Here is a 57671-nt window from a genome sequence, read left to right on the forward strand (position 1 = left end):
GCTCCAAACTCGGATCCTCCAAAACCATTTTTACAACCTCACGGCCCATACGGCCGCTCGCTCCGGCTACAGCTACACGAATTTGACTCATCTATATCCAATCCTTTCGTCGTTCATTCGAATCATTATTTTTTTCTTTTAATCGCTGCTGATACTCCAGCAATAATCGCCTTCCCATTTCATGCTGCGGATCTAGCTCAAGTAAGGTGTGAATGGCACTAATGGCTTGGTCATATTCCTTAAGCATAGCGTAACCGTGTCCCAGCAGCAAATAGGCCTCCAAACATAATGAATCCAGCTCTATAGCACGCTTCAGCAATGAAACAGCCAGCCATAGCTGCGCTTCATTTTCAGTAAAATAGCGTTCTGCCTTTACCATAAATGCCTTGGCTTGAAGATTTTGGAGGTGTAACCGATATGGAGTTTCACGACTATCCATTCTGACAGCCTGCCTAGCGTGTTCAATTGCTTTGTTAAGCTTATTGCTCCGGGCATAGGTAATCGATAACTTATAATGAAAGGCAGCGTTGTGAGGATTCATAGCAATCGCCCGCCCAAACCATTCCACGGCTTGCTCAAAATCATGCATTAAAATTGACTCATAGGCCTTCTTGATCTGCTCTTCTCCATCCATGCTGCCCATTCCCTTCTACAAAGGTGATGGTTTAGCATATGATAATCATTCCGTATCGGTGTTTATTTTTGTCCAACGGTCTGCATCTCGGGTACGAAATTTGTGCATAATTTTATCATGTGCTTCTGTAAGATCGAGCCCCAAGGAATTCGCAAAACATATGGTTATAAACAAGATATCACCGAGCTCAAGCTCAATCGAATTGTCAGCTTCTGAGGATTTTTTCGGCTTTTCGCCAAATTGGTGATTGACCTCGCGAGCAAGCTCGCCTACCTCTTCAGACATCCGCGCCAGCATGGACAACGGACTAAAATACCCCTCTTTAAACTGTGATATGTAAGCATCTACTTCCTGCTGCAGCTCTGCGAGCGTCCGTTCTGTCATTGCGAAATCGTCACCAGCCTTATTCCAAATATACAGTATGTTCGGGACAGAAAGGAGTGAGTGAACCTCGTTATAAGCCCTTCTTACCATGTTATCGCAAACAGGATAGGATGACAAATTTTTTTTGAGTCATTATTAGACATACTAAAGAATAACCACCACTGAATTCGTTGTACATTACCCTGTCGCTGGACAATTGTGATTGAGGAGGTCCTGTTCATCCGTGCAAATAAAAGTTGGAATCAACTGGCTGCAGTCTATCCTGCCTATACTGATCGGAACAGCGGTATACGCCTTCGGTCTGCACTACTTTATTATACCCAATCGCTTAATGGAAGGTGGAATAACCGGAGTTGCCTTGCTTATCAACTATATTTTTCATGTCCCGTTATCCATAACGACTTTAATCATCAATATTCCTTTGTTTATAGCGGCATGGAAAATTTTCGGAAGAGAATCTATGATTTACACGATTACTGGAACGTTATCGCTCACTTTTTTTTTATGGGTGATGGAGCGGCTAATAGTTAGTGGGTGGATCGTACCTTTTCGAACGGAGCAGGATTACTTTCTCGTCACGGCCTATGCCGGACTCACGCTTGGGGTTGGTTTGGGCATTGTGTTTCGTTATGGAGGAACAACAGGGGGAACCGATATTATAGCGAGAATCGTTCAAAAATGGAAAGGCTGGAGTATCGGGCAGATCATTCTGCTTTTTGATGCCATTGTGATTGGTTCTGCCTTCTTTTTTATTCCAAAGGAACAAATCTTGTATACTTTTGTAGCTGTATTTATTACCAGCAAGGTGATTGATATCGTTATAGAAGGTGCATATGCTGCTCATGCATTTACGATTATTTCCGACCATGCCGACCAACTGGTCAGCATCATCACATCGCAAACAGATCGGGGAGCCACTTTAATCCCTGCATATGGTGGTTATTCCAAGACACCGAAGAACATGGTTTACTGCGTCGTCTATCGACAAGAAATGAAAAGGCTCAAAGACTTGATCCGTACCGTCGACCCGCGTGCTTTTATTATTATCAACGAGGTACATGACGTACTTGGAGAAGGCTTTAAGCCCGAATAACTCAATCATCAGCAGCTTTGTTCACAACCACAAGTCCATTGTCTTTCTTGGACAGTCTCCAGGCTGCAAACGCCAAAACAGCCAAAATCACGGCTCCTAGCACCAGCTTCCAAATAATTGGATTTTGGTCATCTATAATAGGTAAGTAGGCAGTTGCGTCTTTTTTCAGAAACAATACATCAATCGTGTTACGCAGAGTAGGCATCACGTTCAGTACTTGTTTGTAGGGCTCCTGCTCAGAACGAACTTGATCAGTCACGAACAGGACCATGGAATCCAGCTTCTCTATCTCTATCGGATCTCTACTAATGAGCAGACTGGGATGAATGATGGCAATGTGCTGACGAAAAGCATTTGCCGCTTGAACCAGCTCAGGTTTTTTCTGTTCTTGTGAAGCCTGCTCCATCTGCTTGAGATCGCTCATCAGCGGATTGTAGTATTGAAGCCACATCGGTTCATTAGAGTGCGTCAAAGCGTCGGTAGCCAGGCGAATCGTCGCAGCAGAGACTTGTCCTTCAGCGGGGGACAAATTGGCCGCATTAAAGGTCCTCTTCGCTTGTGTAATCGTTTCTGTCAGCGCATTTAATCCTTCTAACGTTGTAATTCCCTCGTAGCGGATTAGCGGAATCTGTTCGCTCAGAAGCTGAAGAATAGCTCGTCCACCAGCCAAATCTTCTTGCATGACCTTCTTGTACATGTCATCAGCAGTTTGATTAAGCACCTCTAGCTTTTGCAATTGATCCTTCGCCGGTTTGGGTGTGAGTGCCTGATCCGTGGGCAGCTGTGTCTGGGAACAGGCCGTCAACAATTGAACACCCAGCAATAGGATCATTGCCAGGCAACCTGCTCTCCCTTTTTTCATAAACCACATTGAACATCCCTCCCTTAGAGTTTTGCTATGGCAAAACTTACTCCGTAAGCGCTACTGAGTTTTGCTATGGCAAAACTTACTCCGTAAGCGCTACTGAGTTTTGCTACAGCAAAGCTTACCACGTAAGCTTCATATATCCTCAAGGTATGGGGGGATGTCCATATTTAGACCTGTCTTTTTTCCATCAATCTGCGAATTTTCATTAGAACCCAGGCAAGTATGACACTCACAAAGCTCAGCTGGACCGTAAATGCAGCTACGATAGGAATATCATCTTCCAAAGAAGCTGGCAACCATGGAAACACGCCTATCGTATAATCCATATAATCGTTCCATAGTGTCCAGAGTGCTGCGACAATGATGGCATTAACCCGGTATGTATATAAACACATATATAAAATAGCTTCTGCAGCCATTCCCAAATGGGACAAGGTCAGCATCCAATCCTGCCAATTTACGGAATCTCCCTGATAAACCCCTGCCCAGATCATACTTACCGCCCATATTCCATATTTAAATGAAGTGATAAGCGCAAGTGCTTCAATCAGACTGCGAAACCAGCTTCTTTTCGGACTCTGGCTGCGATTCTTATAAGAATCAATCAGCAGGTACGTAATCACACCGGTAAAAAAAAGACTTGCCGTTGGACTATCTGGAACAAATGGCAAGTATACAGGGGACATCGTTTGTGCGGTATAGACGAGCTGCTTCCAGTACCATTGATAACCATATATTGTACCCAGGAAGTTTACCCAAAATAAGGTCCATAGCATGAATCTACTGGACAGAAAAGCTTTTGATACATAAGTTCGAATCGACATACTTAACAATGGGGCCCCTCCTGCATGAATTATACTATCTGAAATTTTGAAAAAAGACCTGACCATGCTGCTGACGGTCAGGTCTTGGAAATATTATGATTTTTGTTTACTTAGCCATTCCGCTAATTTGGTGATGTCTGCTTCAGTGAGGCCTTTTTTGATATTATCATCATATTGTGCGCCCATGTTGCCGACACCTTTTTTGATAATTCCCAAAATCGCTTCCTGATTGTGCTTGTCTCCTACACCACGAAGTGCGGGGATACCGGAAGCAGGAATTCCTTTAAGCTCAGCACCGTGACAAGTTACACAAGTCGCCTTCTTGTAGATCTCTGCTCCTGGATCATCTGCTGCTACAATAGCAACAGCAGTTGCCGTTTTCTTCGTGCTTGGAGCAGGAAGACCTGCACTTTTGGCTGCATGCATTTCTTCTTCGCGTTTGATGTGCTCAGGAATAATATTTTTTTCCTTCAATTCGTGCTCATAATGAGTCCATGATACGACTGTCAAATACGTACATGCTACCAAAGTTAGTACCATCAAGGTTGAAGCAATCGGACGTCTGTAAAAGCGTCTTTCTTTACCTGTGTCCAGAAAAGGAGCAATAATCAATCCACCGAACATGATGCCCGGAACAATAACTGTACCGAACACGACGAATTGATCGGATGTATATGGGTACTTCAGCAATTGGTACATGAATAAGAAATACCAGTCGGGCATTGGAATAAACTGGGTATTAGTTGGATCTGCCGGATAACCAAGCGGTGCTGCTTCCGTCATAACCAATACCAATATACCTACCAAAACAACGACCGCAACCATCCATTCCTTCAGAAGAAAGTTTGGAATAAACACTTCCGATTTTCCCGGATAAGCGGAAAAGTCGGGTTGCGGCAAACGTGAAGTCTTAGCGCGTACTCGTGAATCACCTACATAAACAATTTTCTCGTCAGAATTGTGACCATGTGCCACTTTTCACACCTCCTTCTATAACGGACCGGAAATTCCTTGCTTACGAATCATAAAGAAATGTCCTGCCAATAGGGCAAGCAATGCACCTGGCAAGAAGAACACGTGAAGTGCAAAGAAACGGGTTAATGTTTGCGCACCAACAATTTCTCCACCTTGCAGGAATGTTTTGACATAATCACCGATATATGGTGCGGAAGCGGCGATTTTGATACCTACTTGTGTAGCAAAGTAAGCTTTGTTATCCCAAGGCAGCAGGTACCCGGTGAAACCAAGGCCCAGCATAACCAGGAATATCATCATGCCCACTACCCAGTTCATTTCGCGAGGTGCCTTGTAGGAACCCGTAAAGAATACGCGAAGAGTATGTAAAAACATCATGACGATAACAAGACTTGCCCCCCAGTGATGCATACCCCGTACAATAACGCCAAAAGCGACTTTGTGTTGGAGGTAGTCAACGCTGGCATAAGCATTGATAATATCTGGAACATAATACATGGTTAAGAACATACCGGACAGGATTTGAATAACTGTGATAAAAAACGTCAATCCACCGAAGCAATAGACGAATGCAGAAAAGTGATGCGCCGGATTAACGTGCTCCGGTACCTCATGGTCGGCCACATCTCTCCACATCGGCGTGATATCCAGACGCTCATCAATCCAGTTATACATATTTTTAAACATCTGATGCTACGCCTCCTTATTGTACCCTTTTGTTCGGACCAAGCTGGCCTACGTAAACAAAGCCGTTTTCCGTTTTGAGCGCATACTGGTCAAGCGGCAATGGGGCAACAGCAAGGTTCTTACCGTCAGCCGTGTAGTGCGCGCCATGGCAAGGACAGTAGTACTGATCCTTATAGGCCGGATTGGAATTCCAGTCAACCGTACAACCCAAGTGCTTACAGGTTGGATTCAATGCGAAAATGTTACCGGCTTTGTCTTTGGAAATCCAGGCCTCAAGTTCCGGATCACTTTCCCACCAACCGTCGACCTGATGGACTTTGAATTTGAAAGATGCTGGTGTTTCTGTAATCTTTGCAGCCTCTACTACCTTTACCCAAGCGGCTTCCGTCTTTGGTTGAAGGACAGGATCGACAGCAAAACGAAGCATAGGAACGATCATTCCAGCGCCCATGAATGCTCCGGCTCCACCAAGGGTATAAGAAAGAAATTGTCTGCGAGACATCTCGCGACGCTTGACCGCCGAACCACCTTGGTGATGCCCATCCTGATTATTGTGCTCACTCACTCGTGTTCTACCTCCTTTTGCAACTATATCATGTCGTTCGACATTACTTTACAACACATACTAGGACATTATTAATAATAGCTTACGAGTCAAGGTGCGTCAAGAATTTTGCCTGCATTTTCAGACCCCTAAAGCTTGTCCTTACAATAACTTTTAACGAATTTGTCACATCTCGTCACACATTTGAAATCGAACACTGCATACATAGAATTAACAAAATTGCCACTGATCATACACAAATTATTCTTGATTCTTGCCAGCCCACAGAAGCATCAGTTGTTCCGCTATTCGTTTCTTCTCCACGGGGAGCGATTCCGTTAATAAATCGGGCGTCAACGTGAACGCAAGATCCGCATTGGACTGTGTTAATACGTCAGCAAGCTCCACTTTCGCACTCACTACAATGACAAAAGCAAATCCGTTTGTTTTGAGTTGTGCGCAGACCGCGTTCACCTGCTCCAGTCCACTATCTTCATTAACATAATGCAGTGCCGGATACGTCAGGACCCTGCCCTTGTAGGGAATTTCGAACAAATCCAGGGCATCCCTCAGATCCTCTAACGCGCAGGTTGCTTCCCATGGCTGCTCGGCTCCTGTAATTCCCGTAACAGGCAGTAGGCACGTATCCACATATGGACGCAAATCTTCCCATGTTTTTTCATTGACATCACTGAATTTCATTTTGGTTCCCCCTAATTCGTTAACAATTCCTTATGTATTTTCGTAGAAAACGACTTCGTAATCACGCACATTGTTCCAGTTTAACATAGAAAAAGAGACATATGAATGAAATTCACATGTCTTTAACCGGTTGCCATCGATTAGGCCCTAAGGGGCAGTGTTATTATCCAAGCGCATAGAGCGATTTTAGTTCTGTGGTGAGAGTCAGGAAGGTCTCTTCATCCCCTTTAGCCAAAGCTAAATCAATCTCTTTGTACAAATGTTGCTCCTTATATTTGCGGATGGATTCGTCCAGCACCATCTCGGCAAACAAGCCCAGCATCTTATCGTTGGAAATATTCATTTTGCCCATAGAACCTACCTCCAAACTGGGTCGCTTCAGATTTGTATAGAGAATACTAAGGTTTCACCTGCAAACGGTATTCATTGCCTCTGATCACGTAGCTTTCCATCGTACGCTGCATACGAAGCAGGTCAGCCTCTACAAGCTCGCGTACTACCTTGGCGGGCGAGCCAAGCGATAGCGTACGGGATGGAATGTGCTTATTCTCGGTGACCAACGATCCCGCCCCTACTAAAGCATATTCATCAATCACCGCGCCGTTAAGTACAATAGCCCCCATACCAATTAATGTGCCTTTACCTATGCTGCAACCATGGATGATTGCTGCATGTCCGACCGAGACTTCTTCCCCGATCAGCAATGGCTGGTCAACATTCACATGCCCGATACAGCCATCCTGAATGTTGCTTTTGCGTCCGATCCGGATCGGGGCCAAATCACCGCGAAGAACCGTGTTGAACCAGATCGTGGCTTCTGCCTCAATGATGACATCTCCTATGATTTGAACACCCTCTGCCAGAAATGCGGTCGGATGCACCTGAGGAAAAATTCCGTTATAACTATGCAGCAATTGCGTTCACTCCTCTGATCTATCGATATGGGAGTGATTTTAGCAAGCAGACTATGGCTTGTCAAATGGCAGCGCAAGCAAATCCTCGTTGGCTTTGTAAATTCCTTGGATGACACTTCTCCCAAGCTTTGTTAATTGAATGACAGGGCCATGCTCATGATGCTCTCCAATCCGAATCAAGCCCAGATGCATCTGCATTTGCAATATGCGCTGTTCAAAAATAGATTCCGCCGAGTCGTAATAAAAAGGGCGGATCAAAGGGATCAACGCAATTTTCAAGGAATCTACGGTCACCCAGGTCGAGACCAGCGTCTCCAGCCAATGCATGATTGACTGTACATTTGGAATAGCCCCTTTATACAGCCTCAGCCAAAATCGATACACCTGCAGTAAGTCCTCATGGCGATCACTCTGAACTTCTTCGAGACCTTTGGCAGTCAGAGCCAGCATCTGATTGTGCTCCGTTATCCATTCCTTGTAATAACAGTAGTCGTAAATAAACGAAAACCGGTTCGGATACTCTTTAAACATGCGGCCATATCCAAATCGCCAAGCGGTTTTACCAACAGGCTCTTCCTTAACCGATAACCGATCCAATATCTGCTGCAAATGTCGTTTGTACATATAATGGTCAGCAGAGAGAATCACATCCTGATCTCGTACAAAACTGAGAAAGTTGCGGATATCATCAATGATAAGCCTCTGCTCATCCCGGTATACACCAGGCTCGTCAGTTACCTGAATGTGCTGCTGAAACTGCTTGGCCAAGGCTGCACTGAATCTTTGTTTCAAATCGGCGGGCACCTGAAATACATACCGCGTATCCCTGGAATGGCCATTAAATAACCAACCGTGCTGCTTAAAGCGAGTAATCATCTCACGTGGATTCCATGCATCCTCCCCATCCTTAACAAAACGGCTCTGCTGAACCCGTGCCACCAGCTCCTCGATACTGAAAGTGCCGCGCTTGTCAAAAATCAACGAATTCAAAAAGCGGATACCCTCAATCGATAAATCGGTTACCTGACGTTCAAAAACATCTTTACGGCTGACGGTGGCAAGAATGGATTGGATCAGCTCGTTTTTGGAATGTCCGTTACAGCTGCAATTATAGGTGCCCGCGATCCGACTTAGATCGTGTATATCGGCGTAGCTTAACATGTCCGCTAAATTCATCGTGAGTACCTCCGATAATGGCTTACTACCATTATTGGAAAAAACACCATATTTAAACGTGAAAGATTAAATTTTTATACCTTGCAGCTTTGTGTTATACAGCAAAAAGACTGCCGAATCAGCTCAGCAGTCCTATCTCTACATATTATTTAATTTATCCAAGTGGGCTGTACAGTTCAATAAGTGACAATTCCACACCGCATCTGCTGTAAGCTCCATTACGGTCATAGAGGTGTTGCTTAAATGAGAGGCTACGGGCTCGCCCATAATCCGCTCCAGCACCGGGGCTATGTAGCCTCCATGGCTAACAACCAGAATTCGTTTCCCACGCTGTGCTTGCTCCAGATCAGCAAAAAATGAAAACCATCTTTCCAATAAGGCCTCATCAGTCTCAAGCCCCAGCTCCTGCTCTCTCCAGCTTTCACCAAATCGTGAAATTCGATCCTCCAAAGTGGTCCCTTCCAGCTGTCCAAAATGCCTTTCTCTCAGACGAGAGTCTTCACCAAGGAAAGGAACTCCTGTTATATTAGAGATCGTTTGCGCCGTTTGCCTCGCCCTGATCAAGTCACTGGACATGATTCCATCCCAAAGCTCAGATTTCAGTCGATGCGCCAAAAGCTCTGCTTGTTCAATACCAACGGCTGCAAGCTCTGTATCCATTTGTCCCTGCATCCTGCCCGCAATATTCCATTCTGTCGTCCCGTGACGAATCAATCCTACTGTAATCAATGTAGTTGTCACTCTCTTTCTATTCCGATTATCTAAAAAAGCCCCTAAGGGGCCTCAGCTTCAAACTACGATTTGGTTCTGGAAAACCAGTTCATCGTCAATAACGTACAAGTCAGTCCCAAAAGCGATAAGAAAAGCAGATAATCCTTGTAAGTATGAATCGGACCTACCTGGTACATGAACGGTTCACTAAAACCCTTTAGGCTTGCTACTGCAGAAGGCATTGTACGTACATTCATGGATTCCGCCTTACCGCCTGCCACTACAACAGGATCACTCATTCTGCCTATAACGGAAGAGTCGCTAGTTAAGGCTACTGTATCTCCACTTGGCTGATTATTTATGGAGTAGACAAATGAGAAAATGAACAATGCAAGGCAAATCGCGATCATAGCTGTCAGGTTTCGGCGCACCTTGAAGGAAAATGCATACATTTTGCCAGTGACAGGGACTCTCCATGATTCATCCTTATAGATACGATCCATAACACTGCGTGAAATTGGAGTAGAATTAGCATACGGTTCTCCCATTTCAGCAGCACATTGAATCAGATCCGTACTCTCTTGCCATATTTGAAACTCCGCAGCACAGCTCTCGCAATGCTTGATATGTTCGTCAACTTTGCCTCTTATGGGATCATTCGACGGCAAATCCCAGTAAGCACCGAGTAACTCTTGAATCTCTTCACATTTCATCATCGTTTCATCCCTTCATACTCCTCAAAGACTGGGTCAAGAAAGTAAGGTTCCAATTGAAGTTTTACACTCGCCCTTGCCCTGAACAGTAAGGATTTGACCGAACTTACGGTTTGACCGAGGATATTCGCAATCTCCTGATAATCCATCTGATCATATTCGCGCATTATGAGTGCTGAACGCTGCTTCTCTGGTAGATTATTAATGGCATCTCTTACCATCGATACTTTCTCATTCCTTAATATACTTACTTCTGGCATCGAATCGGCATCAGCATGAGGCTCAAAACCACCCTGATCCAAAGACACCTTCACATGATTATTTTTACGCAATTCGCTAAGCACGGTATTTCTAGCAATCGTATACAGCCATGTTGAAAAAGTCGCCTCAATTTCTCGAAATGAGCTTAGGCTGCGATAGGCTTTATAAAAGGTTTCATTGCATAAGTCCTCAGCCATCGAATCCATATGCGCGCTCTTCAACATGTGATATATAAATGCCAAGATTTTACGTTCGTAGCGTCGCATTAATTCGTCGTAAAGTTGTACGTTACCATCCTTGATCTCTCTGATCAACTGGGAATCGGTCATTCAATACGACCCTCCTTGTGATTCCTTGCTACCCCCAGTGATTCTTACTACATTTGACTTTGCGGGAGCAAAAAAGTTGCGCGTTTATTAAAAATTTTTACGGTGTAATATATATCATTCGGTAATGGTGAGCAAAATTCCTGCTTTTTCGACGACGCTTTAAAATATTTCATAAAAAAAACCACCTTTTCAAAAAAAGGTGGCTGCACATAGTGCAATGATTTCGGATAGGAGTGGAGAGAAACCATACTGTACTTTTATTATATGTATACGGTTACAAATTGTCAATAGTTTTTTGAAAACGCTTTATAATTTTGTTTGAAGCAAAGAAAAAAAGAATTACACATGAACTGTGTAATTCTCTTGTGTCAATAGCTCGATCGCCCGATCCATATGTTCAACATCACGGAAGGATAATCGCAAGTTGCCAGGGACATCCTCACGGCTTTCGATAATATGAATATTGCTCAGGTTGATTTTGTTATTTCCCAGCAGCATCGTAATCTGCCCGATAATCCCGGGGTGATCTGGAACCTCATCCACATATATTTCAAATACGGATGAAAGCACACCTTTACGACGCTCCGGCAGGCTGCTGCGAAACTCATTGGCTTTACGGAACTCGGCCTCAATCCCCTGTCCATTATCATCCTTTAAGAGTTGAATAAAATGGGCAATTTCTGAGTTCCAATCGACCAGCAGCTTCAATAGCACTTCCCGATTATCGCTTAATATATCCCGCCAAATGATCGGGTCTCCAGATGCAATTCGAGTCAAATCCCTGAAACCGCCAGCTGCCAGGTTCTCATACAAATTGTTGGATTGATTATAGCCAGCTATTTGATTAACCAGAGCAACGGCAATAATATGCGGAAGATGGCTAATCGCACCCACGATATCATCATGGAGACTGGAATCGACTTTAATAATATGAGCTCTAGTCCAGCGAAGCAATGCAGCAAGCCTGTCATAAGCCTCCTGGGGTGTTTGCTCCATCGGTGTAAGCACATAAAATGCGTTCTCGTACAAATACGGACTGGCCGCTTCCACTCCTGTCTTCTCACTGCCTGCCATCGGATGCCCACCGATAAAATAGGCATCTTTAAAATCAAGCCGCTCTGCACACGCACTTATGGAAGCTTTAGTACTGCCCGCGTCCGTAATGATACATCCCGGTTTCAGCTCTAGGCGTGACAATTGATTTAAGTAATCTTCCATATTTCCAACAGGAACACATAGAAAAATAAAATCAGCGTCAGTCGCAGCCTCTTCCATCGACACCGTAGCATGATCAACTACACCATGCTTCAAATATTTGTCCACGGACCGTGGGTTATTGGAATGGCCGACGACATACAGCTCAGGTTTTCCTTTAAAACAGAGCGCCAGAGAGCCGCCAATCAGGCCCACTCCAAATATAGCAATTTTTATCATTGAAGCTCAAACCCTCCCAAAACCGTCCGCCTACACACCCGCAGTTACTTCATTAAGCGCTAACTGCAGCGCACCGATAAACTTCTCATTTTGTTCCTGGCTTCCAACCGTCACACGAATCATAGTCGGCAGCTGCCAAGTCGGGTCATGACGAATAATAATGCCCTTGCGAAGCAGTGAATCAAATACCTGCGCACCTGAGCGCTGTACATCCACCATCATAAAATTGCCATGTGCAGGATAAAACGGCAGCTTAAGTGCTTTGAACTGCTCAGATAAATATACGATACCTTGAGCATTGGCCTCGCGGCAGTCGTTAATAAAGGCTTCATCCTGAATTGCAGCGAGCGCAGCCTTTTGAGCAAATCCGGTCGTATTGAAAGGCTCGCGGACTTGATTGATCGAACGGATCACTTCGGGATGTCCAATACCATAGCCAATCCGCAGGGAGGCAAGTCCATATATTTTGGAGAAGGTACGAAGTACGATAGCATTTTTATATTGATTTACTAGTGCAATGCTATCCGGGTAGTCCCCGCTTACATTGTACTCGGCATAAGCTTCATCAAGTACGACCAACACATGGGCAGGTACAGCATTCAGAAAATCAACAACCTCTTGATGAGAATTCATCGTGCCTGTCGGGTTGTTAGGATTGCATAGCCAAATAATTTTGGTGCGTTCGCTAATTCGATCCAGCATCGCCTGCAAATCATGCGTACCATCCTTCAAAGGCACCTCTATACTTACAGCGCCTTCAATCTCGGCATTATGCTTATATTGTGGGAATGTCGGGAACGCCATAATGTTCTCGTCGCCCGGAACCAAATAGGCACGCGCCAGCATCAAAATAATTTCATCAGAGCCGGCTCCAAAAATCACCTGATCCGTTCCTACATTGAAATGCTTGGCAACAGCAGCCGTTAATTCTACAGCTCCGCCATCTGGATAAATGCTGGCTTGATCAATATTCGCAATGATGGCTTCTTTTGCTTTGGGTGAGCAGCCAAATGGATTCTCATTTGAAGCCAGCTTAATAACTTCGGTTAAGCCAAGCTCTCTTTTTACTTCATCCATGGGCTTGCCCGGTTTATAAACAGGAAGATGAACAATATTTTTCTTTGGTTGCACGCAGGTCACTCCATTCAAGAATTGATGTTTCCATTCGTAACCACTATTTTAACTTATTTACGGTTCGCTTGCCAATCATTACGACCCTATTAATTTGCTCACAAAATCATCAATCTGCTGCAAAGCTTGCGGTCGAGTCGCTGCATCTGCAAATAAAGGCAGCACTTCTTCAACCTGACGCACCAGAGCACTGCCTACCACTATACCATCACAGCTTTGCGCGAATTTGGCAAATTGTTCGTGAGTGGAAATACCGAAGCCTACCGCAATCGGAAGTGTCGTAGCTGCTCGGACTGTCTCGATAAACTGATCAATTCCGCTATGGAATTGGGTTCTCGTACCTGTCACACCAAGTGAAGATACACAATAAACAAAACCCGATGCACGGGTGACAATCCGCTCAATGCGTTCCTTGGAAGTTGGTGCTACCAACGGGATGAGATGAATCCCATGGGCTTTAGCCAATGTCTGTACCTCCTGATCCTCCTCCATAGGCAGATCCGGAATAATAAGACCGCTAATATCGCTTTCCTGCAGCAGCGGGAATATCTTGTCCAAGCCCAGCTGCAGCACTGGATTATAGTAAGTAAACAGAATGAAGGGTAATTCACAGCCTTCGCTTCTAGCCACGCGTGCAGCTTCAATGCAATCTCTGATCGATATTTGATGGCTGCCTAATGCTCGTTGTGAAGAACGCTGAATGACCGGACCATCTGCGAGCGGATCCGAATAGGGAACTCCCAGCTCCACAATGCTTGCTCCGGATTGCTCCAATTGTTTAATGATATCGATCGAGGTTCTCACATCTGGATCCCCAATCGTTAGAAATGGGATAAAAGCAGGCTTCTGCTGCTCCTTAAGCTCGGCAAATTTACGATCAATGCGATTCATTAGCGTCGCCTCCCAAATACTTCATAATCGCTTCTACATCCTTATCGCCGCGACCTGACAAACTGACGATAATGATCTCGTCCTTGCCCATCGTAGGTGCAACCTTCATCGTTTGTGCAATGGCATGCGCACTTTCCAGTGCAGGAATAATCCCCTCCGTGCGGCTGAGCAGCTGCAGTGCATCCAGTGCTTCCTGATCCGTAATCGGATAGTACTCGGCACGATTGGAATCCTTTAAATAAGCATGCTCTGGGCCAATCCCCGGATAATCCAGACCTGCCGAGATTGAATGTGCTTCTTGAACCTGCCCGAATTGGTCCTGCAGCAAGTAACTCATTGAGCCTTGGAACACACCATGACTGCCCTTCGTCATTGTAGCCGCATGCAGCTTGGTGTCAATCCCTTTACCCGCCGCCTCAGCACCAATCAAGCGGACACTCGTATCCCCAACGAATGGGTAAAAGATTCCGATTGCATTGCTGCCTCCACCAACTGCTGCAATGATCGTATCCGGTAGTCTGCCTTCCTGCTCCAAAATCTGTCTGCGGGACTCATCTCCGATAATGCGTTGAAAATCGCGAACCATCATTGGATATGGATGCGGGCCTGTCGCCGAACCAAGAATGTAGAACGTATCGTCAACATGACTGACCCAATAACGCAGTGTTTCGTTGCATGCATCCTTCAGAGTACGAGTTCCTGATACGACCGGAACAACTTCCGTACCCAGCAGATTCATTCGGAATACATTCAGCTGCTGACGTTTCATATCTTCTTCGCCCATGAACACTTTACATTCGTAACCAAGTAAAGCTGCCACGGTCGCGGTAGCCACGCCATGCTGTCCTGCACCGGTTTCGGCGATCAGTTTCTTTTTACCCATCCATTTAGCGAGTAATCCTTGTCCCAAAGCATTGTTAATTTTATGAGCACCTGTATGGTTCAAATCCTCACGCTTCAAATAAATCTTTGCCCCACCCAAATGAGCCGACAATCGCTCCGCATAAAATAAAGAGGTCGGTCTACCCGAATATTGGTGTAAAAAATGGTTCAGCTCTTGTTGAAATTTATCTTCCTTCACGAAGCTTTTATAGGCTGTCTCCAATTCAATCAGAGCGTTCATCAACGTTTCTGGAACATAACGTCCTCCAAACTTTCCGAACCTTCCTTGCTCATCCGGCACTTGTATCACGATGCTTCACCCTTTCCACAAAACGTGTAATTTTATCCAAATCCTTAACTCCATCTGTCTCCACACCACTTGATACATCCACGCCATCCGGGGCATACGTATCGAGAAGCTCGCCTACATTGTCCGGCAGAAGCCCCCCCGCTACAAAGAGACGCAGGTTAACCGCACTGCACCATGCCTGATAAGCAGTAATTGCCTCCCAAGCGAAGGTTTTACCCGAGCCGCCGCCATATTCAGGATCGAATGTATCCAAAAGAATTGCGTCTACTACATACTTATAGGGGGTTAACAAGGCATCTACATGATTCAACTCTTCAGCTGTAGGAACGCCAGATTGACCGTTCGCATCAGACGCTAACTCATTATCACTATGCGATGGATAACCTTGAACTACAGATACAACCTTCCAAACCTGTACACCCGGGAACGTATCTTTGACCCACTGACACTGCTCCGGGCTTTCCTGACCGTGAAATTGAATGACATCCAGAGGGGCCTCCTGCATGATCGAAGTTAGCTCCGACTGAGAAGGATTCACAAAAACTCCCACTGACAAAGGATGACTTCTGCCTGCCGAACGCTGCTCCGCCAGCACCTCAATCATCCTGGCAGCTTGCTCCGACGTAACTTGCCGTTTGCTCTTGGCAAATAGAAAGCCAATATAATCTATAGGCAAATGGAGAATGGAGCGCACCATCTCCGGCTGCTGCAGCCCACATATTTTTACACTGCTCATCGCTTGCCTCACTGCCCTTTCATTGCAAATGCACCCATTAAATCGTGTACACCCTGCTCAACGCTTGGCTGACGCATGAAATGTTCCCCAATCAGTAGAGCCTCAGCACCAACCGATTGAAGATAAGCGACTTCGGAAGGCAGCGAGATGCCGCTTTCGCTTACAACCGTTACACCAGCAGGTATGTGGGCTATGAGCTGCTCTGTCGTTTTCAAATCTGTGACGAAGGTTTGCAGATTGCGATTGTTAATGCCAATCAACGATACATCCAACTCCAGTACACGGTCAAGCTCCGCCTGATCATGAACCTCAACAAGCACATCCAATCCGATTGCTTTGGCTGTCCGGGAAAATTCCCGCATCTGCTCGGTCGTCAGAATAGCAGCAATTAATAAAATCGCATCCGCGCCTATCACGCGTGCTTCATAAATTTGGTGTACATCAATGGTAAAATCTTTACGTAGAATCGGCACTTGTACAGCTGCGCGCACCGCCCGTAGGTATTCATTCGAACCTTGAAAATAATCAACATCCGTCAATACGGAGATACAATCCGTTCCTGCATTGACATAGGCTTGTGCAAGCTGAACAGGCTCAAAATCAGCACGGATCAAGCCTTTGGAAGGTGAAGCCTTCTTCACTTCAGCTATGAGTCCCATTGAGCGCTTGCGGTTTGTAGTTAATGCACGTTCAAACCCAAGGCATGAAGGAAGCAAAGCAATTTGCTTTTCCATGCCTGCGATGGTTTGGTTCTCTTTCAATAGAGCAATCTCTTTATGTTTGGTCGCAACAATTTTATCTAGAAACATGACTTAGCTCTCCTGTACATTGGACTAGTTGCTGCAGCTTGGAAGCGGCCTGTCCGGAATCGATCACATGGGCTGCATATTTGACGCCTTCTTGCAGTGTAGCGCATTTTCCTGTTACATAGAAGCAAGCCGCAGCATTGGCTAGGACGATATCACGACATGCGCCAGGAGAACCCTGGAAAATATCGCGAACGATCTCGGCATTCGTCACCGCATCGCCGCCAATAACTTCCTTTAGACTATAGCTTCTCAGTCCTAGTAAATCGGGAGTAATTTCATAAGTGGTAATATCGCCATTTCTGAGCTCCGTCAGTTGAGTAGTATCAGAGATACTAATTTCATCCAGCCCGTCATAGCTGGCAACCACCAAGGCTCTCTTTACATTCAGCGCCTGCATCACATGAGCCATCGTTTCCGTCTTGCCACGGTCGAATATGCCAAGCACCTGACGATCTGCACCTGCCGGATTGGTCAGAGGTCCGAGCAAATTAAATACCGTCCTGACGCCAAGCTCCTTACGTGGAGCCGCTGCATGCTTCATCGATTGGTGGTACAACTGAGCGAACATGAAACATATGCCCACCTGTTCCAGACATTGTGCTGCCTGCAGCGGATCCAGTGTAATGTTGACACCGAGAGCTTCCAATACGTCGGCGCTGCCGCTTTTGCTCGACATGGCACGATTCCCATGCTTGGCTACCCTGACGCCACCAGCCGCTGCAACGATCGCTGCAGTCGTCGATATGTTAAAGGTATCCGCACCATCTCCACCTGTCCCGCAAGTGTCCAGCAATTGGCTTTGCTCCGTCAATACATGGTTTGCTTTGGAGCGCATGGCCTCGGCAAATCCGGTGATCTCCTCAATGGTTTCACCCTTCATCCGAAGAACTGTAAGGAGTCCACCAATCTGTGCCTGTGTTGCCCTGCCGTCCATAATATCTGTCATAACCGCCGATGCCTCTGATCTTGTCAAATGCCCGGAGTCAAGCACCTTCTGTATCGCCTGTTGAACCGTAATTGTAGGATCCATAGCCGTAACTTCCTTTCTTATAGGTATGAACTATTGGTAATAATCATGGTTAATGACGGAAGGTGCCAGCGGCTTTTGGGCAAACACGATTTCCGCAGTACGGATCGATTTGAGCATACCCGTTGCTTTATTAATGGTCTCCTGATATTCGCTTTCTGGAACCGAATCCCATACGATGCCTGCTCCAGCTTGTACGTAGGCCTTGCCATTTTTGAAAATAATCGTCCGAATTGTAATACACGTATCCAGATTTCCTGAAAAACCAAGATATCCAATAGCACCGGCATAAGCACCACGTGATTCATTCTCAACCTCGGCTATAATTTCCATCGCCCGCAGCTTCGGTGCACCAGATACAGTACCTGCTGGTAAACACGACAGGAATGCATCAAAAAAGTCCTTATCCTTGGCAATTTTACCTGATACGTTGGAAACAATGTGCATCACGTGCGAGTACTTCTCTATTTGCATGAATGTATCACAATGAACGGAGCCAAACTCAGCTACACGGCCAATATCATTACGTCCCAGGTCTACGAGCATCAAGTGCTCGGCACGTTCTTTTTCATCCGCAAGCAGCTCTGCTTCATAAGCATTGTCCTGCTCCGGTGTTTTCCCTCTTGGTCTGGTTCCAGCTATCGGACGCGTTTCGACCTTCTCGTCTTCTACACGAACAAGCAGCTCAGGCGATGTTCCAACGATCACTTCGTCGTCCATCTTGAGGCAATACATGTAGGGTGAAGGATTCAACGTCCGCAGGATCCGGTATACATGCAGCGGGGATACATCGGTCTCGATTTCAAAACGCTGCGAAAGCACCACCTGAAAAATATCTCCAGCACGAATGTATTCCTTTGCCTGCTCTACATTGGCTATATATTGCTCCTTGGTCAAATTCGATTTAACTTCACCCAGCTCCACGTCTGTTGGGATGGACTGCTGCGATAAAGTAAGACCTGGTAAAGGACGTCTGAGACGCTCTATCGTTTCTTCGATCTTGGCAATCGTTGCTTCATAGGCCGCTGCAATATCCGCATCTGTTCCTTGCTGTGGAATGTGTACATTAGCAATGATTTTAAGCTGCTGTTTGAAATGATCGAACACAATGACCTGGTCACAGAACATAAATTGAATATCATTCATCTGCAAGTCATCCACCTTGTGAGCAGGCAGCTTTTCATAATACTGCATCAGATCGTAACCGAAGAAACCAACTGCCCCTCCTGTAAACCTTGGCAAATCAGGTAATGCCGGACTTTTGTAATAACGAAGATATGCTTTCAGCACATCAATTGGCTTTTCAATGGTATGCTTCTTCTCCGATTGTGTTTCAACCTCGGTCAAGCCATTTTTTGCAGTTATCATCATGAAGGGATCTGTTCCAATAAAAGAATAGCGGGCCCATTTAATGCCACCCTCCACACTTTCCAACAAAAAGGCGCGTTTTTCATGATAAAAATGTTGAAATACACGTATCGGCGTTTCCGTATCCGCCATTAATGTACGAACGATCGGGACCAAATTATATTGCTTGGATAGGCTGATAACTTCCTTTAGTTCTGGTGTGTACATGTCCGATCACTCCTCTGCTCATCTCATATAAATAACAAAAAACCTCTACGTCAAGTAGAGGTGGGTATCGCAGATGATATTAACCATACCGAAACAGCACTGCTAATCTTACAGCAGCAGCTATACACGCACACAAACAAGCACCTGTACGGTATTCGGTGTTACACTCGGCTCATCTCAACTCTGCTCAACTACTCACTCTACTCTACTCGTCTGGTATTGCTACTTGCTACCCATACTATACTATTTGTATTATGATTTTGTCAATTTGGATAAATCGGGACGAAGGCGCATAGCTTCCTTCAAATAAATATGAACGATCTCATCCTGTCTCTTCTCGGTGTTCACCATAACCATCAAGCGGATGCATAATGGAAGACTGCCGATAACCGGAACCTCCAATGAACACATCAGCGGTACGAGCTCCCAGCCTTCCATTGCACGAATGGCACGCGCAGGGAAAGTAGCTGTTAAATCGGTCGTTACCGTTACAAATACACTGGCTATTTCATCCGGTACGATACCATTCTCGGCAATAATATGATTCAACATTTCTGTTGTCGCCGCTAAAATTTCATTTTCTTCATTATTTTCTACTGTTGTCGCACCGCGAATTCCCCGAACAAACATGAGCTATACCTCCCGTTTCAGCTGTTCCACGACATCTCTCACCAAAGCCGCGGACACATTCTTGTTAATCTCCACCTTACCAATTTCGGTTGGTACGATGAAGACGATATTGCCCTCATCAAATTTCTTGTCATGCATCATAGCACTCATAATCGCATCGGTATCCAGATGCTCGGGTATACTTGTTGGTAAACCAAATGCTTGCAAAATACGTTTCGTTGTCGTGTAGATTTCCTCCGAATAGCCCAGACGAACGGCTACCTTGGCTGAACCTACCATCCCAATTGAAATCGCTTCTCCATGCAGCAGCTCATTGTACCCGGCTGTCGCTTCAAGCGCATGGCCGATCGTATGCCCAAGATTCAGGATCGCACGCAAGCCGTGTTCTTTTTCATCCTTGGAGACGACGATTGTTTTTACTTTACAGCCTTCGTATAAGCCATATTCCAAAGCCTCAGCGTCAAGCTGTACCAGCTTTTGTGCGTTTTCTTCCAACCATGCCGTAAATCCGGCGTCCCAGATCAAGCCATGCTTGATCATTTCGGACAGTCCGGCACGGACATCACGATCTGGCAGTGTCTGCAAGGTCGAAGTATCGTAAAGCACGAGTTCCGGCTGATGAAAGGCTCCGATCGTATTTTTGGCCAGTGGGTGATTAACTGCAACCTTACCGCCCACACTACTGTCATGTGCTAGGATCGTAGTCGGAATTTGCACGAATTTTATTCCGCGCATATAACTCGCTGCCACAAAACCCGCCAAATCTCCAACCACACCTCCGCCTAAAGCGACAACGGCTGATTTACGGTCCAACCCGGCCTGTAGGGCCACGCCAATAATATCCTCCAGAACGCTTAGTGACTTGGATTTCTCACCAAAAGCGACCGTATAGGAGATGGGTTTAAAACCCGCTGCCTCCAATCGGCTGATCACCTGAGGCAAATGATGCTTGGCCACATGATCATCGGTAACAACAAGCATGGGCGAGCCTTTGCTGATCCCGTGTTTGCTGAATAAATCTGCGATTTGTTCAATGATGCCTTGTCCGATGTAAATAGGGTAGGAACGCTCACCCAAATCAACCTTTAGCTCTCTCATTCGTTTCAACGCTCCCATCTGCTTGACTATTTACATGTACCTGATAGCTGCAACAGTCAGAATTAGTAGTTCTTGATCTGCTCCAGGTAGCTGTTATAGTTGCTGCGAATTTCTTCCAAGGAATCGCCACCGAATTTGTCAAGAAATGCATTAGCTACTTCCCAGGCGACAATATTCTCCATAATAACACCCGCCGCTGGTACCGCACACGTATCGGAACGCTCTACTTGAGCTGTGAACGGCTCCTTGGTGTCGATATCAACACTTTGCAAAGCTTTGTACAAGGTTGAGATAGGCTTCATTACGCCGCGCACCACGATTGGCTCGCCTGTTGTCATGCCACCTTCAAAGCCTCCTGCACGATTTGATGCGCGATAAAAGCCACGATCTTCACTATGCATAATTTCATCATGAACCTTGGAGCCTCTGAGCTTGGCGGCCTCGAAACCGATACCAATCTCACAGCCTTTGAACGCTTGTATGGATAATACAGCTTGAGCAATGCGACCATCCAGCTTGCGATCCCACTGGACATGACTGCCTAATCCAACTGGTACGCCTTCAATAATGCATTCTACAATACCGCCTAGTGTATCCCCGTCTTCTTTGGCAGCATCAATCGCTGCGATCATAAGAGCCTCTGCTTCTTTATCAACGACACGTACCGGAGATTCCTCTGTAATACGGATCAGCTCATCAATCGGCAAATCCTGACGCTTCACTTCAACATCGCCAATACGGATAACTTGTACGGCTACCTTAATACCGAATGCTTCTAATAGTTGACGAGCTACAGCACCAGTTGCGACACGCATCGTTGTTTCACGCGCGCTCGAACGCTCCAAAATATTACGTAGATCCTTTTGATTATATTTCAAACCGCCGTTAAGATCTGCATGACCCGGACGTGGACGGTTAACTCTTCTTTTGGACTCGTCATTGCCTTCAATCGGTTCAATGTTCATCACTGAAGTCCAGTGTTTCCAGTCATTATTCTCAACCACAAGCGCTATTGGCGCCCCCGTTGTTTTACCATGTCTTACACCGCCAACAATACTTGCGGTATCCTTCTCAATTTGCATCCGGCGTCCGCGACCATGGCCCTTTTGACGGCGGCCCAGTTGAAAGTTCACCTTTTCGAAGTCAATCGTGACATTACTTGGAAAGCCTTCGATAATTGCAGTCAACTGTGGTCCGTGCGTTTCGCCTGCTGTTAAATATCTCACTTGTTTATCCCCTTCCGACATTCTCTTCCGTAGGTATGTACCCGATTCCTTTGCTAATTATAGTATAGGCTTCACAGTTTGACAAGAAACGTGTATACAAAAAAGAAGCGCAGCAGCGGCATGAAAGCCGAGGTTACGCTTCTTTCCTACTCTTATGAATGGTGCAAGATCAAAATCATATATGGATCGATTGTTTGATGTATGGTTCCGCATGCACGGTCTGGTCGGGCGCATCCACAAAACCTAAAATCTGCATAGAGTCAATTCCGAGAATCTGTGCACATTCCTGCATGGTAATAAAGCCCTTGCGGTAAGCCATGATAACCTTCCTTTTGTCCATTTGACCCTCCTAAGAGTTTTTGCTTTAGCAAAAACTGACTTCGTAAGCATCTGCTGAGTTTTTGCGTTGGCAAAGACTAACTTCGTAAGCATCTACGTATGCACGAGCACTAATTACTCCTTAGTATGGGCAAGACTGGAAAAGTTTATACATGTATGACTACTCTTTCTTTCGATAGAAAAAAGTTTCAGCCGGCTCCAGCTTATATTGACCCGGTGAAAAAATTTGCTCGGTGCTGCCTACAAACAAAATGCCACCCGGCTTAAGAGAATCCGCAAATTTTTGATACAACAGGTGCTTTGCTTCTTCAGTGAAATAGATCATCACGTTTCGACAAATAATCAGATCAAATTGGGTATCGAATTTATCCGTCAACAAATTTTGCTTCTGAAAACGGATACCCTTTTTCAACTCATCGCTCACCAAATAAGTCAAATTTTCTTTTTTATAATATTTATCGAGGTAAGCCTGAGGAACATCCCGGATTGAACGGTCTGAATACACACCATTCTTGGCTTTGGCCAAAGCTCCGTCATCAATATCCGTAGCGAGCAGATGGGTATCACTCAATGCATTCAACTTGGCCAAAATCATCGACAACGTATAAGGCTCTTCCCCTGTGGAGCAGGCTGCGCTCCAGCATTTGAGCTTACGGTTTTTACGAAGCATTTCCGGTATAAAAACGCGCTCCAGCACTTCCCAGCGGTTCGGGTTGCGCCAGAACTCTGATACATTAATCGTCATACGATCCAAAAACTCGTAGAACAGATCCTTATCCTTGGTCATCGCTTCAAAAAAAGCAACAAACGTAGTATAACCTTTTTTGGTTCTTAATGTGGTCAACCGCCGCTTCATCTGAGCTTCCTTATACTGAGCCAAATCGATCGACGTGTAATCCTTGACTTTTTTTACAAATAACAAAAAATCCTGATCCTCCATTGCCAACATCCCACCCTAAATCCACGTTTGTATAGACTTGGTGTATCTCACTAATTCTTGTTCGGTAAAAAAATTATTGATTTCCCGCTCAGCACTCTCAGGAGAATCAGAGCCATGTATTAAATTAAAATTGGTATGTATCGCATAATCCCCACGGATGGTCCCGGGTGCAGCATCTACAGCGCTTGTTTTACCAATCATGGTTCTGGATAATGCGATAATTTGATCGCCTTCCCAGACCATAGCAAACACCGGACCTGAGGTAATGAAAGAAACGAGCCTCTCAAAAAAATCTTTACCTGTATGCTCCACATAGTGAAGTTCTGCTTGCTCCTTCGACATTTGAATCAGCTTGGCCCCAATCAACTGGAAGCCTTTCTGTTCAAAGCGTTTTACAATCTCACCAATCACACCACGCTGCACGCCATCCGGCTTTACCATCAAAAAGCTGCGTTCCATATTCCCATCCTCCTTTTAAATCCCAATATAACATAGTTATTGTATTATGATAACCATTCCATGGGAAAAGCTAACATTTTAATACGAACGATTCCCGATAAAATGTGCTACACCGACAAAATCCTTCTTAGCTTGAATGTCCGGCAAGCCCTGAAGAGCTGCTATCGCTTTATCAATATAACTTGAAGCCAACTGCTCTGACCGACGAATACCCTCACTGCTGCGGATCAGCTTGATAAACGTACTAATATCGGTTTGACCGTCAGCTTCCTTGATCTGCTGCATTTGTTCTAATAATACATCCCTGAGCTCAGGCTGCTGCAAAGCAAAGATGATCGGTACCGTAATATTCCCCTGACGAATATCGCTGCCAGGCGGTTTACCAATCTCCTTCTCAGAACCGCACAAATCCAGTAAATCATCACGAATCTGAAAAGCCATCCCAACATTATAACCAAATCGATACAACCGCATGGACAAATCATCCTCAGCACCAGCGGTAATCGCACCTAACTGGCAGCTTATCGCAATCAGCAGGGCTGTTTTACGCTTTATTCGCAGCAAATAGTCCCGTAACGTTTGCTCGGTGTTGAAAAAGAATCGAATTTGCTCCATTTCACCGATACTCATTTCGACGATCGCCTTCGACATAATCTGATGAATGGTTGCATTCGGCAGCTTGGTGACGACCGTTAGGGCCTTGGCAAATATGTAATCTCCGGTATGCATAGCAATCCGATTATCCCATTTGGATCTGACGGTCTTTTGACCTCTGCGTGTCGAAGCATCGTCAATCACATCATCATGAACCAATGAGGCCATATGAATCAATTCCAAAGGAACCGCGATATGCTTGATCTGTTCCAGATCGTAATGGCCAAACTTGGCCCCAAGCAGAACGAAAACAGGCCGGATTCTTTTGCCGCCCGCCTTTAATAAATGAAGCGAAGCCTCACGAAGCAGTGCATGCTCACTGTCGATACTGCGCTCCAGCTCTTTTTCGATATAAGTAATATCCTTTTTCATTTTGGCGTACAATTCGATCAGTTTCATTCCGTCACCTGCGTCACAGATTTATCTCCCTGTGAACCCCATCTTTTGAACAGTTCATGCTCCACCTGCATCGCATCCAATACTTTACCTACGACAAAATCAATCATGTCAGCTATCGTCTGAGGTCCTTGATAAAATGCCGGCATAGCCGGAATCATTCGGACGCCCATTCGGGACAGCTTAAGCATATTTTCAAGATGTATCGCATGCAATGGAGTTTCGCGAGGAACGATGATTAGCGGCCTGCCTTCCTTCAGCATCACATCAGCCGTCCGCTCCAGCAAATTATCCGAGGTACCGTTTGCAATACTTGACAAAGTTCCCATTGAACAAGGAACAACTACCATCCCAGCCGTCCGAAATGAGCCGCTTGCCGTACTTGCCCCGATATCTTGAATCGGATGATAATGAAAGCTTCCTGGATGGGAACCAAAATGTTGTTGAAGCGTTGCCTTTCTGTTGCTAGAGTCCCACCCGAGCTCTTCCTTTAATACCCGCCAGCCAGCATCTGTAACCAGCACATGCAGTTCCATTCCTATAGAGAGCAAATAGGTGCACAAACGTGCACCATAAGCTGCTCCACTAGCTCCGGTTATACCAATTACCCAAGGTCGACTCATTTATGGAGCACCACCAAGTCTGCCAGGGAAAAGATGAATACGACTGAGCTTAATGTACTGTTTAAGGTAAAGAAAGCCATGTTCACGCGGCTTAAATTCGTAGGCGTAACTATCTTATGTTGATAAAACAATAACAGGTTCGCGATAAGAATACCGATCAAATAGAGCCAGCTCAAATCTGTTAAATAAAATAAGACAATGAATCCGATAGCTGTAACCAGATGGAACCAACGGGCAATTCTTAGAGCCTTCGCAACGCCAAATCGTTGTGGTATCGAATGCAGTCCTTCTTTCTTGTCAAACTCTGTATCCTGACATGCATAGATTACATCAAACCCTGCTGTCCAGAAGGAAACCGACACATAAAAAATGATAGCCGGCAGTGAGATATCGTTCGTCACCGCGACCCAGCCTCCAAGCGGAGCTAATCCAAGCGTTAAGCCAAGGATTAAGTGACAAGCCCAGGTAAAGCGTTTTGTATACGAATATAACACAAGAAAAAAGACCGCAATAGGCAGCAGCTTCATGGAAAGCGGGCTTAAATTAGAGGCTGCCCAAAATAACAGTGTGAATGAAATCACAATAAAAATGATAGCTTCTTTCGAGGAAATCAATCCGGCAGGAATCGCTCTGGCAGCCGTCCTCGGGTTCTTCGCATCAAATACCTTGTCGATAACCCGGTTCAAACCCATGGCCGCGCTGCGAGCACCTATCATCGCCAGAATGACCCAGCCAATTGCAGCCCAACCCGGCAAATGGTTAGTCATGACAATAGAGCCCAATATGGCTCCCATAAATGCGAATGGCAGTGCAAAAAGCGTGTGTTCAATTTTGATCATTTCCAAAAAAATCTTCGTCTTTTTCAACAGCATCTAAATCCACCACTCCCGTTTCTCATTCCGCCGCCTGCCTCTTGATGCCGATATGAAGTGCTGCGATGCCTCCGGTTAGCGGATACGCCTGGACTTGAGTCAACCCTGTTGTTTTGAAAATTTCGGCAAGCTGCTTATGATCAGGGAAGTTTATCAAGGATTCCGGCAGCCACTTATACTGCTCATAGCTTTTGGCAATTAATTTACCCAGTAAAGGTAATATAGTTTGGAAATAAAAATAGTATATCCCTTTGAATGGCTGCCATGTAGGCTTGGATAATTCTAAGGAAACGACCCATCCGCCAGGCTTAACCACGCGCTGCATTTCCTCAATCACCTTCACAAGATCAGGCACATTACGCAGAGCGAATCCGATTGTCGCGTAGTCAAAGGTATTATCCTCGTATGGCAGCTTCATGGCGTTGCCTTGTACCAGCTTAATCTGCTTGTCCAATCCGCCTTCGCGAATTTTGACCGCGCCATAATCGAGCATATTCTGGCTAAAATCAAGACCGACCATATCCCCGGTCCCGCTTGCTTTAGCCATGCTGATCGTCCAGTCACAGGTCCCACAGCACAGATCAATAGCCGTACTGCCCGGCTGCATATTCATCTTCTTCATTGTAAAATTCCGCCATGCCTTGTGTCTGCGGAAGCTGAGAATGTCATTCATGAGATCATATTTGGGAGCTATACTTTCAAAGACGGAATGAACAAATTCTTCTTTAGATTTGGACTGCACTTCGATTCACCTCAAATTTCTTCCAATACTTTTGGAGTCGACAGGTAGCGATCAAACGGCTCTCCTATCAACTTGAGCTCTTCACTCAACTCTTTGCTTTCGAGCGTTCGCAGCTTGTCCTGTAGCTGACGTGTCGTTGTTTCTAGCAGTTGATATAATTGTGATGATATCTTGTACTTCATCCATATGGAACGGATTTTACCTGGATCAGGTTCCTCAAGCTGCATGATCCTGCGCTCTTCTTTGGAAATCTGCTGCAGCATATACCCAAAGCTCCAGCTGTCCGGCTGCTGCTGTTTCTCCGGCTTGCCAATTTCTTGAAGCAGCAGCTCACATAATGTGAATAAACGCAATATTTCTGGCCAAACCTTATAGAGCGACCCTTCCATGAACTGAGAAAAGGCTTTATAAATCCGCGATCTGATTTCTACTGATTGAGCTACATACTCTTCCGAGGTTAGGTTCACGCTTTTTAATGTTTGATAAAAAACGATTTTCAAGCGGTTTGCTTCACAAATAGCATCAGAAAGTGTTCCTATCATAGCAATGTGTCCAGCCTCTGCAAGCAGAAAGTAGAACCGGGCACTGAAATAATCACCTGCCAGCACCTTGATTTGTCTTGATCTGGCTGACTTCATATCCTTGGCCTGATTCGTAATGCTGACCGTATCATGAGTGTCGAGTCCCAACTGGACCAGACTCGTTACCAGACTGAACAACTCGCTGTAATCGTGCAATTCGCTATGTCTATTGAGAAATGCATATAAAATCCGTGTTCGAAATTCGGGGAAATCCGGGAGTTCCGTGTATTTCTGTATCATGTCATAATCTATATATTTTTGGGCCATCTCTGGTATCCGATAACAATTCATCATTAGCCTCCGAACCGGTACAAGAACATCTCTTGATCATAATCCAAACTATTATAGCACAATCAAAGTGTTGACGCACAATATCAATTTGAACTTTTTGCTTCAAATTTCTCTCGCCAGTTAGGCGTAAAGGTCATACGATAATGGGACTGCAAATATTGCTCCATTTCCTCCGCTGTCTTCGTCTCCAGCCTGTAATCCGTTCTAACCATTTTCTCTCGTCGTGCATCTGCCGCTATAAGTAATGAAGTACTGCCACCAACCTGCTTGGAACCATCCAAAACTCGAACCAGAACCTGATTAATGTTGGAAGAATGGCTGAACAATAATTGCGGGATTCCGCTTACATCCTTGAGAACCTCTAGCCTGTCTGATGACGGAGAAGCCAATAGGTCAACCGATACGATAGCATGACTGACCTCAACCTTGCGTATGCGCATGTGAAGCTGTAGTTTGCTCATAACATCCACAACGTTTAATTCTGTTAAAGGTTCTGCTCTTACCAAGCTGAAAACAGGTGAATCCCAATCGTTTTCCAACTGCGGTAATAATGAAATTGACAGCACGACACAGACGGTTAAAATCGAAGTGGCAAGCAGTCGAATCAACCATTTCATTGTACAACCCCCAATCTTCATTCGGGCGCGCAGAGCGACTATCCTGCTCTTATCATTGTACAACAAAAAAAAGCAGGCTATGCCTGCAGGATCCAAGAAAAATTATTCCTCCGTATCCATAACACCGTGCTTCGTCATCACTACGGCTTTGCCTCTGATCTTCACAGCCGAGGTATGAGCGGTAAACTGGGCGATCATGATCTCGCCTTTATCCAGCTTTTCGGTATGGTGAAACTTCGTATCCTGTCCACGGGTCAAGCCGATAACCTGTACGCCGTTCTCCTTGGCTTTAACAACAAAATATTCTTCCTGACTTTGCTTGTCATCCATTTGTAATCTTCCTTCCTGTCCATGCTTACTTACTAGTATGATGCAGAAAATCAGCGATAATGTCAACTCTTTAATGACATTGAGACAAGAAAAATGGCCGCCATCAGGCAACCATCGTCGTATCGGGATATTTCTTTTTCTGTTTTTTGTTGTAATAGCCTTTTAACCACTCTGGCAGCCTGTCCGAGCATATGCGAATTAGTAAATCTGCCAGCTTGACAGTACCGTATGCAAAGGCCATACCCGCAAATACGTCCAGAACCCAGTGAATTTGCAAATACATGGTCGATATAATAATCAATGAACAATAAGTGACCATCATATATTTGAAAATTCGATCCTTCTCACGAAGGGCCAGCAGCAGCATAGCAAATGAAATTGATGTATGCATACTCGGAAAACAGTTCATCACATTGGTCAGCAATTCATTCTCGCTTGTAAATACACGTCCAAGCAAATCCCGCTGACCTTTCACAAACCAAACCTCACGCAGCATAATCAGGTTGTAGAAGGGCAAAATCAATGGAAATTGCAAAACGTGACCCGACAATGCATAGGACAGCATCTTTTTGATGCTTCGGGTCCAGAAGCTGCGAACGATACAAAGCCACAGCGATAATACAAAGCCGTAGTTGTATACCCAAACCATTGCCTGATCCAGTGCAGGTGAATTATAAATCCGCATCCAGGCTGCATTGTTGAGTGGAATACTGTTCATCGCATCATCCCAGGTCCATGGATGTCGATTGTTTTCAAACATCCAGTTTGCGATGTTCCACCATAAGCTGTTACCTGAACCGTAAAAATAATAGAATAAATATAGCAGGGGTAATCCAAACACAAAAAAACGTTTCCAATCAACATCAATCTGGTCCGTTCGAACACCCAGCAAGCATATCAGGAGCAGCATCCAGCATGCAGTACTCCAGCCTCCACCCTCACCGATTCGCCATATCAGATAGATTGATGCAATAATCCCATAATGGGTCCAATCCAGGGAAGCGAGCCATCCCCTTGCTCGGTTGTACATAGTCTAGTATTTCCCCTTTGCAACAGTGATATGACACATGAATAGCCGTCGGCTAAGTATATCAAAAGTTAGCCTATTTTGCTTCATAAAATTTTAACATATCAGGAGGTAGTTCTCAATCCATGCACAGAAAAAGACATCGACATGTCGATGTCCTATCATGATGAGAATAACACGATTCAAACGTGCAATCTGTATATAATATGAAGCGGAAAATGGTGGAATGTTTCGGATGTCTCTTCACTTAATTACATCACCGCGTTAATTTGTGAAATCAAGGTTCATACCAGTATCCCTTCATTCCTCGATCCAACCTAAGAAGAGCCTCCAAATAGTAGTAATCCCCCCATATCATAAAATCATCCGGTGCATTACCGCCTCTTACGCTGTAAGAGCCGTGTTGAAGTAAACCTTCGGAATCCTTCATTCCAATAGTCGCATACTTCGTCACAAGCGATGTCATGGACCGCTCCAAGCCTTGCCGCAATTCATCACGATCTGAATCATCTGGAGGCAGCAGCTCCAAAAGCTCCAATAAACCGGCACAGACGATGGCTGAGGCAGAGCTGTCACGATAGGGTTCAGGGTGAGTCGGAACATTCATATCCCAGAGCGCGACCTGATCCTCCGGCAAATGCTGTAGGAAGTATTTCGCCATCCTTTTGGAGGCTTCCAAAAACTTCGGATTACCCGTGTATCTGTAAGATAGCGCAAACCCATATACGCCCCAAGCCTGCCCTCTTGTCCATGTCGATCCGTTGCGATAGCCTTGTGCTGTTGAACCACCGATAGGTTCTCCGCTTTCTTGATCGAAATAAAAGGTATGGTAGCTCGAATCATCTCCTCGAACCAGATAACGTCTGCTTTTCTCCGCATGGATCGCTGCTACCACAGCATAGCTCTTATCACCTGTTGTTAGAGAGGCCCAATACAAGAGAGGTAGATTCATCAAACAATCGATGATGATCCTTCCCCCCTGCTCCTGATCCCCGAGAGGTCCCCAGGCTTGAATCAGCTGCCCCTTCTCCCTCCAACGGGTCATCAGTTTGTCAGCCGCCTTCACTGTCAGGTCCTTAGCAGCCTCATCCTTCTCGATGATCCATTGTGCTTTGGACGAGAGGGAATATAGAAAACCAATATCATGATGTTCAATAGAATCGTTAGTTTCCAGCCTATTTCGGAAGCTCCCCACAGTTTTGACAGCCGCATCACGATAAACCCGATCATTCGTATACTCGTATGCCAGCCAGAGCATTCCTGACCAGAACCCTGAGGTCCATTCCTGATTAGCATTCAAATAGCCACTGTAGCTGCCTTGTTGACTGACATGGGGATAAGCATCTCCAAACTTGGCGATATTGCTTTTAATTGTATTCATCGCATCTTCTATAGCTGTCTTCCACATGACTGTGCACTCCTTCATTTCGACCGTATAGTTTTACGCGGGGTCATCCTTTTATAGCGCCAGCAGTTATCCCCTCCACAAAATGGTCTTGAGCAAAAAAGTAGATCAGAATCGTAGGAACAATTGCAGATACGGCTGCAGCCATCAACGGTCCGTATTCAGTCGCATGCTCAGATTGAAAATGCTGCATCCCGAGCTGCAAAGTAAACAAATGATCCGAATTAATATAAATCAGCGGTCCCAGAAAATCGTTCCAGGCATGCATAAACGTAAAAATCGTCAAGCTGGCGATAGCTGGCCTCATCAATGGCATAATAATACGTAAATAAATACCAAATTCGCTTAAACCGTCAATTCTGGCCGCTTCTGAAAGCTCCTCTGGAACCGATATAAAAAATTGGCGGAACAAAAAAACACCAAACGGACTGAAAGCTCCAAGCAGAATCAACGCCCAATGCGAATCCATCAGCCCAAGCTGCTTCATCAGCATAAATTGCGGAATCATCATTACCTGAAAAGGGATCATCATTGTAGCTATATACAAAAAGAATAACTTATCCCGCTCAGGAAAACGCACCTTGGAGAAGGCATAAGCCGCCAGCGAGCAAGTAATGACCTGCAGGATCGTAGTAGAAACTGCAATTTTAATCGTATTTAAATAATAAGTGAAAAATGGAAGCTTCAACCATACTTTCTCATAGTTACTCCAATAGAAAATGCTTGGAATCCATTGAATAGGGTAAGAAAAAACTTCCGCTTCCGACTTGACAGAAGCAGAAAGCATCCATATAAACGGGGCAATCATAGATAATGATACGGTGATGATAACGGCATACAGCAGTATTTGACGCATTATAGCCGACAACCGATAAGGCTTCGAAGCGGAATAGGATGCCCTTGGCTCCACAATAGTGCTCATGAGAGTTCCTCCTTGTTGACTTGCTTAATAATTCACCCATTTTTTTTGCCCTTTGAATTGAATCCAGGTAATCACCAAAATAATTGCAAAAAGCACATATGCCATCGCCGATGCATAACCGTATTCATATCGTTGGAAGGCTGTGTAATAAATATCGTATACAAGCACATGCGTCGAACGCCCTGGTCCACCCTTGGTCAGCACGTAGACCATATCGAAAACTTTAAATGAATTGATAATACCGATAATGACTGTAAAAAAGATAACGGGTGATAGCATCGGTATAGTAATATTCCTGAATTGCGAGGTTTTCCCGGCTCCGTCAAGCGAAGCTGCTTCATACAGATCTTTGGGTATGCCTTGTAATCCAGCCAAATACAGAACCATGTAATAACCTACAGAATGCCATATGCTTACGATGATCACAGAGGGAAGCGCCCATGTGGTTGACGCCAGCCACATAGGCGGCTGCTCGACACCTAAACTTCGCAGCAGTCCGTTAATAGGTCCCATCGAAGGATTGTATAGCAATTGCCATACAACAGCGACAGCAATCGTTGCGGTAATGTGGGGCATGAAGATCGCTGTGCGGAACAGCTTGACTCCCTTGACACCTTTATTCAGAGCCACTGCGGCCAATATGGCCAGAAACAAGGTTGCCGGTACAGACACAATAGTCATAATCAAGCTGTTCATAAGCGAAATCCGGAAGGTTTCATCTCCCCAAAGTCGGGTATAGTTGGACAGGCCGGCAAACTCGATTTGTCCGAACCCGTTCCAATCTGTAAAGCTCATCAAAAACGAGGCTATTACCGGGAAGCAGATGAACACCAGAAAGCCAATCATGTTAGGCAGCAAAAAGGTATATCCCACTTTGCGATCTCGGGTGAAGAAGGTTCTGTTCGTTCTCATCACGGTTCAACTCCTATTCTTAGCAATCGAACTTCACTTGGCTCAAGTGAAGTTCGATTGGAATTCATTATTTTTTCGCTGCTGCTTTGAAATCTTTACCGTATTTGTCCGCCCATTCCTTCTGAATGCGCTCGCCTATTTTTTGAATAGCCTGGTCTGCAGTTTGAGCTTTGGTCAGTGCCATTTCTCCTTCCTGCTTGTAAATATTGTTGAGTACAATATTTTTTATACCAGGCAGCAGTGGATATTCCGGATACTCCTTTTGCTCGACAAAGTAATGAATATTTTTGGGTTTCATACTTCCGTCCCCTATATAGGCTTTGCGAATATCATCATTCGTGTAGCCTGTAAGAAAGCCTTTGGCTGCGAATATCTTAGCGCCTTTGGCGGTGGTCATAAACTGGAGAAGTTTAAATGCTTCTTCTTTGTGCTTGGAAGACTTGTTCAGCATCAAGGATACGGGAGTCGCCAGACTGGTGTTCGGAGCCACTCCAGCTGGATGCGGCACAGGAACGACATCCCAATCAAAATTAATTTTCTTCTCTTGCTCAGCTGTTCGCAGTTGGGCAATATGCCAATCTCCAATCAGGTTCATCGCCACATTCCCTTTTTGAAAGGCGGAATTGTAATGAGCCGAGGTCGTAATTTGCTCTGCCCAGGACATAATCGAACCATCCTTCTCCATGTCCATGCGGAACTGGAGTGCATTCTTAAACGGGGTTAAATCCTTGTCAATTATAGAAGCTCCCGTTTGTACAGCCTGGATATACCAGGTTTGAGCCCACGGATGGAGAAATGCACCGTACATTTTGTTGGCGCCATCGCCTTGGGTCATTTTTTTGGCTAACTCACGGAAGTCTTCCCATGTCATATCTGCTTTCGGATAAGGAACATTCATTTTATCGAACAGTGTTTTATTGTAATACAACATCCAATTCGATTTCCGGTAAGGCAAACCATACATTTTATCGTTCACCTTCAGGTTGTCATACAGCGGTCCGAAACCGGAGACATCCACATTGCTTTTCTTAATGTAGTCATCAAGTGGCTCCAGAATTCCAGTATCCAGGAATACGTCCATATTTCCACCAATCAAATCGATGTCATCCCCCGAGGATAGTTGAAGACGCAGCTTGTCATAATACTGCTGTTGGGGAATCGTATCCAGCTGCACGGAGATGTTCGGGTTCTCCTTTTTAAATTCGTCAAATACCAGCTTGAAGGTATCGAGGTCGTCCGGAAGTACAGTCATTTTTAAAGAAACAGGCTTAGCGCTCTCTCCAGCAGGCTTTGCCGTCCCTTCCTTAGAGGTCTCTTTGACTGGAGTACAACCAGCTGCAAGTCCTGCAACCAGTGTTCCTGTAAGGGCCAGATTCATTATTTTTTTCATTTTACAACCACCTTTTGTTTTGTTATGCTTTGAATGCGCTTTAATAATTTCATTATATTTCGGAAAAGGAACGCCCGACAGTTGAAAGTTTTATTCCCCCAAGGTGTGGTGTGAACACTGCTGGATTCGGGTGTTAATCAGTCAAGAGGTAGCCTATATGATCTTCGTAACCCTGTTGTTTCTTATCTCCTCTATCTTATTTACCTATAAAAAACTGAACAACTCTTCTACTCGTTTTTTGTATGGTATTATCGTCGGATGGGTGCTCTCATTCATTTCGTTTACTCTCTACTTAAGCAAATTTAATTATTATTACAATATTATTCACTCTTTCTTTAACTTCAGTCCGGGAACCTGGAACTATTTGGTGCTGACTAAATTTAACCCTAACCTGCTCATCCGTATGTTGAATGGGGGGGTCATTATTTTTTACAGCTCCCTGCTTCTATTTGCTGTATCCTTCACACGCAATATGAAACCGAAGATACAACGTACGGTGTATGTTGTAGTAGGAATGCTGATGGTGATCCAGCTCCTTGCCTTTGATCCTGCACTTAATATTGTGTGGCAGCAGCAATTGAGCTCTATTCCCATTCTGGAAGCTCTGGATTTTGTATTAAAAAATATAAAATACGTCATGGTGATGCTCGCCTTTGGTTTATTGCTGCACTATTACATCAACTATCCCAAAATTAAATTCATTAAAAATCTGACTGCATTTCATATTCTTGCTTTGATTCCGGTAGTTATCATTCATTTGCTGCTATTTTCATGGGCTCCCAAAAACCTGGTCAAAGCTACCTATATGGAAGGCTACTACAACTATTTGCAGCCTCCTCTCGACTCGCATCCGATTGTTCTGTATGTACTTCCATACAGCGTTTATTTGGCCTTAACGTTCATCATATTTATTGTGTACAAATTCAAATCCATTGAAGCGTATCGTAAAAACCGCGATATTCAAATTAATAAAAGTATAGATACAGCAACCTTGGGGACAAGAGCTTTTACACATGCTTTAAAAAATCACTTAATCGCAATTCAATCGGAAGCTGAATATGTGAAGGAGCGGAGTAGCGGGGACGAAGAAACAGTTTATAGTTTACAGCTCATTTTAAATTCGTGCGGTTCCGCCATGGAAAGCATTGACCAGGCAGCTGACAAGCTGAAGAACATTGAATTAAATCTGCAGCCGCTTTCTCTCGATCAGCCTGTCAAGCAGGTCTTGTCCTTCTTCAAGGTAAGCGAAAGCAAGGCCGACATACAGGTGAAATTGGAAGACCCGCAATCGTTAGTCTATATGGATCTGCATCATATGAGTGAGACTCTGTATAACCTGCTGGAAAACGCCACAGATTCTCTGTCCCGGCAGGAAGATGGACTCATCCTGATTGAAACCTATCACCATAACGGCTGGGGAATCATTCAAATCACTGACAATGGACCAGGCGTTCCCGAAGACCACTTGGATATGATTTTCGATCCTTTTTTCACTACCAAGTCCTCGGTGAATAATTGGGGAATCGGCCTTTCTTACTGTCACAAGATCGTTACCGGCCACGATGGTAAAATTCAGGCGGAAAGCCAGATAGGTCAAGGCACTAAATTCACTATCTTTTTACCTTTAATTTAGGCGACAAGGGGAATACTTTATTCACCCTAAGCTCTACCCAATTATTATGATAGTTAGAAAAAGGGGGGTCCTCCATGCCAGAAAAAAAGATTCGCATATTGATTGCAGATGATATGGAAGCCCATCGAAGAAGATTGGAACGAGTCATAGCACAATCCGACCAAATGGAATGTGTGGCCAAAGCATCCTCCGGATATGAAACCATCATGCATGCAGCAATCGAGCAGCCGGATATCATTTTAATGGACATTGAAATGGAAAGCTCTTATGCAGGGATTGATGCGGCCCGACAAATCAACGAAAAGCTGCCTCATATCAAAATTATCGTACTTACCGTGCACAAAGACGAAAATTTTATCTTTTCTGCTTTTCAAACTGGAATTATCGATTATTTGCTTAAGACATCGACGAATGAGGAGGTGATCGAAGCTATTCTTTCCGCCTATCATAACCGTTCACCTATTCGCCCAATGATCGCTGAGAAAATCAGGGAGGAATTTGCTAGAGTAAAGCGAACCGAAAGCAGTCTGCTTTACATCATCCAGATCATCTCCGAATTAACGCCAAGCGAGCTTCAGGTGCTTCGTTTGTTATGCGAAGGTAAGTCCAGAAAGCAAATTGCGGAAGAACGCAGTGTTGAATACGAAACGATCAAGAAACAAATCAACAGCTTATTAAAAAAATTCCACCAATCCAGCATCGCTGAAGTGATACGGTCCGTCAACGAATTACGTATTTTCGAAGTGTTGAGAAAGCTGTAAGTCATATAGCCCCTGCTTTGGCTTCACAACCAAACAGGGGCTATCTATGTCGTACATTCTCAGATTAAAGAAAATTCATCATCAAGTTTGGTCAACCAGGATTGAAGCTCATTCTCCAGCTCCAAGGCAACGGAATCATCAGGAACCCCATTAAATTCGATTGGAAACATCTGATACGGATCCTGCTCATTATCATACAACAACCGCTTGACGCATTGATCATGGATAGATTTCTGGACGACATAGGTATAGCGGGAAGTACGTACACCTCGCCAACCGTAAGCGTTGATATTGTCTCCCTGCTGCTGCGCCAGCTCGTGCTCATTTACAGCTCCTGGATAATGACAAATAAATGTCGAGGCAGGTCGATTTCCTTCCTTACCGCGAATAATTCCAGTATGGTCGATACCCTGAATGTGCGTCGGTACTGATATCCCGATTAAGCCAAGCAAAGTCGGAACGATATCGGCACTGTTGAACAATATAGAGTCTTGGCGTGGTTTCAACTCACGAGGATAACGGATAAAAAAGGGAACAGCTATAGATTCCTCATACCATACATTTTTGTGTTCAAGCCATCCATGGCCCCCCATCATTTCGCCATGATCCGATGTAAGGACAACGATCGTATCTTCGGCAAGGCTCTCTTCTTCCAGCACGGCAAGCAATCGACCAAATTCGTAATCGGTTCCCGTCACAGCAGCATAATAATCTCGTATATGCTGCTGCGCTTGTTCTGTGCCTTCCCCAAGAACATTGGGACGAAGGTGAATAGGCTTATCAGCATACAAAGCTTTATACGAATCCGGCACCTGTTCAAAAGGCTGATGAGGCGGATTCCACGATACAAACAGGCAAAAAGGCTGTTCTGAATTGTGCTCTCTTATGAACTCAATCGCTACATCTGTTTCATGCTTGGTCGACCACTCATGGGGCACAATCTGGTGGTGCGAATCCGTCCAATAATGGGGTGCCATATGCTGATCATTGGCATTGTACGCATACCAATAATCGAAACCAAATCTGCGGGGGCCCGGAGGGATGTAAGCATCCCAGTGTTTTGCCCCGGACTCCGGCTCAGGCACGAAGGATTGCTCAGGCAAGTCCAGATGCCACTTCCCAATATATCCGGTGCGATAACCTGCGCTGCTCAATATATTACCGATCGTAATCTCATCATCATGAAGCTTTACAGGAAGCCCCAGCTTACAGTTCGTCGTTACCCCTGTGGATAGAGGGAACCGTCCCGTCATCATGACTGAGCGATTCGGCGAGCAAAGCGGGAAACAACTGATCGCGTTATCCAAATCAACACTTTCCGCAGCAAACCGGTCAATGTTGGGTGTGTACACTTCATCCTCGTTTCGAAAACCTACTGCCTGTTTTCGCCACTGGTCTGGAAATACAAACAGAATATTGGGCTTTTTTATCGACATGGTTATAACCTCCCTATACTATTTCTATTTATAAATAAATCCTGCTGTTGAGCATGTGAAACCCTCGGTATCTGCATAGGCTATTTACCTAGTTCCAAGATCAAATTCAACTTTATTTTACTTCGAATCCTGCTTATCTCACAGTTGAATGTTTTATTCACCTTGCGATTCACTGGTCATTCATTTCACTTATTGTTTACTCTGTACTGCATGAAGCGAGCAAATATTCGCTTGGTTCGCCCCGTTATCAATCCAGCTTCTACCGCTGCCACAACAGCTTGAGCGTACCAAGCGTGCTGAGGGACATCATCAAAATACATTTGGCCACTTGCTTGTAGACGCAAATTCCGAGTAATTATGGCGGCAAACTATGATTTAGAGGTGAATCCGAAGGAGCAAACCTGCCACAGCTTCTTTGGCCCGCACGCAGCAAAAAACCTTAGATCGTCTCTTTATAAAAGAGCTTATCTAAGGCTTTTTTAATATAATATAAGTTATAAGGCCTCTGCAGGCCTTGAAGTTGTTTAGATCAATGAATATTCTCATAAAAGTAGACCCCACATAAGCAAGGTCTACTTCATGTATCGGATATGCCGGATTTGAACCGACGACCTCATCCACCCCAAGGATGCGCGCTACCAAGCTGCGCTAATATCCGTTGTTCCCTCGGTTCCTTGCGGGCATAAACGCTTGTCGGACGTGGTGTTTTCGCTCAAATGGAGAACCGATCTTTACTGTTTGTTGGACTATATTATATCACGTAGCCGCGGATCCTTGCAACCTAAACCGATACAACTTGTGGTTCACTTAGCTATTTGTAGAAGCAATTCAAATACATCTGCAACCACCTTTTGGATCGTTTTCGTGCAACACCGATTATGAGCCGAAAGCTTTCATATTTGAGCGCATACGTGTACGTTCTAAGCGACTTACCCTGCGTATGTAGGACGACACACGTGTGGACGCGTTAAACCACTCTAAAACTCCATTTCTGGCGATCTGACAGCACTTATATACAAAGGATACTCAAAGGATCCACGTTACCGTGTTGTGCTAATACCCATGATGTCGGGCTGCCGTAACAAAAAAAGACACCTTAACCTGTTCAGGTTAAGGTGTCGCTCATACCATCAGTTCATACAATGGAAGTATGTAGAAATGAGTATGTAGGAAAAAACATTATGATTGAATTCCATCTTTCAAAGCTTTGCCTGGTTTGAAAGCAGGGATTTTGCTAGAAGGAATTTCGATTTCTTCGCCTGTTTGCGGGTTACGTCCTTTACGAGCGGAACGTTCACGAACTTCAAAGTTTCCAAATCCAACTAATTGCACTTTATCTCCACCTTGTAGGGCTTCGGAAATTGCTTCAAATACAGCTTCAACCGCTTTAGTCGCATCCTTCTTGGAAAGCTCGGATGTTTCTGCTACTTTGTTGATCAATTCAGATTTATTCATGCCATTCACCTCCCCCCAAGATTAATTTATACCGTTACTTTCTTTGTTAACTGAAATGTTCAAAAATATACATAGGAAATTAAGGAAACCGAACAAATCAAGATTATATTAATACACCCACAGCACTTTATCAAGTACAAACCAAAAAATGCACCCCTCGGAGTGCATTTTTATCACTATTATTTGTTATTTTACAAAATTATGGCAATTAATCCGCCTGAGCCTTCGTTAATGATACGACCGAGTGTTTCTTGAAGCTTGTATCGTGCATTGTCCGGCATCATGGCGAGCTTGCCTTGAATACCCTCTCGAACGATGGAATGAAGCGATCTTCCGAATATATCCGACTCCCATATTTTCAATGGATTATCCTCGAAATCCTGCATCAAATACCGAACCAGCTCTTCACTTTGTTTCTCGGTCCCGATAATCGGCGAGAACTCGGATTCTACATCGACCCTGATCATGTGAATCGAAGGCGCAGTCGCCTTCAGCCTAACGCCAAAGCGTGAACCTTGACGAATGAGTTCCGGCTCATCCAGTGCCATATCCGCAAGTGACGGAGGGGCAATGCCATACCCAGTCGTTTTCACCATTTCCAGCGCTTCCGCAAAATGATCGTATTCCCTTTTGGCATGACTGAATTCCTGCATCATCTGCAGAAGGTGATCCTTGCCGCGGATCTCAACACCGACGACCTCCATCAAAATCCGGTCATACAGCTCATCGGGCGCATACAAATCGATCTCAGCCACACCTTGGCCCATATTCATTCCCGCTAAGGCAGCTTTATCAATAAATTCATATTCTTCGAAATGACTGACAACACGATCCACATCACGAAGCCTGCGAATATCTTGAACCGTCTCCCTTACCGAATTCTCGAAGTGGGAGCGCAGCCAGTGACTATCTGACAGAACCATAACCCAGCTCGGAAGATTGACGTTAACTTCATGTACAGGAAATTCGTAAAGCACCTCGCGCAGCACAGACATCATGTCATCTTCATTCATATTGGCTACACTCATCGACACTACCGGTATATCATGTGTTGCCTGAAGCTGGCTTCTTAGCTCCTGAGCAATCTCACCATTAGGCTTGGTTGAGTTCACAATCACAATAAACGGTTTACCGACTTCTTTCAACTCATTAATAATACGGTCTTCAGCATCTACATAAGAGGAACGTGGAATTTCGGCGATAGAGCCGTCTGTGGTAATAACCACACCAAGCGTTGCATGCTCCTGAATGACCTTTCGGGTACCGATCTCAGCCGCTTCCTGAAACGGAATGGCTTCATCAAACCACGGTGTGTTAATCATTCTCGGCCCATGCTCATCCTCGTAGCCTTTGGCACCATCTATGACATAGCCGACACAATCAACCAATCGAACGTTTACATTCAAACCTTCTGCTACATGCAGCTGCACAGCTGTGTTCGGTACAAACTTCGGTTCAGTCGTCATGATTGTGCGTCCCGCCGCGCTTTGCGGGAGCTCATCCGTTGCACGTGCCCGATCCGCTTCATTTTGAATATTCGGCAGCACGATGGATTCCATGAAACGTTTGATAAACGTCGACTTCCCCGTACGGACCGCCCCTACGACCCCCAGGTAAATATCCCCGCCCGTACGCTCTGCAATGTCTTTAAAAATATCCACTTTTTCCAATGAGAATCCCTCCTACAGGTGGTATAAAGCGAAACTCGTACTATTCTTTTAGATTAGTAAAATATATGTACGAGTTAGCCAATTATGATAAATTGTTTAACCGAACTTTCTTGCTATCACTCCTTGCTCATAACGGCATAGCGAGCCGCTGCATCATCTCTCTGAAACTATATGAACAGGACGCGCCAATTATTCTGCAACGACGCAAAAAACCTCTATCTCCCTTCAATTTCAAGGTGATAGAGGCTAACAAGCCGGTTCAGTGTACCAAATGATTACATAGGCACTCCCATAACAGGTGTTGGTTGTCCATTAATCCAGTGATACGCGTAGGAGCGAGCAGGTACATAATAAGATTCCCTGACTAGTAATTCTCTCAGGTCCTGCTTGTCATTCAAACTGGTCTGAAGCGACTTTTTATCGATGAGCCGCATCATTTCCTCAGCGTAATCGATTGCTACCTGCCCCATATCATTCATGAGAAAAGGAAGCTGTACCTGTCGGGTATACATACTTTGCGCCACAATCGGTTTTTTGTTCATTTTTGCAAAATCAATTCGGTAAAAGGCAGAAGAAACAGCTTCTCCCTTAGGAATTTGTCCATTATTTTTGGCTTTGTATTCGTCTACAAGCTTCTGAACCTCAACCGTTTTTTGAAAAGAAGTGAGGTCCATCATTTTAACCGTCGGCTTGGTTTCCACATCAACCAGGACATAGATCACGCTGCCGCCATTTTCAAAAGCATTCGCCGGCACATTGCTGATCAACGAACGTTCTTTAAGTTTTTTAAAATCAATCGGATACTTTTCATAGATCGGAGTCGTTTCTTCACTGTTTTTAATCGGTAACACATGCGTCTTGGCCTGAAATTGGTCAATCGCGCTTTGAACAACAACAACAAATTCACCTGTAGCAACCTGCTGTTCCTTGCGCATCTCCTGTGGATACATACAGCCTGTCAGCAGCAGCATACACAATCCCAACATGAATAAGGCCACAGCTGACTTTTTACTTTCTCTCATCACCTAATCGTCCTCTCGCTGTGCTTCCAGCTGCTTGCGAATCGCGGCCTTGAGCGGGTCTTCAGGAATCGTTACCGTAACATCCCCGGTCACCTTGGCTTGGCAGGCAAGCCGGTACCCCTGATCCTGCAGTCCTCCCAGCTTTAATCGTTCGTTCGTATTGAGCGGAGCGAGACCAGACTGATCGGACACGATAACCTTGCACATTAAACAAGCCGCCTTACCGTCACAGCGCGTTCGAATATGAACTCTGGCCTTGCGGGAAACTTCCAGAATCGACATTCCCGGCTTGGCCTGGAACGATTTGTTATCCGGTTCGAAACTCACATTAGCTCCCATATCATCTTCACTCCTTAATCCAACCTCATCGGTTTACGTCAGCAGAAGTCTTTGGAGCTCATGAATAAGGGATTCACTGCAAGCATTACGCTCTACCAAAGCCTCCATAGCATGACTCCATGCCGATTGTCGACTTTTCATAACCGCCGCGATAGCCTCATAGCGGTCCGGACGATTGCGAAGAACATTAAAGATAAGCTCGTGCTCCAAGGGCATTACATGCAGCGTCTCCAAACTTTCCCTTGTGGAAGCCTCTCCTGTTAAATGAATCTTTGGACTGTAGTGCTTGTGTAAATAGTCCACTTCCACTTTATATAAGCTATCCTTGCTCGTAACTTCAAATCCTCCTACGAGTTCAACCTTGGCCCCTTCAATCCTGTAATGACTCAGAATAGAGCGATAGATGGAGGAACGGTCTTCAACCTGGGAATCTGTAGCATAATCGGACAAAGCTTGATGAAGCTCAAGTGCTCCCTCAGCGTCAACATACAGGTCCAGATCACGAGGAGCAGCGGTCAGAGCAACACCCTGCAGCAACAGCCCACAGCTGCCACCTACAAGCCACGGCGTCTCAACCTCCCGTAAGCAGCTCTGAATCGTTCTGAGCGGTCCTGCTAGCGTTTCCCATGCATACATCTGATAATCCCCCCTGCAAACCTTGTCATTTGTATAACCGGATGTCAGGACCCTTCGTTAAAAGTACGGTTTGTGTGTTATCGTTACCGGTCCATCCTCTTTCATAACCGCCTGACAAGCAAGACGGTATCCCGCATCCAATTCCTCCGGCTCCAAACGATCCCATTCCGCATCCGTCACCTCTTTAAGATGCTCCCGTCCTTCTGTTACCAGACAACGGCAGCGTGCACAGGTTCCTCGAGTACAGGCAAACCCCCAATCCACTTCATGCTTGAGAGCCAGGTCCAGCACGGTCAATCCGCTTTCCCCTTCTACATGCTTCTGTATCTTACGTCCGTTAAGTAAAACCATAACGAGTTTAATCCTCCATTTACAAGATAGACACTACCATATACAGCAAAATGGGTACAAACATCAGAAAAGCAATGATAGACAAAATAATCCGTATAACACCCCTTGTACGGTTTCTTGCGTATGAAATCAAGAAGGACGCTCCTGCCATCAACCCGATGGCCACGAACGATGCCCACATTTTATCCATTGGACTCATTTATTCGCTGCTCCTTATATAAATCAAATAGGCCTAAACATGCCCTATTATACCATAATTCACACAGCAACGTGACTTCAAGCCGTGAAGCCTATGTGACAGAAAAAAAGCACAAGCCATTCCCCAAGGAATGTCTCATGCCGGAACCGATCACTTTTTGGAAATCATTTTCACCATTTGTTCCATGTTGCCTACGCTCATCTTGCTGCTTTTGATAGCATGAATCAATTCATTAACCGTTGCCTCCGATACGGGTACATTCACAAGACCGGATACCTGCTTAATGAGCTGCTTCAATTGTGCATCACTTTGCAAGGTAGAAGGCTTGACTCCGCTAGCGAGTTTATGAATGTCCTTCTCGCTGACACTTTTACCGGTTTTTTTCTTGACAGCGTTGAGTACATCCTTGGATACATCCTTATTAGCCATTTTATCCCTCCTACAAGCTTTCCTTTAGGAAAGCTAGCATCGTAAACAATCGCTGAGCCACTTCCAGATATGCTAACTTCGCGAGCATCCTCTGAGCTTTTACAGCAAAGCAGCTTGGTAGGTTGTTCCTAGTCCTACTGAAGTATTTTATGAAGGAGGGATATCAACCGTGTAGGCGGCTGACTAAAAGGGTTCAGAATGTTTACAGAGGCTTGTCTGACTCAGTCTATCTCATCTTTACGTCCACGACCCATCAGGTCGTCTGCAGCCGCTATCGGCTCTTTCCCATTAAACAACACCTCATACAGCTGTTCAGCAATCGGCATTGTGACTTCATACTGTCGGGATAACCTGTAAGCTGCCTGCGTCGTTTTGACACCCTCTACAACCATTCCCATTTCCTGCAGCACCTCAGGGAGCGGTTTACCCTGAGCCAACAAATAACCGGCCCGCCAATTACGGCTGTGCTTGCTCGTGCAGGTAACTACCAGATCACCGATACCTGCCAAACCGGCAAAAGTAAGAGGATTCCCCCCCATTGCCGTTCCGAGACGGGATATTTCAGCTAACCCCCGGGTCAGCAAGGCCGCCTTCGCATTATCCCCAAATTCCAGACCGTCAGTTAAACCGGCACCCAAAGCAATAATATTTTTTAAGGCACCGCTCACTTCCACACCAACGACATCCGGATTCGTGTACACACGAAAATAAGAATTGATCAATAGATCCTGGGCGGCCTCAGCAGCAGCCATACTTTCCGAAGCGACAACGACGGTGGTCGGACATTGTTTAATTACTTCCTCCGCATGACTCGGACCGGATAACACGACGATGGAAGCCGCATCATAATCGGGCAGCTCATCAGCTAATACCGTGCTCATCCGTTTCAGGCTGTCTGCCTCGAAGCCTTTGGTTGCATGAATAAGAAGCGTTTCTTTTGACAAGAACGCCCTCATTTGTGAAGCCACACTCCGCAGAGCAGAGGAAGGTGCAACCACGATTACCGCATCGGCTTGAAATAATGCTTCTTCCATCGAGGTCGTTGCGCGAATCTTATCAGACAGCACCGTATCCCCCAGAAACCGGTGGTTGCGATGCTCCTGATTAATTTCCATTACCTGCTCTTCATTACGTGACCATAAGGTGACATCCAGCTGGTTTTCCGCCAGCACGGAGGCAATCGCGGTTCCCCAGCTTCCAGCTACAAGCACAGATACTTTTCGAGGCATGAGCCCACCTCCGATTATTTTTTGGCACCCAGCTTATTCTCTTTTCCATGGAGGAGCTTTACGATGTTGCTGCGATGACGATACCAAGCGAATACGAACAGGATTAAGCTCACGATAAATATTTCCATAGGGAAACCCATTGACCAGATAAAGATAGGTAAGAGTGCGGTAAGAAGCAGGGACCCCAAGGAAACATATCGAGTAATCGCAATAACTAGTATAGCGGCTGCACCAGCAATTAAGACAGGAACAAAAGCAAGCGTGATCATTACACCGATCGTGGTGGCAATCCCTTTGCCGCCTCGAAAACCATAAAATATCGGCCAGTTGTGCCCTGCGATAGCAGCGACACCACACAACACCAATAATAACGAGCTGCCGCCACCTAACCAGCTTCCGAGCATGACGGCAATAACTCCCTTTAAAGCATCCAACAGCAGCACCGTAACCCCAGGTCCTACACCAAGAACCCGTAACGTATTGGTAGCTCCCGCATTACCGCTGCCATGATTTCGGATATCAATCCCTTTGAGCAGCTTTCCTGCCAACAAACTAAAGCTGACCGAACCGAGCAAATATCCGATCAGGATGGGTATGACATACCACACCGCGCACCGCTCCTATTCATCATCTGATTTTTTCCGCGAAAACAGCCTCATCGGTGTTCCAACAAATCCAAAAGCAGCACGAATTTTATTTTCCAGGTAACGCTCGTAAGAGAAATGCATCATTTCCGGATCATTGACAAAAACAATAATTGTCGGCGGTTTCACTGTAACCTGGGTCGCGTAGTTGATTCTTAGTCTTCTACCTTTGTCTGTCGGCGGCGGGTTAATAGCTACCGCATCCGATATCACATCGTTCAAAACATGGGTCTGAATACGAAGCGCATGCTGTTCAGCTACCTGAACGACGACAGGAAGCAGCTTATGTAATCGCGACTTGGTTTTGGCAGAAAGAAACACTATGGGCGCATAGGTCATGAACAGAAAATGATCACGAATCTTTTGTGAAAATTCCTTCATCGTTTTCTCGTCCTTCTCTACCATATCCCATTTGTTAACGACGAAAATAGCTGCTTTACCCGCTTCATGCGCGTAACCGGCAACATGCTTGTCCTGCTCGATAATGCCTTCTTCACCATTAATCAGCACAAGAGCCACATCAGCTCGCTCAATGGCTTTCATCGCACGCATAACACTGTATTTTTCCGTATTTTCATATACCTTACCGCGTTTACGCATACCTGCCGTATCGATAATGACATATTTCTGTCCATCCCGTTCAAACGGGGTGTCAATCGCATCACGGGTCGTACCCGCAACATCACTAACGATAACCCGATCCTCGCCAAGAATCGCATTGACAAGTGAGGATTTGCCCACATTCGGTCGGCCGATAAGCGCAACACGAATAACATCCTCCCCATACTCCTCTTCCTCGTTCTCCGGAAAGCTACCGACAACCGCATCCAATAAATCTCCGAGTCCGGTACCGTGAGAACCTGAAATCCCATATGGAGTTCCGAAGCCTAAGCTGTAAAACTCGTAAATATCATCCTGACGCTTGATGTTATCGATTTTGTTAACGGCAAGCACAATTGGTTTCTTGGCACGAAATAAAAGCTCTGCTACCTCAGAATCCGCCGCAGTAATCCCTGCTTTACCATCAACCATAAAAATAATAACATCGGATTCCTCGATAGCCAGCTCTGCCTGGGCACGAACCGATTTTAACAGCTCGCTATCCCCTTCTATCTCAATACCGCCGGTATCGATGACACTGAAATTGTGATCCAGCCATTCCCCAACTCCATACAAACGATCCCGGGTTACTCCGGGCATATCCTCTACAATTGCAAGCCTGTCGCCAACGATACGGTTAAAAATCGTCGATTTCCCGACATTCGGTCGGCCAACAATGGCTACTATAGGTCTCGCCACTAAACTTCATTCCTTTCTTGGGTGAAGCAAAATTCGCAACTCGAAAAATTCCACAACTTACATCATAGCATTTGACTTATACGAAATCAATGTAAATGCTAACCATGTATTTAAAATGATCGGACCATCCGATAAACACGGCTAGTCATCCTTACTGCTTATTTTTTTGACCCCTGCCTTAATTACGTTCGTCATGCTGATAAAACCGTGCTTTCCGACCAAAAACGCATACATCAAACCAATGGACAAGCTTCTTGTCACCACAAGGGTCAACCACCATCGATCCTGCAAGCGTAAGGAACCCAACTCAATACCAACATGCCTTTTGTTAATATAGATGATGTAACCCTCACCAAGCAGCAGACCAATCGAAATAGCCGCTATCTGTGCAGAAGGATGCTTGATGGTAATTACAGCCAAAACTCCGATTGACAGCGCCATAGCAAGCTCCAAGTTTCCGTATATGGAAGCAGGCATCAGTTGAACCGTCTCCTGCATAAAAAACGATAATGACCCCATCAAAGCACCAACCGATATAATATGAAGCTTATGATACAGCGCTCCCGGCAGCCTCCACAAAATGCATATCACCATAATTAACAAAACAGGAACCCAGACAGCCAAAGTTCCGAACGGTAGCGAGATGACCAAGCAATTCCCGATGATCCACAAAACAAAAAAAAGAAGTATCACTCTGGAAGTTATACCTCTCAACAAAAAATCCTTCCAGCCGCTGACAAACAAAATTATCGTGATGATCATTAGCAACCATGATAAATACCCTGGATTCATTGGCACCCACCTAAAAGTTTTCCTTGGAAAACTAACCTCGTAAGCATAGACCTAAAACTTTATAGCAACGCTTTACTTGACCTTAGTATGGCTATATGCAGGTATATTTATCAATCCAGTTCGACTTGCGTAGCTTCTGATATCTATGCCTCTTGCTGTGCACCACTCAGCAGTCTCGCCCCTAATGACAAGAGGGACGTTCCATAAATCTTCTATAGTGCCAGCGCCGAGAGCTGTCATTAACAGCTTTAACTCCTGATGCATGTCATCCATTCTATTTATCAAAGCAGCTGTTCCCTCGGTTCGCTGTATGTGCAGAAAGGCTCCTGCAATCCCCACAGCTGAGGCTCCTAATGAGAGGGCTTTGCAGGCCTCCAGACTTCCTCGTACGCCTCCAGAGCCGATAACGGTCAGTTTTTTATGAGGTGCAGTATGTGGTCTCATTAACTTGACTGCCTCGAATACCTCCAACAAGGCAATAGTGGTTTTGCATCCCCAGTCATTCAGCCAGTCCATTTGCACATTTCGCCGTGCATTTTCAATGGCTGCAAAATTGGTGCCACCATAGCCCCCGACATCGATTGTACTTACACCTGCCTCCAGTAAGGCAGCAGCGCTTTCCCGCGCCATACCAAAGCCGACTTCCTTTACAATAACAGGTACGTGCAACCGCTCTACAATGGTTGAGATTCTTTCCAGCATCCCTGTAAAATCACGATCACCTTCGGGCATAATGAGCTCTTGCATGACGTTCAAGTGAATCTGAAGCGCATCAGCCTGAAGCATGTCAACAGCCCTTTCGGCTTGTTCGAGAGTGGCTTCACTTCCCAGATTGCCAAACACGATTCCGTTCGGATTCACTTGTCTTACGATTTGATAGCTGGAGGACACTTCGGCATTTTTAATTGCCGACATTTGAGAACCAACGGCCATAGCCAAACCACATTCTCGAGCTGCGATAGCTAATTCTCGATTAATTTCTTCTGTCTCTTGGGCCCCACCTGTCATCGCATTAACAATAATCGGCGAACTCAGTTTGAGTTCGCCGATCTGGGTTTGTAATGAGATTCGTCCTAATGAGGTTTCCGGGAGACAGTTATGGATCAGCTTAAGGTCAGAGAAACCTTGTTCTCCACTTTGCCCAAGCTTTAGCGCATGATGTACATGCTCCAACTTTCTCGGAATGCGCAACGTGACTCCTCATTTCAATCTATTATTTAAATTTGCTTAATTTTTCGCCAAGAAGCTCGCCCAAAGTCGTGTTTAATCCTTGGTTTTGGTATTCCTCAGCAATAACTGTTTTTTCTCTTGGTGCTCTAGAAGGTCTGTCCCCTCTGTCTCCACCTTTATCATTTCTTGCAGCAGGAGTCGCTGAAGCAGGAGCTTCTTCTGTTTCCTTAATGCTCAAGCTGATACGTTTCTCATCTAGGTTAAGATCCAAAATTTTCACTTGAACCTCTTGACCTTCCTTCAATACTTCAGAAGGAGTAGCTACGTGACGATGAGCGATTTGGGAAATATGTACCAAACCTTCAACACCTGGAGCCACTTCTACAAACGCACCGAATTGAGCCAGGCGCTTAACTGTTCCTGTGATGATATCACCAACGTTAAAGCTGCTGGTTCCTTGCTGCCATGGTCCTGGTTGAGTTGCTTTAATACTTAGGCTGATTCGCTCGTTAGCTGGGTCCAGCTTCAGAATTTGCACCTTAACCTGATCACCTTCTTTTACAACTTCCGAAGGTGTTTCAACATGATGCCATGCCATTTCGGAAATATGAACCAAGCCATCAATACCACCGATATCAACAAACGCGCCAAATTGAGTTAGACGTTGAACAGTTCCCGTCAGCTCTTGACCTACTGATAGTTGGCCGATAATTTCTTTCTTTTTCACTTCAAACTCTTCATCCAGAACGTCTTTTTGCGAAAGGATAACTTTGTTTTTCTCACGATCGATTTCTTTGACACGCAGCTTCAAAGTGCGTCCTTTGTAATCGCTGAAATCTTCAACGAAATTACGCTCAACCATAGAAGCGGGTACAAAACCTCTCAAACCAACATCAACAACAAGTCCGCCTTTTACAACTTCAGCAACTTTTGCTTCCAGAATGGTTTTGTTGTCAAGATCAGCCTGAAGTTGATCCCAAGCCTTTTCGCTGTCAACTACACGTTTGGAAAGTACAAGCTTTTCCTTGTTGTCATCGATAGTCAGAACCTTCAACTCAACTTCCTGTCCCACTTCAACACCTTCACTAGCACTTCCTAATTGTACAGAAGAAAGCTCCTTAATATGAACAACACCATCATACTTGTAACCTACATCAACGAATGCTTGGTCATCCTCAATTTTAATGACTTTACCTTTAACAGTGTCACCTTTTTTGAGAATGGATACGTTACCCATCGATTCCTCTTGGGAAAGCTCTTGCTCTTGTGTGGATTGCTGCTCTGTTTGTTCTACTTGAATTTCTGCTTTAGTTTCTTCGGACATGGTTCAATTCCTCCTATGTTAGCAACCTCAACCAAATAAATTAGTTACAATTGCTGCTTTCTAATATAATTTACCAACGCAAAAATTACGCGGTTAATTGTTTTTCTAAGTATTCCACTAATTATCATTTTGATTCGTATTTCTTAACCAGATCACGAATGGCTTCCATGATACGGTTTGTTGCTTCTTCCACGCCCGAACTTCCGCTATCAGCAAACTCACTGATATCGAGAGGTTTGCCATACACAAGCGTCATTCTGCGAAAAGGCTTGTAGCCACCCACTATAGCAGAAGGAATAACAACCGCTCCTGATTTTAGTGCTAAGCTTGCCGCACCTTTCTTCCCTATTCCGCCCGCATTACTGCGAGATCCTTCCGGAAAAATCCCAAGGATCTGGTTGCCTTGTAAAAGCTGAAGCGATAAGCGGATCGATTCCTTGCTCACACCACCGCGTTTTACAGGAAACGCACTAATTCTTGGAAGTACCCAGCCCAGTACCGGCAAATCGAAAAGCTCAGCCTTTGCCATGTAATGTACACGTCTTGTGACAAGCGGACTCCCCAACAATGGCGGATCCATATTGCTTGTATGATTTGCACATAGGATAACAGGTTTGTCCTCAGGAATGTTCTCGATTCCAATTACTTTCAAACGGAATATCAAACGGAATATAAAATGAAATAGAGCACGTAAGGTAGAATAAAGCATATTACTTCCCTCCGCCGACTTTGGTTCTGCACAACTCCAAAATTCGCTCTACTACAAGAGGAATGGTTAAGTCGGTCGTGTCCAGCAATACAGCATCAGCGGCCTGAATCAAAGGAGCGTGTGTTCGTTGCGCATCCATCTGGTCGCGAGCAGCAATTTCCTGCTCCAGCTGTTCCAGAGTTACCTCTGGACGATCTCTGGTTTCATTGAATCTTCTCTCAGCTCTTACTTTAACACTTGCTGTGAGAAAAAACTTCAGCTCTGCATCAGGAAGAACATGAGTACCGATATCTCTGCCATCCATCACAACGCCTTTGTCAATTGCAAGAAGCTTTTGTTTATCTGTCAGAATGTGACGTACTTCTGCAATTCTCGCAATTTGCGAGACATTGCTCGTCACTTGAACAGTACGGATATCCAAGGTCACATCTCTTCCATTAACAATGACCTGTTGACCACTCGGGCCTGGTTCAAGACGAATGTCAAGTTCACGAGTCATAGCAATAACTTCAGATTCCTGCTCTGGTATAAGGCCGGCTTGCAGTATACTCCAGGTGACCGCGCGGTACATAGCCCCCGTATCTACATAAATAAATCCTAATGTATTGGCAACGAGTCGGGCAATTGTGCTCTTTCCTGCTCCCGCCGGACCATCTATAGCAATGTTAAATTTCTCCAAAACAAGGGCCTCCCAGAAATAAAAGTCATGCATGTGACAACAGACCCCGCCTGTAACCAATGAAAATTATACCATAGGTGAAAGTGGGATTGCAAAGCTGTCTCATACTTATTAACAGAAAGGTGAACCTTTCTGTTGGTTTACGGTCGTAAAATCGCATCCGGGATGCGGATCATCCATAGACTATTTTCATAAAAATAATTACATTTTTCGAAATTCAAGCTGTCTTTCAAAGCAGTATCTGATGATCTTCTGTCGATCTCTGTCGGTGATTTCGGCAAAACGCATCATAACCTGCTGTCTGCCCGATTCGAGCATTTTGATCCGAACCATCTCACCTTTGAAGGGAATGTGCTCAATTTGTCCATTCTTGTAATTCGCCAGCAGCCAGCAGCTGACCATTTGCTGTGCAGCAAGAGGAATATAACCGTCACACAAAAATGAGATACCGCCTCCACCTACATCATCGGTAACCGCAATAAACTGTAATTGATCGGAATATTTCACCGCCATTTCGAGCTCTGCTGGTACACGAAGAAAGCTGCGACGCTGAATCTTCGTAATCGTTTCGGGAGCCGGCTTACGAATCTGTATCAGACGAATCACATCATCGGTAAATCCCAGCACAGAGGTAGTAAAATAGTTTTTTACACCGCCATCCAAAATAAAATAAGCCGATATTTCATCACCGATATAGAGTTTCTTCAGACGTCCTGTTTTCTCATTTATCGGGATTTCCATAAAAATCGAATTGTCATCCTGATCAGCAATCCTGGATTTATATTCCTGTTTCGCTTCTTCCTCATCGATTGAATTAATTTGTATATGTAAAATCTGGTTCACCTTTGGAAGCAATATGTGCACCCCCCACAATTTGATCTAAACCAGAATTTCATTCTGGAGTCTAGCCCTTATTATAACATGCGAATAACAGATGGGAAGCAAAAAAAGAAGAGTCTTGTCGAAGACTCTCCCTAAATATTATAAAATTATACTTGACTCGCAACTTGCTCTTCCTTGCGTAAATGTTCAACTTTTTCCTCAACGCCTGTCTCTGCGTTAATATAAATACGATAAACCCCACCGTTGATGCGTCCGGTAAACTCGTGACACAGCACTTCCTCCTGCAAGTCATTGCGAATCAAGGCCAACGATTGATGATCCACCTGCATTTGTGAATTCAGTACCTTGCGGGCCTCTTCAGCGCTAAGCTTCGGCGAATTCAACTGCCGCTCTTTGTGATTATATACATAATCAGTAGCCTGAAGCCCTGTCACATCGCCATTATCCATTGCTACCTTAACAGCAACCTTATCAATAAAATTGATGACGTCATTCATACGGCTCGCAAATGTTATATTAGCCACATTATTATATTCATCATAGGAAACGGCCGTCATATTGGAGTAACCGTGTATATCGAGAAATTCGGCAGCCGCATCACGAGCGCCTCTTATATCAAGCTTCTTATCCGGTACATCTCTGGCAGCCGAATACCATAGAAGCTCTCCTCCCTTATGACTGTAATCCATTTGTGTACCATCCGGTATATTATCCTTGGGTGCGGTAACACTGTAGGATTCAAACTCGGTGCCAACTCCATTCTCGACGACCTTAACCGTTGATGGATCAGCGATATTCAAAAACTTCGCTGCTTTTTGCCGCACGTCCTCTGCAGAAACATCATTGCCTGTCAGCATTTTCGCATCATAGGCTTGATACGTGCTCATGACAGATGGACTCCACTTGACATCCGCATAGTCTGCGACTTTTTTATCTACAGTTTGAAACCCGTCAATAATCGCGTTATCCAGTGGCTCCTTTTGTGTAGCCAGCGCTGTTTCAACGTCCATCCAACGCAGATTATTCGCGAGAACCTTACTTTGCATACCGCGGAGATCTGTAGATATTTCATTGGCATGCTGGTAAAGAGCGTTCAAGGTTTGCATTTCCTGTTCGTTGAGCGGCTGCTTTCCAAGGTCGCGTAAAGCTGCCCGATATGAGAAGTTGGACATGTTGGCCAAAAACTCCTCTGTTTTGTTAAAAGGAAGCAATGTTAAAGGCAGCTGGTTGATCTCATTTTGAGCCTCACTCGTAATTCGCCATACGTTGATCAAACCTTTTTTATAGGAATCCTGTGAAGCCGTGTTTAAGGCCAATGTGTTGCCAAGCTCAGTATGCAAGCTATCCACATGAAACGACAGGTCGTGAAACGCTCGCTGATACTGATTTTCTGCCTTGATTAAAATCGCATTTTTCTCCTGATGCTCGAGGTATCCCCACATTCCGGCACCAATCAGAACGACTAGCAAAATCGGAAACATAACAATGCTCAAACGGCTGTACATGGTTGCATATCCCCCTTCATCACCCAATATTGGTTTTAGCTTTTGTCGAAGGAAGCGGTCTTATTCATGCATAAAAAAAAAGCCTGTCAAGGCTCCTTTAAGAGGATGTTCAAAAACATCGGGTTTCTATGAAAAAATCTTTTTCGTTGCTGCACAAACATTGCTTGAAGCCTGTATCGATCTTCCCTTTATCTTGCTTGCCTTTCAATACAAACCGCTCACCGCACAGGTTGCAGCGAATTAACACCTTGATTCGATCTTTAGTGATCATACCTTCCCTCCTGCTTGTCTTATGTGTTATAAGTATGGACAAGCAATTTACATTTCAACCCGTTCTTCCCGCCTAAGTACACGAAGCGGTGACCTGGCATTCGCTCTTTTAACATTCCACAGACTTCGTCCCCACAGGAAGGCCATCAATGGGAGCATGATCCAGATCCAGTAGGTTTTCGCGGTAAGCAGGACGTAATCAAAAACTCCATGCCATAATATAGGCATAAAGCAGGAGTAGAACAGCTGCCTTGTTCGCTGCTCGGGATTAAACTTGGCTTTACCCAAGTGGTAGCCCATCATGACGCCAAACATCGCATGACCGGAAACAGGCAGAAAGGCTCGCATTAGCAGCGTAGAGATGGAAGCCGAATTCAGCAATGCATAAAACACATTCTCAAGCGTCGCAAACCCGAGCGAAACCGCTACTGAATATACAATTCCATCATAAGGCTCATCAAAGGTCGCGTGCCGGAAAATGAGGAAATAAACCAAAAACCATTTCAAGAATTCCTCAACGCCCGCTGAAATCAAAAAAGAAAACACCAGTGGATCATCACCAAAGCCATGAACAAAAGCTCGCTGCAGCACCATCACAGGGAATACAAGCAAAATACCGAACAAAAACATCTTGCCAACGAGATGAATCGGCTCGGTATCATATCGATCCTTTAAATAAAAATAAGCAAGCAGAGCGACACCTGGCGCAATTGCTGCCAAGATGACTGAAACAATGCTCAAGGTGCCACCTCCTGAGAGTTTTCGAAGCATACAGACGCGTATCGATATTTTTCACTTTATGAATATTATAGACATTTTCAAAGCTTTTTTCCATCACTTCTTGCAATTTGGCATGCACTTCCGCTTCCATCCAGTCTTAGCCTTTCTTTTTGTGCACCTTTCAGCATTTTATTGTGAAAAAAATGCTTTTTGGTGCTGGAACACGAGCGGAATTTGCACAAGGGAGCCGTTTCTGTTTTTCAACAGCTGGAGGGCAATATGTTGTTCCTCTCCGTTTACGGACAAGCCTTGTGGATTGAGCAGCATAATCACATCAGCTGATGCTTCCACACCCTCAGGGATAGATATCGGAATATTATCGCCCACAGGCATAGCGGCAATGACAGTCACGTTAGCTTCCTTGGACCACTGTTTTAATGCATACGTAATCATCGTATTTCTTTCGGCTGCTGTTGCCGGAAGTGATTTTCCGCCTACAATCGGCACACGCTGCAGATGATCGATGAACACGATTGGCATTTTGCCCACGACCATCGCAATTTTACCTATGGAGGCAATTACTTTTTCCAGTGTCGTTTCCATGGAGCATTCGAGTGTCCACAGCATTTTGCTGATCGGGATATACTGGGCATTGGCCGCGCCGATCTGATCCGGATCAATTTTACCGCTCATCACAAGCTGTGGTTCCACGCCAAGAATACGCGCAATGCTTCTTGCCCACAGCTCAAAACCAGTCATATCCCACGACACATAAATGACAGGAGTCCCGTCAAGTGCAATATGATCGGCCATTTGCTTCATCAGCATGCTTTTTCCGATGGACGCAGCCCCTGTCAACAAATACAGCCCACAACCAAATCCGCCGAATAAGGCTTCATCCAGCTTCGCAATACCACTCGGCGTGCCGGAAACTTGTCCACGATAGCGTTTCATATATTCCTCGGTATAAATCGTGATATGATTCGAGTCCGGTGCCACGGGTACCATCATCGTATCCTCCATCGTTTGATTGAGAATTTCGATAAACGTTTCCAACGGGTTTTGCGCTCTGACAAAAAAGTCATTCACATCACGGATCGTTTCCGGTAAATGGACGATATAGGTTTCCTTGGCTGCTTGCTGAAGCATCGTTTGAATTCTTACACTTTCCCGCCGTCCCAATTCATCGTTACCCATGCAGATAAATACACGTTTATCTTTTAAGAGCTCGACATGTGTTTCTTTAAATCCGAGCCAATAAGGGACGCTTACCCCTGGCAGCCTCGCTTGTGCGAGACTTAACACATCAAATACGCCATTACACAAAATGACGTCCTCTGTGTCCTCCAATATCTCCTCGTTGAACATAAAATCCTCACCGGTCAGTGATTTGTACTTCGGCTCCCGATGGTCGATGGATCTTCCAATCAAATCAACTATTACCTCTTGCGCGTTCGTCACGGGAATAATAATCCGGTTTTCAAAATAATCG

Annotated in this window: 67 protein-coding genes and 1 tRNA gene (2 of these 68 only partly in view); 3 read left to right on the forward strand and 65 right to left on the reverse strand. The window is 45.1% G+C overall.

Annotation, left to right across the window (positions count from 1 at the left end; translation table 11 throughout):
* The 3 genes in view from dapB to BK127_RS00770 are tightly spaced (at most 45 nt apart) and all read right to left on the reverse strand, a layout consistent with a single transcriptional unit that may run on beyond the window.
* A protein-coding gene (gene dapB / locus BK127_RS00760; protein ID WP_076227537.1) for a 4-hydroxy-tetrahydrodipicolinate reductase crosses the window boundary here: on the reverse strand, positions 1-91 show its 5' portion. Its footprint begins 713 nt before the window's first position; only the first 91 of its 804 coding nucleotides appear in the window; the start codon lies at positions 89-91; its stop codon lies beyond the left edge, outside the window.
* Positions 92-634 carry a tetratricopeptide repeat protein gene (locus BK127_RS00765; protein WP_076227539.1) on the reverse strand — a complete coding sequence of 181 codons (543 nt, stop codon included), beginning with the start codon at positions 632-634 and terminating at the stop codon, positions 92-94.
* A 45-nt stretch (positions 635-679) separates the two neighbouring features.
* Positions 680-1018 carry a nucleotide pyrophosphohydrolase gene (locus BK127_RS00770; protein WP_076227541.1) on the reverse strand — a complete coding sequence of 113 codons (339 nt, stop codon included), beginning with the start codon at positions 1016-1018 and terminating at the stop codon, positions 680-682.
* A gap of 223 nt (positions 1019-1241) precedes the next feature.
* Between BK127_RS00770 and BK127_RS00775 the strand changes: the two genes are divergently transcribed.
* A complete protein-coding gene (locus BK127_RS00775; RefSeq protein ID WP_083688957.1) occupies positions 1242-2111 on the forward strand; it encodes a YitT family protein in 870 nt (289 codons plus the stop codon).
* Between the two features lies 1 nt (position 2112).
* Here BK127_RS00775 and BK127_RS00780 read toward each other — a convergent pair whose 3' ends face one another.
* From BK127_RS00780 to BK127_RS00960, 38 genes are all read right to left on the reverse strand, one after another.
* Complete coding sequence (locus tag BK127_RS00780) at positions 2113-2982, reverse strand: sporulation protein YpjB (RefSeq protein WP_076227545.1); 870 nt, start codon at positions 2980-2982, stop codon at positions 2113-2115.
* 164 nt (positions 2983-3146) lie between these two features.
* Complete coding sequence (locus tag BK127_RS00785; protein ID WP_076228348.1) at positions 3147-3803, reverse strand: DUF1405 domain-containing protein; 657 nt, start codon at positions 3801-3803, stop codon at positions 3147-3149.
* A 93-nt stretch (positions 3804-3896) separates the two neighbouring features.
* Entirely contained in the window at positions 3897-4778 is an 882-nt protein-coding gene (locus BK127_RS00790) for a c-type cytochrome (protein WP_076227547.1), read from the reverse strand.
* A gap of 15 nt (positions 4779-4793) precedes the next feature.
* Positions 4794-5465 carry a menaquinol-cytochrome c reductase cytochrome b subunit gene (gene qcrB / locus BK127_RS00795; protein WP_076227549.1) on the reverse strand — a complete coding sequence of 224 codons (672 nt, stop codon included), beginning with the start codon at positions 5463-5465 and terminating at the stop codon, positions 4794-4796.
* Positions 5466-5481: 16 nt separating this feature from the next.
* Complete coding sequence (locus BK127_RS00800) at positions 5482-6030, reverse strand: QcrA and Rieske domain-containing protein (protein WP_076227551.1); 549 nt, start codon at positions 6028-6030, stop codon at positions 5482-5484.
* A gap of 240 nt (positions 6031-6270) precedes the next feature.
* Positions 6271-6711, reverse strand: coding sequence for a DUF2487 family protein (locus BK127_RS00805; RefSeq protein ID WP_076227553.1), 441 nt, complete (start codon positions 6709-6711; stop codon positions 6271-6273).
* A gap of 163 nt (positions 6712-6874) precedes the next feature.
* A complete protein-coding gene (locus BK127_RS00810; RefSeq protein WP_076227555.1) occupies positions 6875-7063 on the reverse strand; it encodes an IDEAL domain-containing protein in 189 nt (62 codons plus the stop codon).
* A 46-nt stretch (positions 7064-7109) separates the two neighbouring features.
* On the reverse strand, positions 7110-7625 hold the full coding sequence (locus BK127_RS00815; RefSeq protein ID WP_076227557.1) for a gamma carbonic anhydrase family protein: 516 nt from the start codon (positions 7623-7625) through the stop codon (positions 7110-7112).
* Positions 7626-7676: 51 nt separating this feature from the next.
* Positions 7677-8801 (reverse strand): hypothetical protein, encoded by a 1125-nt coding sequence (locus tag BK127_RS00820; protein ID WP_076227559.1) that lies wholly within the window; start codon positions 8799-8801, stop codon positions 7677-7679.
* 138 nt (positions 8802-8939) lie between these two features.
* Positions 8940-9542 carry a histidine phosphatase family protein gene (locus tag BK127_RS00825; RefSeq protein WP_256711129.1) on the reverse strand — a complete coding sequence of 201 codons (603 nt, stop codon included), beginning with the start codon at positions 9540-9542 and terminating at the stop codon, positions 8940-8942.
* Positions 9543-9595: 53 nt separating this feature from the next.
* Complete coding sequence (locus BK127_RS00830) at positions 9596-10225, reverse strand: anti-sigma factor family protein (protein ID WP_076228351.1); 630 nt, start codon at positions 10223-10225, stop codon at positions 9596-9598.
* Entirely contained in the window at positions 10225-10815 is a 591-nt protein-coding gene (locus tag BK127_RS00835; protein ID WP_076227563.1) for an RNA polymerase sigma factor, read from the reverse strand. Before BK127_RS00835 ends, BK127_RS00830 begins: the two co-directional genes overlap by 1 nt.
* Before the next feature lie 339 nt (positions 10816-11154).
* Positions 11155-12249, reverse strand: a complete 1095-nt coding sequence (locus tag BK127_RS00840; protein ID WP_076227565.1) for a prephenate dehydrogenase — start codon at positions 12247-12249, stop codon at positions 11155-11157.
* A gap of 30 nt (positions 12250-12279) precedes the next feature.
* Complete coding sequence (gene hisC, locus BK127_RS00845; protein ID WP_076227567.1) at positions 12280-13380, reverse strand: histidinol-phosphate transaminase; 1101 nt, start codon at positions 13378-13380, stop codon at positions 12280-12282.
* Positions 13381-13458: 78 nt separating this feature from the next.
* Positions 13459-14271, reverse strand: a complete 813-nt coding sequence (gene trpA / locus BK127_RS00850) for a tryptophan synthase subunit alpha (protein ID WP_076227569.1) — start codon at positions 14269-14271, stop codon at positions 13459-13461.
* A complete protein-coding gene (trpB, locus tag BK127_RS00855) occupies positions 14258-15463 on the reverse strand; it encodes a tryptophan synthase subunit beta (RefSeq protein ID WP_076227571.1) in 1206 nt (401 codons plus the stop codon). Before trpB ends, trpA begins: the two co-directional genes overlap by 14 nt.
* Positions 15444-16199 carry a phosphoribosylanthranilate isomerase gene (locus BK127_RS00860; RefSeq protein WP_076227573.1) on the reverse strand — a complete coding sequence of 252 codons (756 nt, stop codon included), beginning with the start codon at positions 16197-16199 and terminating at the stop codon, positions 15444-15446. Before BK127_RS00860 ends, trpB begins: the two co-directional genes overlap by 20 nt.
* Positions 16200-16207: 8 nt before the next feature.
* Positions 16208-17008 carry an indole-3-glycerol phosphate synthase TrpC gene (gene trpC / locus BK127_RS00865; protein ID WP_076227575.1) on the reverse strand — a complete coding sequence of 267 codons (801 nt, stop codon included), beginning with the start codon at positions 17006-17008 and terminating at the stop codon, positions 16208-16210.
* Positions 16995-18038, reverse strand: a complete 1044-nt coding sequence (gene trpD / locus BK127_RS00870) for an anthranilate phosphoribosyltransferase (protein WP_076227577.1) — start codon at positions 18036-18038, stop codon at positions 16995-16997. Before trpD ends, trpC begins: the two co-directional genes overlap by 14 nt.
* 30 nt (positions 18039-18068) lie before the next feature.
* Positions 18069-19610, reverse strand: coding sequence for an anthranilate synthase component I (trpE, locus tag BK127_RS00875; protein ID WP_076227579.1), 1542 nt, complete (start codon positions 19608-19610; stop codon positions 18069-18071).
* 252 nt (positions 19611-19862) lie between these two features.
* The gene (aroH, locus tag BK127_RS00880) at positions 19863-20240 is read right to left on the reverse strand and encodes a chorismate mutase (protein WP_076227581.1); all 378 of its coding nucleotides are present in this window, start codon (positions 20238-20240) and stop codon (positions 19863-19865) included.
* A gap of 3 nt (positions 20241-20243) precedes the next feature.
* Positions 20244-21338 carry a 3-dehydroquinate synthase gene (aroB, locus tag BK127_RS00885; protein ID WP_076227583.1) on the reverse strand — a complete coding sequence of 365 codons (1095 nt, stop codon included), beginning with the start codon at positions 21336-21338 and terminating at the stop codon, positions 20244-20246.
* A 62-nt stretch (positions 21339-21400) separates the two neighbouring features.
* Positions 21401-22564, reverse strand: coding sequence for a chorismate synthase (gene aroC / locus BK127_RS00890; protein ID WP_076227585.1), 1164 nt, complete (start codon positions 22562-22564; stop codon positions 21401-21403).
* Between the two features lie 175 nt (positions 22565-22739).
* On the reverse strand, positions 22740-22904 hold the full coding sequence (locus tag BK127_RS43525) for a hypothetical protein (protein WP_179097340.1): 165 nt from the start codon (positions 22902-22904) through the stop codon (positions 22740-22742).
* Positions 22905-23063: 159 nt separating this feature from the next.
* A complete protein-coding gene (locus tag BK127_RS00895) occupies positions 23064-23843 on the reverse strand; it encodes a CheR family methyltransferase (protein WP_076227587.1) in 780 nt (259 codons plus the stop codon).
* A 15-nt stretch (positions 23844-23858) separates the two neighbouring features.
* Positions 23859-24302: a nucleoside-diphosphate kinase gene (gene ndk, locus BK127_RS00900; RefSeq protein ID WP_076227589.1), complete on the reverse strand. Its 444-nt coding sequence runs from the start codon at positions 24300-24302 to the stop codon at positions 23859-23861.
* Positions 24303-24380: 78 nt separating this feature from the next.
* Positions 24381-25355, reverse strand: coding sequence for a polyprenyl synthetase family protein (locus tag BK127_RS00905; protein ID WP_076227592.1), 975 nt, complete (start codon positions 25353-25355; stop codon positions 24381-24383).
* A complete protein-coding gene (locus BK127_RS00910) occupies positions 25352-25975 on the reverse strand; it encodes a UbiX family flavin prenyltransferase (RefSeq protein ID WP_076227594.1) in 624 nt (207 codons plus the stop codon). Before BK127_RS00910 ends, BK127_RS00905 begins: the two co-directional genes overlap by 4 nt.
* The gene (locus BK127_RS00915; RefSeq protein WP_076228353.1) at positions 25972-26844 is read right to left on the reverse strand and encodes a UbiA-like polyprenyltransferase; all 873 of its coding nucleotides are present in this window, start codon (positions 26842-26844) and stop codon (positions 25972-25974) included. The genes BK127_RS00910 and BK127_RS00915 overlap by 4 nt, the downstream gene beginning before the upstream one ends.
* A gap of 25 nt (positions 26845-26869) precedes the next feature.
* Positions 26870-27589, reverse strand: a complete 720-nt coding sequence (locus BK127_RS00920; RefSeq protein ID WP_076227596.1) for a demethylmenaquinone methyltransferase — start codon at positions 27587-27589, stop codon at positions 26870-26872.
* Positions 27590-27600: 11 nt separating this feature from the next.
* Positions 27601-28437 carry a heptaprenyl diphosphate synthase component 1 gene (locus tag BK127_RS00925; RefSeq protein WP_256711130.1) on the reverse strand — a complete coding sequence of 279 codons (837 nt, stop codon included), beginning with the start codon at positions 28435-28437 and terminating at the stop codon, positions 27601-27603.
* A gap of 107 nt (positions 28438-28544) precedes the next feature.
* The gene (locus BK127_RS00930) at positions 28545-29078 is read right to left on the reverse strand and encodes a hypothetical protein (protein WP_076227602.1); all 534 of its coding nucleotides are present in this window, start codon (positions 29076-29078) and stop codon (positions 28545-28547) included.
* A gap of 102 nt (positions 29079-29180) precedes the next feature.
* Complete coding sequence (gene mtrB, locus BK127_RS00935; protein ID WP_076227605.1) at positions 29181-29408, reverse strand: trp RNA-binding attenuation protein MtrB; 228 nt, start codon at positions 29406-29408, stop codon at positions 29181-29183.
* Between the two features lie 103 nt (positions 29409-29511).
* On the reverse strand, positions 29512-30438 hold the full coding sequence (locus BK127_RS00940) for a phosphatase PAP2 family protein (protein WP_076227608.1): 927 nt from the start codon (positions 30436-30438) through the stop codon (positions 29512-29514).
* A gap of 274 nt (positions 30439-30712) precedes the next feature.
* Positions 30713-31843 carry a glycoside hydrolase family 88 protein gene (locus BK127_RS00945; protein WP_076227610.1) on the reverse strand — a complete coding sequence of 377 codons (1131 nt, stop codon included), beginning with the start codon at positions 31841-31843 and terminating at the stop codon, positions 30713-30715.
* Between the two features lie 43 nt (positions 31844-31886).
* Entirely contained in the window at positions 31887-32762 is an 876-nt protein-coding gene (locus tag BK127_RS00950) for a carbohydrate ABC transporter permease (protein ID WP_076227613.1), read from the reverse strand.
* 24 nt (positions 32763-32786) lie between these two features.
* Entirely contained in the window at positions 32787-33674 is an 888-nt protein-coding gene (locus tag BK127_RS00955; protein WP_076227616.1) for a carbohydrate ABC transporter permease, read from the reverse strand.
* A gap of 67 nt (positions 33675-33741) precedes the next feature.
* Complete coding sequence (locus BK127_RS00960) at positions 33742-35064, reverse strand: ABC transporter substrate-binding protein (RefSeq protein ID WP_179097341.1); 1323 nt, start codon at positions 35062-35064, stop codon at positions 33742-33744.
* A gap of 157 nt (positions 35065-35221) precedes the next feature.
* Here BK127_RS00960 and BK127_RS00965 point away from each other — a divergent pair, with 157 nt between their 5' ends.
* Both BK127_RS00965 and BK127_RS00970 read left to right on the forward strand, forming a co-directional pair.
* Positions 35222-36697 carry an ATP-binding protein gene (locus tag BK127_RS00965; RefSeq protein WP_076227619.1) on the forward strand — a complete coding sequence of 492 codons (1476 nt, stop codon included), beginning with the start codon at positions 35222-35224 and terminating at the stop codon, positions 36695-36697.
* A gap of 74 nt (positions 36698-36771) precedes the next feature.
* A complete protein-coding gene (locus BK127_RS00970) occupies positions 36772-37458 on the forward strand; it encodes a response regulator transcription factor (RefSeq protein ID WP_076227622.1) in 687 nt (228 codons plus the stop codon).
* A gap of 59 nt (positions 37459-37517) precedes the next feature.
* On the opposite strand, the gene BK127_RS00975 is transcribed toward BK127_RS00970, so the two are convergent.
* From BK127_RS00975 to BK127_RS01085, 24 genes are all read right to left on the reverse strand, one after another.
* A complete protein-coding gene (locus BK127_RS00975; protein WP_076227624.1) occupies positions 37518-38894 on the reverse strand; it encodes a sulfatase family protein in 1377 nt (458 codons plus the stop codon).
* A gap of 185 nt (positions 38895-39079) precedes the next feature.
* Positions 39080-39214 carry an S-layer homology domain-containing protein gene (locus tag BK127_RS45650; protein WP_083688958.1) on the reverse strand — a complete coding sequence of 45 codons (135 nt, stop codon included), beginning with the start codon at positions 39212-39214 and terminating at the stop codon, positions 39080-39082.
* A gap of 264 nt (positions 39215-39478) precedes the next feature.
* Positions 39479-39552 (reverse strand) — tRNA-Pro (locus tag BK127_RS00985).
* A gap of 521 nt (positions 39553-40073) precedes the next feature.
* Positions 40074-40349 (reverse strand): HU family DNA-binding protein, encoded by a 276-nt coding sequence (locus tag BK127_RS00990; protein WP_076227627.1) that lies wholly within the window; start codon positions 40347-40349, stop codon positions 40074-40076.
* Positions 40350-40540: 191 nt separating this feature from the next.
* Positions 40541-42019: a stage IV sporulation protein A gene (gene spoIVA, locus BK127_RS00995; protein WP_076227629.1), complete on the reverse strand. Its 1479-nt coding sequence runs from the start codon at positions 42017-42019 to the stop codon at positions 40541-40543.
* A 275-nt stretch (positions 42020-42294) separates the two neighbouring features.
* Complete coding sequence (locus tag BK127_RS01000; protein WP_076228358.1) at positions 42295-43041, reverse strand: hypothetical protein; 747 nt, start codon at positions 43039-43041, stop codon at positions 42295-42297.
* A gap of 3 nt (positions 43042-43044) precedes the next feature.
* Positions 43045-43380 (reverse strand): 2Fe-2S iron-sulfur cluster-binding protein, encoded by a 336-nt coding sequence (locus tag BK127_RS01005; protein WP_076227631.1) that lies wholly within the window; start codon positions 43378-43380, stop codon positions 43045-43047.
* 33 nt (positions 43381-43413) lie between these two features.
* Positions 43414-44016 carry a nucleotidyltransferase domain-containing protein gene (locus BK127_RS01010; RefSeq protein WP_076227633.1) on the reverse strand — a complete coding sequence of 201 codons (603 nt, stop codon included), beginning with the start codon at positions 44014-44016 and terminating at the stop codon, positions 43414-43416.
* Between the two features lie 57 nt (positions 44017-44073).
* Entirely contained in the window at positions 44074-44367 is a 294-nt protein-coding gene (locus BK127_RS01015) for a 2Fe-2S iron-sulfur cluster-binding protein (RefSeq protein WP_076227635.1), read from the reverse strand.
* Between the two features lie 19 nt (positions 44368-44386).
* On the reverse strand, positions 44387-44566 hold the full coding sequence (locus tag BK127_RS01020) for a DUF2768 family protein (protein WP_076227637.1): 180 nt from the start codon (positions 44564-44566) through the stop codon (positions 44387-44389).
* Between the two features lie 150 nt (positions 44567-44716).
* On the reverse strand, positions 44717-44995 hold the full coding sequence (locus tag BK127_RS01025; protein ID WP_076227639.1) for a stage VI sporulation protein F: 279 nt from the start codon (positions 44993-44995) through the stop codon (positions 44717-44719).
* A 221-nt stretch (positions 44996-45216) separates the two neighbouring features.
* Positions 45217-46224 carry an NAD(P)H-dependent glycerol-3-phosphate dehydrogenase gene (locus BK127_RS01030; RefSeq protein WP_076227641.1) on the reverse strand — a complete coding sequence of 336 codons (1008 nt, stop codon included), beginning with the start codon at positions 46222-46224 and terminating at the stop codon, positions 45217-45219.
* A gap of 14 nt (positions 46225-46238) precedes the next feature.
* A complete protein-coding gene (plsY, locus tag BK127_RS01035; protein WP_256711131.1) occupies positions 46239-46832 on the reverse strand; it encodes a glycerol-3-phosphate 1-O-acyltransferase PlsY in 594 nt (197 codons plus the stop codon).
* A 12-nt stretch (positions 46833-46844) separates the two neighbouring features.
* Positions 46845-48167, reverse strand: a complete 1323-nt coding sequence (gene der, locus BK127_RS01040) for a ribosome biogenesis GTPase Der (RefSeq protein ID WP_076227643.1) — start codon at positions 48165-48167, stop codon at positions 46845-46847.
* A 141-nt stretch (positions 48168-48308) separates the two neighbouring features.
* Positions 48309-48929, reverse strand: a complete 621-nt coding sequence (locus BK127_RS01045; protein WP_179097342.1) for a YphA family membrane protein — start codon at positions 48927-48929, stop codon at positions 48309-48311.
* A 102-nt stretch (positions 48930-49031) separates the two neighbouring features.
* Positions 49032-50150, reverse strand: a complete 1119-nt coding sequence (fni, locus tag BK127_RS01050; RefSeq protein WP_076227647.1) for a type 2 isopentenyl-diphosphate Delta-isomerase — start codon at positions 50148-50150, stop codon at positions 49032-49034.
* Positions 50151-50172: 22 nt separating this feature from the next.
* A complete protein-coding gene (gene rpsA, locus BK127_RS01055) occupies positions 50173-51453 on the reverse strand; it encodes a 30S ribosomal protein S1 (RefSeq protein ID WP_076227649.1) in 1281 nt (426 codons plus the stop codon).
* 124 nt (positions 51454-51577) lie between these two features.
* Positions 51578-52162 (reverse strand): lysophospholipid acyltransferase family protein, encoded by a 585-nt coding sequence (locus BK127_RS01060; RefSeq protein WP_076227651.1) that lies wholly within the window; start codon positions 52160-52162, stop codon positions 51578-51580.
* Position 52163: 1 nt separating this feature from the next.
* Positions 52164-52841, reverse strand: a complete 678-nt coding sequence (gene cmk, locus BK127_RS01065) for a (d)CMP kinase (protein WP_076227653.1) — start codon at positions 52839-52841, stop codon at positions 52164-52166.
* Positions 52842-53042: 201 nt separating this feature from the next.
* Positions 53043-53696 (reverse strand): flagellar brake protein, encoded by a 654-nt coding sequence (locus BK127_RS01070; protein WP_076227655.1) that lies wholly within the window; start codon positions 53694-53696, stop codon positions 53043-53045.
* A 134-nt stretch (positions 53697-53830) separates the two neighbouring features.
* A complete protein-coding gene (gene ypeB / locus BK127_RS01075; RefSeq protein ID WP_076227657.1) occupies positions 53831-55189 on the reverse strand; it encodes a germination protein YpeB in 1359 nt (452 codons plus the stop codon).
* A 109-nt stretch (positions 55190-55298) separates the two neighbouring features.
* Complete coding sequence (locus BK127_RS43530) at positions 55299-55460, reverse strand: hypothetical protein (RefSeq protein WP_179097343.1); 162 nt, start codon at positions 55458-55460, stop codon at positions 55299-55301.
* A 47-nt stretch (positions 55461-55507) separates the two neighbouring features.
* Positions 55508-56200, reverse strand: coding sequence for a glutamic-type intramembrane protease PrsW (gene prsW / locus BK127_RS01080; RefSeq protein WP_076227659.1), 693 nt, complete (start codon positions 56198-56200; stop codon positions 55508-55510).
* A 168-nt stretch (positions 56201-56368) separates the two neighbouring features.
* On the reverse strand, positions 56369-57671 hold the 3' portion of the coding sequence (locus BK127_RS01085; RefSeq protein WP_076227661.1) for a DnaB-like helicase C-terminal domain-containing protein. It continues 197 nt past the right edge of the window; 1303 of the gene's 1500 nt are visible here — the last part of the coding sequence; the start codon falls outside the window, past its right edge; it ends in the stop codon at positions 56369-56371.

Source organism: Paenibacillus sp. FSL H7-0331, assembly GCF_001956045.1.

Excerpts from the sequence above, each read along its gene's own strand:
- BK127_RS00860 (WP_076227573.1), bottom strand. The coding sequence starts at position 16,199 with ATGAGCAGTGTAAAAATATGTGGGCTGCAGCAGCCGGAGATGGTGCGC.
- BK127_RS00780 (WP_076227545.1), bottom strand. The coding sequence starts at position 2,982 with ATGTGGTTTATGAAAAAAGGGAGAGCAGGTTGCCTGGCAATGATCCTA.
- BK127_RS01045 (WP_179097342.1), bottom strand. The coding sequence starts at position 48,929 with ATGATCATCACGATAATTTTGTTTGTCAGCGGCTGGAAGGATTTTTTG.
- BK127_RS00895 (WP_076227587.1), bottom strand. The coding sequence starts at position 23,843 with ATGGAGGATCAGGATTTTTTGTTATTTGTAAAAAAAGTCAAGGATTAC.
- BK127_RS01025 (WP_076227639.1), bottom strand. The coding sequence starts at position 44,995 with ATGGCTAATAAGGATGTATCCAAGGATGTACTCAACGCTGTCAAGAAA.
- BK127_RS00950 (WP_076227613.1), bottom strand. The coding sequence starts at position 32,762 with ATGAGCACTATTGTGGAGCCAAGGGCATCCTATTCCGCTTCGAAGCCT.
- trpE (WP_076227579.1), bottom strand. The coding sequence starts at position 19,610 with ATGTACACACCAGAACTAAAGGAAGTTATCAGCCTATCCAAGCAATAT.
- BK127_RS00785 (WP_076228348.1), bottom strand. The coding sequence starts at position 3,803 with ATGTCGATTCGAACTTATGTATCAAAAGCTTTTCTGTCCAGTAGATTC.
- BK127_RS01030 (WP_076227641.1), bottom strand. The coding sequence starts at position 46,224 with ATGCCTCGAAAAGTATCTGTGCTTGTAGCTGGAAGCTGGGGAACCGCG.
- BK127_RS00910 (WP_076227594.1), bottom strand. The coding sequence starts at position 25,975 with ATGAGTCGACCTTGGGTAATTGGTATAACCGGAGCTAGTGGAGCAGCT.
- BK127_RS01015 (WP_076227635.1), bottom strand. The coding sequence starts at position 44,367 with ATGGTTTTACTTAACGGACGTAAGATACAGAAGCATGTAGAAGGGGAA.
- BK127_RS01010 (WP_076227633.1), bottom strand. The coding sequence starts at position 44,016 with ATGTATGCATGGGAAACGCTAGCAGGACCGCTCAGAACGATTCAGAGC.
- BK127_RS01005 (WP_076227631.1), bottom strand. The coding sequence starts at position 43,380 with ATGGGAGCTAATGTGAGTTTCGAACCGGATAACAAATCGTTCCAGGCC.
- trpA (WP_076227569.1), bottom strand. The coding sequence starts at position 14,271 with ATGAATCGCATTGATCGTAAATTTGCCGAGCTTAAGGAGCAGCAGAAG.
- BK127_RS01020 (WP_076227637.1), bottom strand. The coding sequence starts at position 44,566 with ATGAGTCCAATGGATAAAATGTGGGCATCGTTCGTGGCCATCGGGTTG.
- BK127_RS00940 (WP_076227608.1), bottom strand. The coding sequence starts at position 30,438 with ATGTACAACCGAGCAAGGGGATGGCTCGCTTCCCTGGATTGGACCCAT.
- BK127_RS00820 (WP_076227559.1), bottom strand. The coding sequence starts at position 8,801 with ATGAATTTAGCGGACATGTTAAGCTACGCCGATATACACGATCTAAGT.
- BK127_RS00830 (WP_076228351.1), bottom strand. The coding sequence starts at position 10,225 with ATGAAATGTGAAGAGATTCAAGAGTTACTCGGTGCTTACTGGGATTTG.
- BK127_RS01060 (WP_076227651.1), bottom strand. The coding sequence starts at position 52,162 with ATGCTTTATTCTACCTTACGTGCTCTATTTCATTTTATATTCCGTTTG.
- BK127_RS00945 (WP_076227610.1), bottom strand. The coding sequence starts at position 31,843 with ATGTGGAAGACAGCTATAGAAGATGCGATGAATACAATTAAAAGCAAT.
- BK127_RS43530 (WP_179097343.1), bottom strand. The coding sequence starts at position 55,460 with ATGATCACTAAAGATCGAATCAAGGTGTTAATTCGCTGCAACCTGTGC.
- aroB (WP_076227583.1), bottom strand. The coding sequence starts at position 21,338 with ATGAGAGAGCTAAAGGTTGATTTGGGTGAGCGTTCCTACCCTATTTAC.
- BK127_RS00960 (WP_179097341.1), bottom strand. The coding sequence starts at position 35,064 with ATGAAAAAAATAATGAATCTGGCCCTTACAGGAACACTGGTTGCAGGA.
- rpsA (WP_076227649.1), bottom strand. The coding sequence starts at position 51,453 with ATGTCCGAAGAAACTAAAGCAGAAATTCAAGTAGAACAAACAGAGCAG.
- BK127_RS00905 (WP_076227592.1), bottom strand. The coding sequence starts at position 25,355 with ATGAAACTGATCGAATTGTACGCCAAAATGAAAAAGGATATTACTTAT.
- qcrB (WP_076227549.1), bottom strand. The coding sequence starts at position 5,465 with ATGTTTAAAAATATGTATAACTGGATTGATGAGCGTCTGGATATCACG.
- BK127_RS00810 (WP_076227555.1), bottom strand. The coding sequence starts at position 7,063 with ATGGGCAAAATGAATATTTCCAACGATAAGATGCTGGGCTTGTTTGCC.
- BK127_RS00805 (WP_076227553.1), bottom strand. The coding sequence starts at position 6,711 with ATGAAATTCAGTGATGTCAATGAAAAAACATGGGAAGATTTGCGTCCA.
- BK127_RS00835 (WP_076227563.1), bottom strand. The coding sequence starts at position 10,815 with ATGACCGATTCCCAGTTGATCAGAGAGATCAAGGATGGTAACGTACAA.
- BK127_RS43525 (WP_179097340.1), bottom strand. The coding sequence starts at position 22,904 with ATGGACAAAAGGAAGGTTATCATGGCTTACCGCAAGGGCTTTATTACC.
- BK127_RS00970 (WP_076227622.1), top strand. The coding sequence starts at position 36,772 with ATGCCAGAAAAAAAGATTCGCATATTGATTGCAGATGATATGGAAGCC.
- BK127_RS45650 (WP_083688958.1), bottom strand. The coding sequence starts at position 39,214 with ATGTATTTTGATGATGTCCCTCAGCACGCTTGGTACGCTCAAGCTGTT.
- trpC (WP_076227575.1), bottom strand. The coding sequence starts at position 17,008 with ATGTTTCTAGATAAAATTGTTGCGACCAAACATAAAGAGATTGCTCTA.
- BK127_RS00965 (WP_076227619.1), top strand. The coding sequence starts at position 35,222 with ATGATCTTCGTAACCCTGTTGTTTCTTATCTCCTCTATCTTATTTACC.
- aroH (WP_076227581.1), bottom strand. The coding sequence starts at position 20,240 with ATGTTTGTTCGGGGAATTCGCGGTGCGACAACAGTAGAAAATAATGAA.
- BK127_RS01000 (WP_076228358.1), bottom strand. The coding sequence starts at position 43,041 with ATGAGAGAAAGTAAAAAGTCAGCTGTGGCCTTATTCATGTTGGGATTG.
- BK127_RS00930 (WP_076227602.1), bottom strand. The coding sequence starts at position 29,078 with ATGAAATGGTTGATTCGACTGCTTGCCACTTCGATTTTAACCGTCTGT.
- BK127_RS00955 (WP_076227616.1), bottom strand. The coding sequence starts at position 33,674 with ATGAGAACGAACAGAACCTTCTTCACCCGAGATCGCAAAGTGGGATAT.
- BK127_RS00990 (WP_076227627.1), bottom strand. The coding sequence starts at position 40,349 with ATGAATAAATCTGAATTGATCAACAAAGTAGCAGAAACATCCGAGCTT.
- BK127_RS00925 (WP_256711130.1), bottom strand. The coding sequence starts at position 28,437 with ATGGCCCAAAAATATATAGATTATGACATGATACAGAAATACACGGAA.
- BK127_RS00765 (WP_076227539.1), bottom strand. The coding sequence starts at position 634 with ATGGATGGAGAAGAGCAGATCAAGAAGGCCTATGAGTCAATTTTAATG.
- BK127_RS00840 (WP_076227565.1), bottom strand. The coding sequence starts at position 12,249 with ATGATAAAAATTGCTATATTTGGAGTGGGCCTGATTGGCGGCTCTCTG.
- ndk (WP_076227589.1), bottom strand. The coding sequence starts at position 24,302 with ATGGAACGCAGCTTTTTGATGGTAAAGCCGGATGGCGTGCAGCGTGGT.
- mtrB (WP_076227605.1), bottom strand. The coding sequence starts at position 29,408 with ATGGATGACAAGCAAAGTCAGGAAGAATATTTTGTTGTTAAAGCCAAG.
- trpD (WP_076227577.1), bottom strand. The coding sequence starts at position 18,038 with ATGGATCCTACAATTACGGTTCAACAGGCGATACAGAAGGTGCTTGAC.
- ypeB (WP_076227657.1), bottom strand. The coding sequence starts at position 55,189 with ATGTACAGCCGTTTGAGCATTGTTATGTTTCCGATTTTGCTAGTCGTT.
- BK127_RS00975 (WP_076227624.1), bottom strand. The coding sequence starts at position 38,894 with ATGTCGATAAAAAAGCCCAATATTCTGTTTGTATTTCCAGACCAGTGG.
- BK127_RS00770 (WP_076227541.1), bottom strand. The coding sequence starts at position 1,018 with ATGACAGAACGGACGCTCGCAGAGCTGCAGCAGGAAGTAGATGCTTAC.